General features: G+C 43.5%; 55 protein-coding genes, 1 tRNA gene and 3 pseudogenes (2 of these 59 cut by a window edge). 29 read left to right on the top strand and 30 right to left on the bottom strand.

Features of this window, described 5'->3' with window-relative positions:
* Both nadA and JKP82_RS17125 read left to right on the top strand, forming a co-directional pair.
* Positions 1–786, top strand: partial view of a quinolinate synthase NadA gene (gene nadA, locus JKP82_RS17130; RefSeq protein WP_159529753.1) — the 3' portion only. 270 nt of this gene lie to the left of the window's left edge; the window shows 786 of its 1,056 coding nt (coding positions 271–1,056); its start codon lies beyond the left edge, outside the window; the stop codon is at positions 784–786.
* A gap of 178 nt (positions 787–964) precedes the next feature.
* Positions 965–1,054 (top strand) — tRNA-Ser (locus JKP82_RS17125).
* 145 nt (positions 1,055–1,199) lie between these two features.
* On the opposite strand, the gene JKP82_RS17120 is transcribed toward JKP82_RS17125, so the two are convergent.
* Entirely contained in the window at positions 1,200–1,634 is a 435-nt protein-coding gene (locus JKP82_RS17120) for a DUF1499 domain-containing protein (protein WP_159529755.1), read from the bottom strand.
* Positions 1,635–1,955: 321 nt separating this feature from the next.
* Between JKP82_RS17120 and JKP82_RS17115 the strand changes: the two genes are divergently transcribed.
* A complete protein-coding gene (locus JKP82_RS17115) occupies positions 1,956–2,336 on the top strand; it encodes a glutaredoxin domain-containing protein (RefSeq protein WP_159529757.1) in 381 nt (126 codons plus the stop codon).
* Between the two features lie 59 nt (positions 2,337–2,395).
* Here the strand turns inward: JKP82_RS17115 and JKP82_RS17110 are convergent, their stop codons facing one another.
* Positions 2,396–4,099, bottom strand: coding sequence for a protein adenylyltransferase SelO family protein (locus tag JKP82_RS17110; protein WP_218397959.1), 1,704 nt, complete (start codon positions 4,097–4,099; stop codon positions 2,396–2,398).
* A 392-nt stretch (positions 4,100–4,491) separates the two neighbouring features.
* On the opposite strand from JKP82_RS17110, the pseudogene JKP82_RS17105 reads away from it, so the two are divergent.
* Positions 4,492–4,734: pseudogene (locus JKP82_RS17105) on the top strand (transposase zinc-binding domain-containing protein); the annotation flags it as partial.
* A gap of 755 nt (positions 4,735–5,489) precedes the next feature.
* Here the strand turns inward: JKP82_RS17105 and JKP82_RS17100 are convergent.
* The 10 genes from JKP82_RS17100 to JKP82_RS17055 form a co-directional block, all read right to left on the bottom strand.
* Positions 5,490–7,166 (bottom strand): DUF5597 domain-containing protein, encoded by a 1,677-nt coding sequence (locus tag JKP82_RS17100; protein ID WP_218397957.1) that lies wholly within the window; start codon positions 7,164–7,166, stop codon positions 5,490–5,492.
* A gap of 598 nt (positions 7,167–7,764) precedes the next feature.
* Positions 7,765–8,208 (bottom strand): DUF4158 domain-containing protein, encoded by a 444-nt coding sequence (locus JKP82_RS17095; protein WP_159529762.1) that lies wholly within the window; start codon positions 8,206–8,208, stop codon positions 7,765–7,767.
* A 216-nt stretch (positions 8,209–8,424) separates the two neighbouring features.
* A complete protein-coding gene (locus tag JKP82_RS17090) occupies positions 8,425–9,123 on the bottom strand; it encodes a fumarylacetoacetate hydrolase family protein (RefSeq protein WP_159529764.1) in 699 nt (232 codons plus the stop codon).
* A gap of 35 nt (positions 9,124–9,158) precedes the next feature.
* A complete protein-coding gene (locus tag JKP82_RS17085) occupies positions 9,159–10,190 on the bottom strand; it encodes a cupin domain-containing protein (RefSeq protein ID WP_258544422.1) in 1,032 nt (343 codons plus the stop codon).
* Positions 10,191–10,228: 38 nt separating this feature from the next.
* Complete coding sequence (gene maiA / locus JKP82_RS17080; RefSeq protein WP_159529768.1) at positions 10,229–10,870, bottom strand: maleylacetoacetate isomerase; 642 nt, start codon at positions 10,868–10,870, stop codon at positions 10,229–10,231.
* A 25-nt stretch (positions 10,871–10,895) separates the two neighbouring features.
* On the bottom strand, positions 10,896–11,867 hold the full coding sequence (locus tag JKP82_RS17075) for a TAXI family TRAP transporter solute-binding subunit (protein WP_218397955.1): 972 nt from the start codon (positions 11,865–11,867) through the stop codon (positions 10,896–10,898).
* A gap of 77 nt (positions 11,868–11,944) precedes the next feature.
* Complete coding sequence (locus JKP82_RS17070) at positions 11,945–12,259, bottom strand: non-heme iron oxygenase ferredoxin subunit (protein WP_159529772.1); 315 nt, start codon at positions 12,257–12,259, stop codon at positions 11,945–11,947.
* A 22-nt stretch (positions 12,260–12,281) separates the two neighbouring features.
* Complete coding sequence (locus tag JKP82_RS17065) at positions 12,282–12,755, bottom strand: aromatic-ring-hydroxylating dioxygenase subunit beta (RefSeq protein WP_159534443.1); 474 nt, start codon at positions 12,753–12,755, stop codon at positions 12,282–12,284.
* Positions 12,756–12,757: 2 nt separating this feature from the next.
* On the bottom strand, positions 12,758–14,014 hold the full coding sequence (locus JKP82_RS17060) for an aromatic ring-hydroxylating dioxygenase subunit alpha (RefSeq protein ID WP_159529774.1): 1,257 nt from the start codon (positions 14,012–14,014) through the stop codon (positions 12,758–12,760).
* A 109-nt stretch (positions 14,015–14,123) separates the two neighbouring features.
* On the bottom strand, positions 14,124–15,110 hold the full coding sequence (locus JKP82_RS17055) for a 2Fe-2S iron-sulfur cluster-binding protein (RefSeq protein WP_218397953.1): 987 nt from the start codon (positions 15,108–15,110) through the stop codon (positions 14,124–14,126).
* Positions 15,111–15,286: 176 nt separating this feature from the next.
* On the opposite strand from JKP82_RS17055, the gene JKP82_RS17050 reads away from it, so the two are divergent.
* Entirely contained in the window at positions 15,287–16,192 is a 906-nt protein-coding gene (locus tag JKP82_RS17050) for a LysR family transcriptional regulator (RefSeq protein WP_159529777.1), read from the top strand.
* A 303-nt stretch (positions 16,193–16,495) separates the two neighbouring features.
* On the opposite strand, the gene JKP82_RS17045 is transcribed toward JKP82_RS17050, so the two are convergent.
* From JKP82_RS17045 to JKP82_RS17025, 5 genes are all read right to left on the bottom strand, one after another.
* Positions 16,496–16,807 carry a hypothetical protein gene (locus JKP82_RS17045; RefSeq protein ID WP_159529779.1) on the bottom strand — a complete coding sequence of 104 codons (312 nt, stop codon included), beginning with the start codon at positions 16,805–16,807 and terminating at the stop codon, positions 16,496–16,498.
* 116 nt (positions 16,808–16,923) lie between these two features.
* Positions 16,924–17,310 carry a VOC family protein gene (locus JKP82_RS17040; RefSeq protein ID WP_159529781.1) on the bottom strand — a complete coding sequence of 129 codons (387 nt, stop codon included), beginning with the start codon at positions 17,308–17,310 and terminating at the stop codon, positions 16,924–16,926.
* 91 nt (positions 17,311–17,401) lie between these two features.
* Positions 17,402–17,815, bottom strand: coding sequence for a hypothetical protein (locus JKP82_RS17035; RefSeq protein WP_159529783.1), 414 nt, complete (start codon positions 17,813–17,815; stop codon positions 17,402–17,404).
* A gap of 119 nt (positions 17,816–17,934) precedes the next feature.
* Positions 17,935–18,231 carry a hypothetical protein gene (locus JKP82_RS17030; protein WP_218397951.1) on the bottom strand — a complete coding sequence of 99 codons (297 nt, stop codon included), beginning with the start codon at positions 18,229–18,231 and terminating at the stop codon, positions 17,935–17,937.
* Positions 18,232–18,351: 120 nt separating this feature from the next.
* Positions 18,352–18,663, bottom strand: a complete 312-nt coding sequence (locus tag JKP82_RS17025) for a hypothetical protein (RefSeq protein ID WP_218397950.1) — start codon at positions 18,661–18,663, stop codon at positions 18,352–18,354.
* Positions 18,664–18,904: 241 nt separating this feature from the next.
* On the opposite strand from JKP82_RS17025, the pseudogene JKP82_RS17020 reads away from it, so the two are divergent.
* Positions 18,905–19,875: pseudogene (locus JKP82_RS17020) on the top strand (integron integrase).
* Positions 19,876–20,792: 917 nt separating this feature from the next.
* Positions 20,793–21,149 carry a HopJ type III effector protein gene (locus JKP82_RS17010; RefSeq protein ID WP_218397943.1) on the top strand — a complete coding sequence of 119 codons (357 nt, stop codon included), beginning with the start codon at positions 20,793–20,795 and terminating at the stop codon, positions 21,147–21,149.
* A gap of 4 nt (positions 21,150–21,153) precedes the next feature.
* Here JKP82_RS17010 and map read toward each other — a convergent pair whose 3' ends face one another.
* The 3 genes from map to JKP82_RS16995 all read right to left on the bottom strand — a co-directional run bounded on the left by map (position 21,154) and on the right by JKP82_RS16995 (position 22,657).
* Complete coding sequence (map, locus tag JKP82_RS17005) at positions 21,154–21,924, bottom strand: type I methionyl aminopeptidase (protein ID WP_159531448.1); 771 nt, start codon at positions 21,922–21,924, stop codon at positions 21,154–21,156.
* Positions 21,917–22,123 carry a ParD-like family protein gene (locus JKP82_RS17000; RefSeq protein ID WP_057792933.1) on the bottom strand — a complete coding sequence of 69 codons (207 nt, stop codon included), beginning with the start codon at positions 22,121–22,123 and terminating at the stop codon, positions 21,917–21,919. Before JKP82_RS17000 ends, map begins: the two co-directional genes overlap by 8 nt.
* A 312-nt stretch (positions 22,124–22,435) precedes the next feature.
* On the bottom strand, positions 22,436–22,657 hold the full coding sequence (locus JKP82_RS16995) for a hypothetical protein (RefSeq protein WP_159531446.1): 222 nt from the start codon (positions 22,655–22,657) through the stop codon (positions 22,436–22,438).
* A 175-nt stretch (positions 22,658–22,832) separates the two neighbouring features.
* On the opposite strand from JKP82_RS16995, the gene JKP82_RS16990 reads away from it, so the two are divergent.
* Positions 22,833–23,609, top strand: coding sequence for a CmcJ/NvfI family oxidoreductase (locus tag JKP82_RS16990; protein WP_218397941.1), 777 nt, complete (start codon positions 22,833–22,835; stop codon positions 23,607–23,609).
* A 70-nt stretch (positions 23,610–23,679) separates the two neighbouring features.
* Here the strand turns inward: JKP82_RS16990 and JKP82_RS16985 are convergent, their stop codons facing one another.
* Positions 23,680–26,199: a hybrid sensor histidine kinase/response regulator gene (locus JKP82_RS16985; protein ID WP_232370637.1), complete on the bottom strand. Its 2,520-nt coding sequence runs from the start codon at positions 26,197–26,199 to the stop codon at positions 23,680–23,682.
* A gap of 430 nt (positions 26,200–26,629) precedes the next feature.
* On the opposite strand from JKP82_RS16985, the gene glpT reads away from it, so the two are divergent.
* Positions 26,630–27,988 (top strand): glycerol-3-phosphate transporter, encoded by a 1,359-nt coding sequence (gene glpT, locus JKP82_RS16980; RefSeq protein WP_218397939.1) that lies wholly within the window; start codon positions 26,630–26,632, stop codon positions 27,986–27,988.
* Positions 27,989–28,086: 98 nt separating this feature from the next.
* On the opposite strand, the gene JKP82_RS16975 is transcribed toward glpT, so the two are convergent.
* Positions 28,087–28,758, bottom strand: coding sequence for a TetR/AcrR family transcriptional regulator (locus tag JKP82_RS16975; protein WP_159531442.1), 672 nt, complete (start codon positions 28,756–28,758; stop codon positions 28,087–28,089).
* 147 nt (positions 28,759–28,905) lie between these two features.
* On the opposite strand from JKP82_RS16975, the gene JKP82_RS16970 reads away from it, so the two are divergent.
* Both JKP82_RS16970 and JKP82_RS16965 read left to right on the top strand, forming a co-directional pair.
* Positions 28,906–30,093, top strand: coding sequence for a phytanoyl-CoA dioxygenase family protein (locus tag JKP82_RS16970; protein WP_218397937.1), 1,188 nt, complete (start codon positions 28,906–28,908; stop codon positions 30,091–30,093).
* Between the two features lie 18 nt (positions 30,094–30,111).
* Entirely contained in the window at positions 30,112–31,167 is a 1,056-nt protein-coding gene (locus tag JKP82_RS16965; protein WP_159531438.1) for a 2-dehydropantoate 2-reductase, read from the top strand.
* A 10-nt stretch (positions 31,168–31,177) separates the two neighbouring features.
* Here the strand turns inward: JKP82_RS16965 and JKP82_RS16960 are convergent, their stop codons facing one another.
* Positions 31,178–32,023: a DUF6279 family lipoprotein gene (locus tag JKP82_RS16960; RefSeq protein ID WP_218397936.1), complete on the bottom strand. Its 846-nt coding sequence runs from the start codon at positions 32,021–32,023 to the stop codon at positions 31,178–31,180.
* A 49-nt stretch (positions 32,024–32,072) separates the two neighbouring features.
* A complete protein-coding gene (locus tag JKP82_RS16955; protein ID WP_218397934.1) occupies positions 32,073–33,845 on the bottom strand; it encodes a hypothetical protein in 1,773 nt (590 codons plus the stop codon).
* Positions 33,846–33,969: 124 nt separating this feature from the next.
* Here JKP82_RS16955 and JKP82_RS16950 point away from each other — a divergent pair, with 124 nt between their 5' ends.
* The gene (locus tag JKP82_RS16950; protein WP_218397933.1) at positions 33,970–34,326 is read left to right on the top strand and encodes a VOC family protein; all 357 of its coding nucleotides are present in this window, start codon (positions 33,970–33,972) and stop codon (positions 34,324–34,326) included.
* A 203-nt stretch (positions 34,327–34,529) separates the two neighbouring features.
* Here the strand turns inward: JKP82_RS16950 and asd are convergent, their stop codons facing one another.
* Positions 34,530–35,654: an aspartate-semialdehyde dehydrogenase gene (gene asd / locus JKP82_RS16945; RefSeq protein ID WP_159531430.1), complete on the bottom strand. Its 1,125-nt coding sequence runs from the start codon at positions 35,652–35,654 to the stop codon at positions 34,530–34,532.
* Positions 35,655–35,946: 292 nt separating this feature from the next.
* Here asd and JKP82_RS16940 point away from each other — a divergent pair, with 292 nt between their 5' ends.
* The 4 genes and pseudogenes from JKP82_RS16940 (at position 35,947) to JKP82_RS16925 (ending at position 39,084) form a co-directional block, all read left to right on the top strand.
* Positions 35,947–36,963, top strand: coding sequence for an LLM class oxidoreductase (locus tag JKP82_RS16940; RefSeq protein ID WP_218397931.1), 1,017 nt, complete (start codon positions 35,947–35,949; stop codon positions 36,961–36,963).
* A complete protein-coding gene (locus tag JKP82_RS16935; RefSeq protein ID WP_159531426.1) occupies positions 36,960–37,766 on the top strand; it encodes an SDR family NAD(P)-dependent oxidoreductase in 807 nt (268 codons plus the stop codon). Before JKP82_RS16940 ends, JKP82_RS16935 begins: the two co-directional genes overlap by 4 nt.
* Before the next feature lie 136 nt (positions 37,767–37,902).
* Positions 37,903–38,241: pseudogene (locus tag JKP82_RS16930) on the top strand (catalase); the annotation flags it as partial.
* 279 nt (positions 38,242–38,520) lie between these two features.
* Positions 38,521–39,084, top strand: coding sequence for a cytochrome b (locus JKP82_RS16925; protein WP_159531424.1), 564 nt, complete (start codon positions 38,521–38,523; stop codon positions 39,082–39,084).
* A 108-nt stretch (positions 39,085–39,192) separates the two neighbouring features.
* Here the strand turns inward: JKP82_RS16925 and JKP82_RS16920 are convergent, their stop codons facing one another.
* Positions 39,193–40,107, bottom strand: a complete 915-nt coding sequence (locus JKP82_RS16920; RefSeq protein ID WP_159534581.1) for a LysR family transcriptional regulator — start codon at positions 40,105–40,107, stop codon at positions 39,193–39,195.
* Between the two features lie 110 nt (positions 40,108–40,217).
* Here JKP82_RS16920 and JKP82_RS16915 point away from each other — a divergent pair, with 110 nt between their 5' ends.
* From JKP82_RS16915 to JKP82_RS16905, 3 genes are all read left to right on the top strand, one after another.
* Positions 40,218–41,213: a zinc-dependent alcohol dehydrogenase family protein gene (locus JKP82_RS16915; RefSeq protein ID WP_218397930.1), complete on the top strand. Its 996-nt coding sequence runs from the start codon at positions 40,218–40,220 to the stop codon at positions 41,211–41,213.
* Between the two features lie 328 nt (positions 41,214–41,541).
* The gene (locus tag JKP82_RS16910; protein WP_218397927.1) at positions 41,542–42,552 is read left to right on the top strand and encodes a zinc-dependent alcohol dehydrogenase family protein; all 1,011 of its coding nucleotides are present in this window, start codon (positions 41,542–41,544) and stop codon (positions 42,550–42,552) included.
* A gap of 85 nt (positions 42,553–42,637) precedes the next feature.
* Entirely contained in the window at positions 42,638–43,060 is a 423-nt protein-coding gene (locus JKP82_RS16905) for a CBS domain-containing protein (RefSeq protein ID WP_159531418.1), read from the top strand.
* Between the two features lie 107 nt (positions 43,061–43,167).
* Here the strand turns inward: JKP82_RS16905 and JKP82_RS16900 are convergent, their stop codons facing one another.
* Both JKP82_RS16900 and JKP82_RS16895 read right to left on the bottom strand, forming a co-directional pair.
* Positions 43,168–46,212, bottom strand: a complete 3,045-nt coding sequence (locus tag JKP82_RS16900; protein ID WP_159531416.1) for an efflux RND transporter permease subunit — start codon at positions 46,210–46,212, stop codon at positions 43,168–43,170.
* Positions 46,213–46,215: 3 nt separating this feature from the next.
* On the bottom strand, positions 46,216–47,289 hold the full coding sequence (locus tag JKP82_RS16895) for an efflux RND transporter periplasmic adaptor subunit (protein WP_201299261.1): 1,074 nt from the start codon (positions 47,287–47,289) through the stop codon (positions 46,216–46,218).
* Positions 47,290–47,445: 156 nt separating this feature from the next.
* Here JKP82_RS16895 and JKP82_RS16890 point away from each other — a divergent pair, with 156 nt between their 5' ends.
* Entirely contained in the window at positions 47,446–48,078 is a 633-nt protein-coding gene (locus JKP82_RS16890) for a TetR/AcrR family transcriptional regulator (RefSeq protein ID WP_159531414.1), read from the top strand.
* A 60-nt stretch (positions 48,079–48,138) separates the two neighbouring features.
* Here the strand turns inward: JKP82_RS16890 and pobA are convergent, their stop codons facing one another.
* Entirely contained in the window at positions 48,139–49,374 is a 1,236-nt protein-coding gene (gene pobA / locus JKP82_RS16885) for a 4-hydroxybenzoate 3-monooxygenase (RefSeq protein WP_246604448.1), read from the bottom strand.
* Positions 49,375–49,493: 119 nt separating this feature from the next.
* Between pobA and JKP82_RS16880 the strand changes: the two genes are divergently transcribed.
* On the top strand, positions 49,494–50,375 hold the full coding sequence (locus tag JKP82_RS16880; protein WP_159531412.1) for a helix-turn-helix domain-containing protein: 882 nt from the start codon (positions 49,494–49,496) through the stop codon (positions 50,373–50,375).
* Between the two features lie 12 nt (positions 50,376–50,387).
* On the opposite strand, the gene JKP82_RS16875 is transcribed toward JKP82_RS16880, so the two are convergent.
* Positions 50,388–51,284: a LysR family transcriptional regulator gene (locus JKP82_RS16875; RefSeq protein WP_218397925.1), complete on the bottom strand. Its 897-nt coding sequence runs from the start codon at positions 51,282–51,284 to the stop codon at positions 50,388–50,390.
* Between the two features lie 227 nt (positions 51,285–51,511).
* Between JKP82_RS16875 and JKP82_RS16870 the strand changes: the two genes are divergently transcribed.
* The 8 genes from JKP82_RS16870 to JKP82_RS16835 all read left to right on the top strand — a co-directional run.
* A complete protein-coding gene (locus JKP82_RS16870; RefSeq protein ID WP_218397924.1) occupies positions 51,512–52,198 on the top strand; it encodes a 4-carboxy-4-hydroxy-2-oxoadipate aldolase/oxaloacetate decarboxylase in 687 nt (228 codons plus the stop codon).
* A complete protein-coding gene (locus JKP82_RS16865; protein ID WP_258544421.1) occupies positions 52,195–53,313 on the top strand; it encodes a 4-oxalomesaconate tautomerase in 1,119 nt (372 codons plus the stop codon). Before JKP82_RS16870 ends, JKP82_RS16865 begins: the two co-directional genes overlap by 4 nt.
* A gap of 94 nt (positions 53,314–53,407) precedes the next feature.
* The gene (locus JKP82_RS16860) at positions 53,408–54,427 is read left to right on the top strand and encodes an amidohydrolase family protein (protein ID WP_218397922.1); all 1,020 of its coding nucleotides are present in this window, start codon (positions 53,408–53,410) and stop codon (positions 54,425–54,427) included.
* Positions 54,424–55,326 (top strand): amidohydrolase family protein, encoded by a 903-nt coding sequence (locus JKP82_RS16855; protein WP_218397920.1) that lies wholly within the window; start codon positions 54,424–54,426, stop codon positions 55,324–55,326. The genes JKP82_RS16860 and JKP82_RS16855 overlap by 4 nt, the downstream gene beginning before the upstream one ends.
* A gap of 16 nt (positions 55,327–55,342) precedes the next feature.
* Complete coding sequence (gene ligA / locus JKP82_RS16850) at positions 55,343–55,735, top strand: protocatechuate 4,5-dioxygenase subunit alpha (RefSeq protein WP_159531402.1); 393 nt, start codon at positions 55,343–55,345, stop codon at positions 55,733–55,735.
* The gene (locus JKP82_RS16845) at positions 55,728–56,567 is read left to right on the top strand and encodes a class III extradiol dioxygenase subunit beta (protein ID WP_159531400.1); all 840 of its coding nucleotides are present in this window, start codon (positions 55,728–55,730) and stop codon (positions 56,565–56,567) included. Before ligA ends, JKP82_RS16845 begins: the two co-directional genes overlap by 8 nt.
* Before the next feature lie 9 nt (positions 56,568–56,576).
* The gene (locus tag JKP82_RS16840; RefSeq protein ID WP_159531398.1) at positions 56,577–57,515 is read left to right on the top strand and encodes a Gfo/Idh/MocA family oxidoreductase; all 939 of its coding nucleotides are present in this window, start codon (positions 56,577–56,579) and stop codon (positions 57,513–57,515) included.
* Between the two features lie 28 nt (positions 57,516–57,543).
* Positions 57,544–57,671, top strand: the beginning of a protein-coding gene (locus JKP82_RS16835) for an aldo/keto reductase (RefSeq protein WP_218397918.1). The gene runs 859 nt beyond the window's last position; 128 of the gene's 987 nt are visible here — the first part of the coding sequence; it begins with the start codon at positions 57,544–57,546; its stop codon lies beyond the right edge, outside the window.

The following is a 57,671-nucleotide window of genomic DNA, read 5'->3' as shown; positions in this document are numbered from 1 at the left end:
ATGGGTGAAACAGCAAAAATACTCAGCCCAGAAAAAACAGTACTTATGCCTACACTGGAAGCAACCTGCTCCTTAGACATAGGTTGCCCCATTGAAGAGTTCAGTGCGTTTTGTGATGCTCACCCCGATCACACGGTCGTGGTTTATGCGAATACTTCGGCTGCCGTGAAAGCCAGAGCTGATTGGGTGGTTACATCAAGTATTGCGCTAGAGATTGTTGAGCACCTAGATAGCCAAGGTAAAAAAATCATCTGGGGGCCTGACCGCCACCTAGGTTCGTACATTGCCAAACAAACTGGCGCAGAAATGTTGATGTGGCAGGGCGAATGTATTGTTCATGATGAGTTCTCAGCGCAGAAGCTGGCTGATATGAAAGCGCTGTATCCTAACGCGGCAGTATTGGTTCACCCTGAATCACCCGCTAGTGTGGTAGACATGGCTGACGCAGTAGGCTCAACTAGCCAACTGATTAAAGCGTCGCAAACTATGGCTAACGACACCTTCATCGTGGCAACCGATAAAGGCATTTTTTATAAAATGCAGCAACTCACGCCAAACAAAACGTTTATTGAAGCTCCTACTGGTGGAAACGGCGCAACGTGTAAGAGCTGTGCTCATTGCCCATGGATGGCCATGAACGGCCTTGAGGCGATAAAAGCCTCATTAGGTGCTACGTATGAAGGGCATGAGATTTTCGTTGACGACAGCCTGCGTGAGGGCGCTTTAATCCCACTCGACCGTATGCTCAACTTCTCGGAAGAATTGAAAGCGAAAGGCGGCCTGTAACGCTTAATAAGGCAAAGGCGAGTAATAATTCAGCAGTTAGCGTGTTTTTTCGCGCAACGTCTTGATTAAGACACTCGCTTTACCTACTATACGCGCGCTTAAGGTGAATTGTCCGCGCGTAAGGTAATTACCAAGCAGTATTTCGTTGTTTGCGTTCACCGCAAATAGCACAAAGTTTGGAGAGGTGGCTGAGTGGCTGAAGGCGCACGCCTGGAAAGTGTGTTTAGGGTTAAACCTAACGAGGGTTCGAATCCCTCTCTCTCCGCCAAATAAAAAAAGCCCCGTTTTCTTTGCGAAGAGCGGGGCTTTTTTGTGTTTGTAATTCTATGATTGGTAAACACTTTAAGAAATAAAAACCTCACTCGTTTTAAACATAAAAAACCTCAGTTATTTGGGGTTTAAAGTTTTCAGTATCACTGTGCGAACAAAACTTTAATCTTTTTCATTCGCGCTTTGTTTACGCCAAGATCAGAAATGCCCAGCCGCGATGCCGATCTAAAGTCAATCTGCGTTCTATCACCAGCTTTTTGTGAAAGCAAAAATTCAACATCATCAACAAAACCAATTAAGTGCGACCTGAATTCTACTCTTAGGTAGTTATCTTGCTCCTCAACTATTGTGGTTCGAGGTAGCGAATTAATAATGCCCACTAATTTCTCTTTCGCTTGCGCCCTTGAGCCTTTAAATAAAATAGGTGCTATATCTTGAGCGTTTTTATCCATACTGCTATGGCAGTTAGGAGTAATAGGGCAATCTTTTAGGGTTTCGCCGCTGACACCTAATTCGGGTGGGATAGTAGAGCAACCTACTAGAGGTAACGAACAAAGTAGCCAATACCGCTTTTTCATAATTTCTCTTTGTGTTTGAACATCGCTTTGTACTTCAGTTACAGATTAACACAGGTTTTCTACCTTTTTACTATTCACCTGTCTGCGTGTTGTTTGGTGTTTAGCTTGTTAGTCGTGAAGGCGTAAGATCTAAAGACGTAAGTTGTGCAGGTATAATATGTTTCAAACTCAGCTTATCGATACACCAAAATTAAAAGTCTTTTGAATAAGCAGATTTACACAATCGATACATGAATAAATTTCATGATCTTAATTATCAAAGGGCGGCATCAAGTAGTACAATCACGTTTTTATTTCATCATTCGTTAGTAGAGCCGTAAAATGAAATTCTTTATAACCCTTATTCGCAACCTACTCGGGGCCATCATTGCTTTTATAGATGTCATTACCCGTGGCACTAAACTAAAACGTTCGCCAGAAAAACAAGTGCAGGTGGCTGAAGAAAGCCAAAATTTGGCTTTATACCAGTTCTTTGGTTGCCCTTTCTGCATTAAAACTCGCCGAGCAATGTACAAATACAATGTGCCTATTCAAAAGCGAAACGTATCAGAGGGGTCGCCGTATAGAGAGGAGTTGTTACAAGGTGGCGGAAAAATTCAAACGCCATGTCTTCGAATTGAAAATAAAGATAGCGTTGAGTGGTTATATGACTCTAAAGCGATTATTGGCTATTTAGAAACGCGCTTTGTTGAAGCAAAGTAACTGCTCGTTATAGTTTCTAGCTTTACTGTAACGGCTAGCCCTAATAAAGGGCTAACCTTCTACGAAGAACAACTGTAGTGGGAAATACCGCCAGCGTTAAAATATTCTGGAGGGCGCAAACGGTAATAATGGCTTTGTGTTTGCGCTGATTGTTCTTCGTAGGGTTTAGTAAGCACGTCTTGTAGCGCGTGAATGCGATCAAAATTGCCAACTTCCGCGTCTTTATACGCCGGCACCACTAACCATTCACGCCATGTAAACTTAGGGTTGGTAAGCTTCATTTTCTTAACGCTTTCGTTAATATCACCCGACTTTTCAAGTTGAGCTCGCCAACTTTTTAGCCACTCATTCCATTCAAAAACCAAGCTTTCTTTAAGCTCAGTATAAAAACTTGTTTTTAGTGCTTCAACATCCTTAGGATGGTTAGATAGCTCTCTGAAAAAGTGGTTATAGTCCACACCAGTGCGCATCATTAAGTGTAATAGTTGAAGCAGCAGCTCATTATCGTAAGCGTTAAGCCCGAGTTTTGCGGCCCACATGTTGTCCATCTTTTCTTGCATGGCCGAGGCAAAATTGCTGTTCACATCACGTAATGCTTCTAGTTCAGCTGGTGCATTGGTGAGCAAGGGCTCGATGGCACGACAGAACATATCAAAGTTTTTTTCTGCCGCTACAGGCTGGTTTAAAAACGAGAAATGACGTCCTCCACCAGTCCATGGTTGGTAAGCCGGGTCGAACAACTCACAAAATCCAAAGGGGCCGTAATCTAGTGTATAGCCTCCTGCCGCGCAGTTGTCGCTATTGAAGTTTCCTTGGCAGTAACCTACTCGAATCCAATGCGCCACAAGTGATGTGAGTCGGTCTTGAAAGGCAGTAGCAAGGGCAACAAGCTGAGCTTCAAATGGTTGGGCTGTATCGATATCACCTTTATACTCACGTTCAATCAAATGTGCTGCCAGAAGCTGAAGCTCATTTAAAGCAGTAGGGTGTTCGTTGCTTCTTGCCCGTCTTCCAAAAAGTTCTAGCTGACCCACGCGAATAAAAGAAGGAGCAACGCGAGTTGAGATGGCCACAAGGTTTGGCACCATGACTTCTGGGTCTTGAGAGTTAGAGCCCTCTAAATACCAAGGTCTGTCGACAGTTTCAGACTGAGACATAAATAAACTGAGAGAGCGAGAAGTAGGGATACCCAATGCGTGCATATGCTCTTGTACTAAAAACTCTCGCACACTGGAGCGCAATACCGCTCTGCCGTCTGCACCTCGGCAGTAGGGTGTTCTTCCTGCGCCCTTTAACTGCATTTCAAAGCGCTTTCCATTAGTAACAATTTCTAGTACTGAAAGAGCTCGTCCATCTCCGTACCCATTGCCCGTTGAAAATGGGCATTGCTGAATATATTCGGTGCCATAAATTGACAAAGCGTAGCCGGTAGCCCACCCATAAGGCCTTATTTCGGCGGGAAGGGAAGACATGTCGCCAGAAAATAAGCGCATAAATTCAGGCGTGTGGGCAAGGCTATTATTAAACCCTAATTCTTCGAAGAACGTTTGGCTATGAACAACGTACATGGGGTTTTCAATAGGGGTGGGCGTTACCGGTACATAATGGCCAGAGAATACCTGCCTTGGGTTATGCTCATTGCCGTCTTCTTGCGCGTGCGGATCCACAACCAGGCTGCCTAGAAACGAATAATCAACGTATTTTGCAAGGTCGCTAATAGTTTGAATTGGCTGTTCAGTTTTATTTTCTTGATCGTCTAACATTGGCGCCCCTTTAAAACGTTTGATTTAGACGGCATTGTACTACATATGAATCTGGTTACTTGAATCGATCAGACTTTACACTGCAATGAATAATTGAAGTTACAGTGCATCAATATATTCGGCAATGGACAAGCGTCATTAAACGATACTGAGAAACGTCGCCACTTAACTACATCAATAAAAGGCATTATTTAGCGGTTTCAATTTAGGGTTAAGGTATAGGCTATTTTTACCTAACCCGAAATTCAGAAATTTGCCAGTTGCGTCCGATCACACGTTTGTATTAGAACGGCAGTAATATGTGCGTTGAGCGGACCTTGGCGCAATGCATTTCCCACCCTATTGATCAGTAGATTTACATGAAATTCATTGACACACTTTGATGCCAATTCATGGCAAGGATGCCATTGCTAGCAACTCACTCTCATACCTTTAAACGACATCGTCCAGAGCAGACAATACTGTATCAATTGGTCGAACATCACTATCCAGAATTTCTGAAGCAGCTTGGACATCAAGGAAAGTCGTTACCACACCATGTGGAAAAAGAGTTTGAAGAGTTTCTTAGGTGTGGTCGGCTTGAGCATGGCTTTTTGCGTGTAGTTTGTGACGACTGCAAGCATGAGAAACTGGTTCAGCGCGACTTCAACTTTGGGGCGTAGACAAAAGCAAAATAAGATACTAAGAAATAAATCCTGTCATGCTAGGGCAGCTTGCGCTCGAATTCCAAAATTGCTGTACCAAAGGCTTGAAAAGATCAAACAATGACAACTGTCCTATTAACCAAAATGCTTAAACCATCTTAGCAATGAACATCTAACCAACCTAAAAGCCAGCTGTAACGAAGGGTAGCGTTAGTTTTACTTCTACTCACCTTTTGAATATGATATACCAACAATTATAGCCTTTTTCATAGCGCCAGAGTTCATTGGAAACCGTGTAGCCCAAGACGCCAACTGAAAAGCGTATGGGGCATCAGTCAAATAAATAACAGGGTATGTTTTGTCAGTATTTGGCGAGTAAGAACGTGGCGTTTTGATAAACAGCGGATAAACTCTAGATGTTGATTTTTCAATTAAACTGACAGTTTCGCTACGAGGAATTTCGACTGATTTACAATAAACGGAAGTGCTAAGAAAAATAAAATAAACCAATAGCGTACCAAAAGTTATATATGGCACTAAACCAAGTCGATGATACTTCTTTTCGATTCTTTGAATTTGCTCTATCTTTATATATCAATTAAGAGCTTTGATATCTTCTATTGACTTTAACTCCATCTGTCGACTCTCCTTTTTCTATAACTCCGCAAGCGGATATATGTCTTTACAAATATTCGTTCGAGTGGATGTTTACTTCATTTGGTCACAGGGTCAATCAATATTCGCATTTAATAAGACTTAGGTTTTGAACGTTGAGCACTTTTCGAATTATAGCTCCCCAGCGTAATTCGAAAGGTCTTGTTCAGATCGGTAAAGTTGATTCCGTAGTCCGTTTGATCGCCGTTCCACATTCGCTGAAAAAGCCACTCTGCGTCTGTAAATTCAACTTCTTCAACGGACACAAAGATCGCTTGTTGGTTTGGTAGTGTTTCGTTGTTTTTCTTAAATTCAATTCGGGCATTTTTCCCGGTCACTAAAAATACGTTCTCATCCATTTTTGCGATAAGGACACCGGCATTTTTGAATTCATTCGGCTGCTTGAGTCCTGTTGCATTTGACGCGGACCAGGCCCGATAACCGAATGGCCACTCATCGAAGCTAACCTCGGCAAGCCAACTCCCAAGATTAAAATGACGAGAACCGTTGTTATCTCCGCGTGCTGCACCCCAGATACCGTTCTCAAAACCCAGACGTGACCACTCACTGGCAGCATTTTTGATCAGGGCGTAGTTTGCCGCAAACCCTTCGATATCGTCAGGTTTAAACCCCGTTATATCATTAGGGTGAACTTTGTAGTCAGCATCATCGATACCAAAAGGTGAGAAGCCTATGGCACCGCGACCCAAAACTTCGAAAAAGTAACGAGGATAGGCATCGTGAGTTCCCGTTTCAGAAACAAAAAGCGGGTTATCAATCCTTGCATACTGGTCTAATACTGCATTGTAGTCATGAGATTTGGGTAAATAGATATCCGGGGTTAGCATGTCTATTGCAGGCGCGCCTACCTTCCACACGTCGAGAACGTTAAACGTTGGCCCACCAGTGGCGTATTGCCCCGGTGATTGCTTGGCCGTGGGATGACGAAGCGCCGCATTGGTATACATCGGTAAATTCAGAACTTCCCGCCCAGCCTCAGCGAGTCGGCCTACGTAACGAGCAAACGCATAAGCCGTGAACATTTCTTCGGCGTCTTTACCAAAAGCATCGCGCCAAATACCGTTTTTAAGGCCTAAATTTTTCGCAAGTTCAGGCGGAACCGGCGCTTCAAACACTGAATTTGCCAACGCTGAATGATCGCGAACGAGGCCATATACACCGACCTCGTTTTCTACTTGCACCATGATTACCGTGTGTTGACGATCATACTTTTTCAAATGCCGCATAAACGCCGTAAATGCTTTGCGTTCAGCCATAAATAATTCCTGACTGTGCGGCGAGAGCGCATAGTGATTATCCCCGTCAGGTCGTATCATTCGAGGAAAACGCTGATTGTCTAGCTTAACCCAAGGAGGAGTATAACTTGGAGAAGTATTTTTAAAAGCACCGAACCACAAAGGAACAACACGTACATTTCGTGTTCGTGCCTGTTCTAATAACGTATCGAGAAACGAGAAATCAAATTCACCTTCAATCGGCTCAATCTGCTCCCATGAAACGGGGATTTGCAGTGTATTGGCACCCAACGCCTCGACACTCTCCCACACTGATGGCAGTGCGGCCACATAATTACTGGAATTATTTGTCTGAGCGCAAAGCATCAAAAAAGGCTTATTATCCACGAAGAAAACGCTGCGCCCGTTGCGAATATGCAACTTAGGTAAAATATTTGTGGCGACACTCAGCGCTTTTTCATGCGATTGCCCAAACGATACGACACTTGGCTGTGGATCTTTTGACGTCATCATGCAGCCTACTAAAGACATCAAACACGTCAACATCACGAGCGCTTGAGAGAAACGGAAATTGATATTAAGCATACTACGGCGCTCTATCTCAGCAGATTATTGGTGCGATAAATAGGCCAGAACCTGCTATTTATTCACCCCTGTTAATAGTTTTTAAATAATAGCCATTTGCGGCAATCAACGTACAGCAATTTATCGAGGCTGAAAAAAGCCGACTTGTTTTCCATCATTCTACGGCTTCTAAATTGATTTTATTGTGAATATAACTTTGCCTTGGGTTATTCTACTTTGCAACCACATTACGATGACAGATAGGCATTACTTACCCAGAACTCAGGTTTGTCAGTATCTGCGAGCTACTATCGAGACATATATGGACGCTCCCGTGATGTCAACGTAATACCAGCCTCTTCGTGCTGATTTTCAGCAAGAATTACGCTCTAATCTTCTTTTACCGCTAGTCTGTCAGGTGAATACATCAACAACATGGCTAACGTTTTTTGGGTTGGTGATGGCGGTCTTCATACCACTATTCAAGACATTGAAAAGTGGGATAGGCAGTTTTACAAACCAGTTTTAGGGAAGGAACCGCGCAAATTTATGCATCAAATAAATATCTTGGCTCTATACACGTAACCGCAATTTCATTGGCATGCGCGGATAATCGGGATTGCCATGATTTATTCCATTCATGATGGTTAAGCAGTTCAAATATACGCTTATAGAACCGCGAGATTTGCGCAGGACTCACCGTGAAACGTTTTAAAGTTGTCTTATCATAATGTTCACTTGCGATAAAACGAAGATCGGATTCAGTATCACCAAATGACGCATTTAAACAGATGGGTTTGATTTTGAAGTAGCCCAGTAAGGCAACAAAGAAACATCGATGTGAAATATTGCGGATGCGAGTAGCTGCATCTCCTTCAATACTATTCAGCGAGAAATATTGACGTCTTTGTTCGTCATCAAGCGCGGGAATACCGTAAAGATCGTCTATTTCGGATTGGTAAAGGATGCTCAGTCGTTTTTCAAAAGACATTTTTGCCCAAATACTGAGAGTATAGGCCATCACATCAAATTATTGAAAATTGACAGTCCTCTGCATGTCAAGTCTGATAGGGGCTACAGAGATAATTGAAAAATTAAGAGGGAATGTCCAAACTACCCCGTCATGGTCGTTTTTCAGCACTTAAGAAAAAGCTCCCTATGTTTCATTAATTTAGGAGCTTTTATTGATGATGTTTTGACGGGGGGATTAACGGATGGTTAGCTGAATATCGCCGATACCTTCGATACTTCCGCTTATTTTGTCTCCAGAAACGACAGGCCCAACGCCATCTGGCGTACCAGTGTAAATCAAATCGCCGGGTTGTAGATGGTAAAATTTGGACAAGTCGGCGATAATTTCACGCACGTTCCAGATTAACAAATTTATATCCGAAGATTGTTTGGTGTCACCATTCACGGCCAATTCGATTTTGCCGTCATTTAACACACCTGTTTTACCTATTGGCACAATGGGGGCCAGAATCGCAGACTCTTCAAAGTCTTTACCCAGATCCCAAGGACGGCCTGTTTCTCTCGCGTTTAACTGGAGATCTCGACGGGTCATGTCCAAACCGCATGCGTAGCCGAAAATGATGTTTTCGGCTTTCTCTTCACTGACATTGAAGCCTTCTTCACCAATCGCAACGACAAATTCCATTTCATAATGGTAGTTGTCTGTTTGGGGTGGGTAATCAATGCTTGCCCCTGTTGCCACGTAAGTACTGGCATCCTTAATAAAGTAAAAAGGACTTTGTACACTTTTATCAACGGTGGCACCCATTTCCGCCGCATGAGCATGGTAATTTCGTCCCACACAAAAAATACGATGGATAGGAAACAGGCTATCAGAGCCTTCAATGGGCGCCAAAATGGTTTCTTTAGCGGGGAATACGAGTTTATTTGTCATGTTTTTTCCTTTTATAAATGCTGTATTGATAAGGGTTAAAAAATACCGAGGTAACGATGTAGTGGCGCTTCGTCGGCAGTGATAATGAACGCAGGCTCAGTTGCAGAGGTGTTGCTGAGCGTTACCTCGCTGTAACCGGGCGCGCTGAGCGTGTCCTTTTCTGTCCATAGCAAAGCGTCGTTTGAATCCACTTGTAGAGTGCCTTGACCCTCGACAATATGGAAAACACAGGCGCTTGTGCGTTTAGGCAAAGATAGGGTTTCGTTAGGGCGTAGCATCATGGCGCCAAAGCCAATGCTGGGGAATAAGCTGGCTCCGTTTTCTGGATTGACATAAGCGATGCGGATTGGACTGTCACTGTAGTGCTGAGCCATTTCCATCAAACAAGCCCGTGTTCTTGTCCATGGGTAGCGCAGCATCGGCGAATCCGTATTCTCTCTTTTAAAATCCAATTCAGGCACCACGCCTGCGGCGCTGTATTCGGCAAAGGATTTATCCCGTTCAAGCACCTTGGTCTGAGTTTTTCCCTCAATTGCCCAAGAGCCTTCTAGTTGATACATCAAAGGCAGATCGAGTATGTCTAACCAAATAATCGGTCCGTCGCCGTCGTGCTGGTGCTCGTGCCATTTTCCAGATGGCGTCAGAATCAAGTCACCTCGTTCCATGATGCAAGGCTCGCCGTCGACAATGGTGGTTGCCCCTTCGCCTTCAATGATAATGCGTACGGCGTTGGGTGTATGGCGGTGATTGGGGGCGGTTTCGCCCGGTAATATTAACTGCAACCCCATATAAATACTGGGAGTGGCTTGCATGTTGGTTAGCCCGTGTCCTGGATTAGCCAGCACCAATACGCGACGTTCGGCTTTTTCCATCGGCGTTAAATCCCCTGCTTCGATTAACAGAGGACGAAGTGTGTCAAATTGCCAATTTAACGTTTGGGTTTTACGGCTCGGGACCTTATGAGGCAAAACGGCACGCATATTGGGCCAGAGTGGCACCAAGTTTAAATCGATTAATTTATCGCGGTAGGATTGAGGTAAATCCTCAAGAGTACCTAATGATTGCATGGGAAACTCCTTATTATCTATTTTTCAATTTCACAAAATTAAACGATGAAATCGGGCTGTTGGTTGGGCGCGGCTTGTTGAAAAGCCGTGTTTTGTTGGCAGTGCTCATAAATGCTTAAGACTTTCGTAAAGGCCGACAAATCACAGCCGAAACGCAGAGCATTGGCCACTTGTGGGACTAAGCAACAATCTGCCAATGTGGCCTGATCGCCAAAACAATAATCACCATAGCCGTATTCGTTTAAACGGCTTTCCAGTGCTTCGAACCCTTCTTGAATCCAGTGTTGATACCACACCGTTTTTTGTTCATCCGTAACCTCTAGTTGCTGCTTGAGATAGCCTAGGATGCGAAGGTTATTAACCGGATGCATGTCGCTTGCAATCATGTGACAGATTTCTAAAACCCTTGCCCGTTCTAATGAGTCTTTAGGCAGTAACGGCGAGTCAGGGTAGGTGAGTTCTAAATAGTCCAAAATAGCCATGGATTGTGTGAGTGTTTGGCCGTCATCCGTAATCAGCACAGGGACGCCCTTTGCTGGATTGAGTTTTATATGGCTCTCGGTTGCTTGCTCACCAATACGAATGTTGACGCCATGATGCTCGTAGCTTAGTCCTTTCAAGGCGAGTGCAATTCGCACTCGGTAGGACGTTGAACTGTTAAAAAAGTTATATAACTGCATGGTTTTTTCCTATGATTGGGTCGAATTAGGTGACGGTTTTGATGCTGTTTTTTTGATCAGATAAGTAACGAATGGCACCAGGATGATATTGAATCCCCGGATAGTTTTTATTCACGGTATTAACTGCGAGTGCTTTAAAACCTGGGAATATTTTGATTAAAGCGTCTTTGTTCTCGAGAATGGCTTTTACCATGTGATAAACATCTTCGTCAGATACTTTATCGTTAACGATTAGAACGTTATCCCAAGTCAGCATTTGGATTGGTTGGTCTATGCCAACTAGATGTGGCGCTGGTTTTACTTCGGAAAAATAAAAGGCTGGACGTACTTTAAGAATGGCATCGCGTGCTGCTGGATCTGTGTTAACCGGTAAGAATTTCACACCGCCTACGGAAGCATCTACTTCCGCTACTTTTGGTCCACCAATGGCAAAATAAGTGGCGTCCAGTCGGCCTGATGAAAGATTGTCTGCGGCACGGATTAGGTCAGGGACAGGAACTTTTTTTACATCTTCCCAAGTTAAACCGCCAGTCGCCAGCATGGCTTCCATATGCGGGCGGCCAATCGGAAACGCATTCCACCCCGAAGCGACTCGTTTCCCTTTTAGGTCTTCGATGCGGTCAATTTTGGATTGCTTTTTGACAAAAATGCCAATCGGCTGAGGGCTAATGCGCAGTGCTACTTTTAAATGACGACGTTGTTTACCTTTATAATCTGCCTTTCCCTGTACCGCGACAATGGCGTCATTGATATCATTAATAGCAAACTCGGCTAAGCCTTGGTTAACGGCATCCATCATAGCGCGATTACCACTATAGGGTTGAACAACCAAATTGATATTGGCTTTAGAGCGCGCAACATTGGCTATGCCGTTACTCATGGTGTTCCAAATAGAACCTTGTGGTGGTGACGCGATCGACAAAATTTGTGCCGATATATTGCTAGAGACTAGTGTAATAACGCTCGCAGTGATCAGCGATAATATTGTTTTTTTCATTGTTCTCTCCAGGTTATTTATAGTTATTGTTTGCTGGCTAAGTGATTCGCGATGGTTCTACGAACGAGGTATTAACCTTATCTAAACTTTAGGAAAACCTGCCCGTCTTCCATTCGAGTTGCGTACGCTTTGATATCCTCAGTCAAGGGTTCGCTCATGGCTTTTCCCGTTTTTATACAGAATCTCCCTTGATGAAGCGGGCATTCGATTTGTCCGTCTTCTAAAAATCCATCGCTTAATAGGGCATGCCCGTGTGTGCAGACATTGTCTGTCGCAAAGATTTCATCCTCGACTTTATACAGCGCGATTTGATGACCATTGACCGTAACGCCAATGACATCGTCTTCAGGAACATCGTCAATGCTGATGGTCTCTATCCAGTTGTCACTCATGGGAAACCTCTTTTTTCGAGTATTAAATTGGGTAAATCAAAGAATTAAGAATCATCTCGTTGTCAAAAATGCAGAGTCGAGATTTGATCTGAATACCTTGTTCCGTTAGGCGTAAATGATCCAGATAACGACCGACGTTATAGACTTCAGCAATGCCATTATTCTTGGTTCGAAAAACCGTGTAATTAGCTTGTGATTCAATGATGCCGTCATCTGATTCACTTAATATCAGAGGCGATGAAACCAGATGCAGCTGGTGGTAAGGGTCGTGAAATATGGTTTCTGTGATACCGTAAATACGGTCTTTCAGCATGCCTTTACTGGTGAGTGATAACGCGGCCATGGGCAAGTTGCGTTCATAGTTTTCTCTGGCTTGAACCTTGTAAAGGCAATCTTCGCTAAACATGTCGAGCCATGCGTCCCAATTTTCTTGATCAACCATAGCGGCGTAATTTTGGTAAAATTGAGTCAGTTTTAGGTAGTTGTCGGCTTTCATTGTCATACTCCCATCACTTTGCGCCAGTAGGCGTACATGCCTCGGATTAAGGTTTCAGAGACCATATGATCGGTTTCTTCTATTTCTTTCCCGCCCAGTTCTGCCAGTGAACGATGGAAAGGTTTCTGCTCAAAACCCTGTTGAGAAAACTCAATAACTTCACCGTCATCCGCCGAAACAAAGCCCGCAGGGCCAAACAGGTTCGCTTGGCGCAAACGACGCTCGGTCATGTCGGGGGTATCGTCTTCGTAGCCAAAATGCGTCCAAACAAAGTCGAATGAACCATGGCCGTTTGGTTGAATATGACGGGTACTGACACTGTTAACCTGCTGTTGCAGAATGACGCTTGGGAAGAGGGTCATCATGACGGCGGTCGGGCCATCCCACCATGGCTCGACTTCGACATCTAAGAAGCTAGGGTCATTGAGCTGCATGGACTCTTTAAAACTGGAAACATTCGTGGTTTGTGTGTCTTTACCGCCTGAGCCTCGTGTTGAGATCATCGCGGCATGCCGAAAATGTTCATCCATTTTTAACTCAGAGCGGTTATCTGCACGCCATAAGCCAAAAGTGACAAACCAGGTATGCAGTAAACCTGGGTGGTAAGGGTCTTTGATGTTTTCCTGCATCAGTTTCCAATTGCCTGGAATACGTTGTTTGTTGTAACCCAACAAGGTGAGCTTGCGACCATTAAACATCCGATCAAAGTAGGACAACATAGTGGGGCCAAGAAAATCTTCAAATGACTCAACATTTTGGTCAAAACTGGCGAAAACAACACCGCCGCGCGTTGCGACTAATAGTTTGGTTAAGCCATGATCAGATGTTTTGAAATCTTTAGGCATGCCGCCTTTTGCTTTGCCATCTTGTTTGACACCTCGGCGGAAAGGAACCCCTTGCAGCTTGCCTTCTAGGTCGTAATTCCATTGGTGATAAGGGCAGGTAAAGCTTTTGACATGGCCATGTTTTTCTCGACAAAAACGCATGCCCCGATGGGCGCAAACGTTTTCAACCACATAAATACTGTTATCTTCATGACGGACCATAATGACGGAACGTTCGCCAATAACCGTGCGTTTGAAGTCGCCAGGTTGTGGAATTTCGGCTTCTAATCCGACATAACACCAATGTTTTTTATAAAAGAGTTTCTCAAGCTCCTGCTTGTGTATGTCTTCGTCTGTATAAGCCCAAAAGGGAATTCGACTGGTGTCTTCATGCTCCCAAACAGGTGCCATTGGAATAGGATTTTCATGACTCATTTTATTCGCCCTTTTGGTCTTTATTATGGGTTGAATATTGGCCTTAAAAAGAAATGACTGGTTTCCTGTAAAGGCCTTACTTTTATGTCAAAAAATTAGATAAATGCTGTTAAACCCCGCTAGGGTAAAAGGCATCGGCATATATACGATCGATATCGGCTCCGCGTTTGCTGCAAACCAAAGAGGCGGCTTCCACCATGGCTGGTGCTCCCGCTAAATAAATGCGCCAATTTTTAAGTTCTGGAAAACGTTCTGTGATGGCCTCGATTACCAGACCTCGAAAATGTGGACTATTGGGTTTTGTATGATCTAAGGCAATTAGGTACTGGAAGTTGGCGTATTCAGAGGCCAATTTTTCCAAATAATCCAAGCCGTATAAGTCTTCTTCAGTGCGCGCGCCAAACACCAGTTGAATGTTATTTTGCATTCCAGATTCTAGTGCGCCTCGGACAATTGAAAGGATAGGTGCAAGCCCTGTCCCGGTAGCAATACACAACATAGGGTCGGTATTTTTACGTCTAAGATAAGAGGCTCCAAGTGGGCCATTGAGTTTGATGGATTCGCCAATCTTGATTTGTTCATCGAGCTTGGATGTCACTCGACCATTTGGCACAAGACGAATGTGGAACTCTAACGAATCATCGTCCGTTGTGCCTGCCATAGAGTAAGATCGAGTACCGTCTTCACGCCAAAAGGTTAGGTTGGCGAATTGACCGGGAGAAAACTCGAAGGTTTTGTTGGTTTTGAGTCTTAATCTACGTACATCATTCGATAATATATCGAAAGAAACTATTTCCGCTTTTATCGTCTTTGTTGGGTGTGTAACGATTTCATCAGGTTCTGGGATTTCAATAATCGAATCCGTTTCAACACGGCTTTGACAGGCTAAAACGAATTGGCCATGTTGTGCTAAACGTCCTTCTGCAGCCGCTGGTCCGTTCACTGAACCTTCAATAACTTTACAGCGGCAGGTTCCACATCGACCTGAGAGGCAGCTATAGGAAATGGCAATGTCATTTTCCAAAAACGCTTCTAGCAAGGTGCTGCCTTGTGAGGCACTGATCGTTTTATTGACAGGTTTAATGAGTATTTCCATGGTCGCTCTTATTTATTGAGATCTTTATACGGCTACTGTGATGACGTGAAAAGGTCTCTTATTATTGTTTGATTTATGTGCGATGCTTTTGCATGGAATTGACTATAGAAGTTATTGAAATATTCAGATATAAAATAATCCTAATAATAATTATTCACATCAGTGAGATCTCTACCATGATTCGACTACAAGATATTGATTTAAATTTGCTGGTTGTTTTTCAACTAATGTACCGAGAACGGAAAACTGGTTTGGTAGCAGAGCACCTAGGATTGACACAACCTGCGGTTAGTAATGCGCTTGCGAGGCTAAGGCTGGCCTTGCATGACGAGTTATTTGAAAGGACGGCGCGAGGTATGAGACCTACGCCATTTGCAGATAGTATTGCGGAATCTATTGGCTATTCGTTGAGTACATTGCAAGACGGATTAAATTATCAGGAGCGTTTTGATCCTTTGTCGAGTGACCGATCTTTCTGCATCAATATGACGGATTTAGGGGAGATTTATATGTTGCCGCGTCTGATGGCCTACCTTGCTGAGCACGCCCCTAATATTTCGGTCAGCACGGTAAGAGACCAAGGACACTCCCTAAAAGAAGAGCTAGAAACAGGCAGTGTGGATCTGGCTATTGGACTGTTACCACAACTGGAAGCGGGTTTTTATCAGCGTCGTTTATTCGATCAAGATTATGTTTGTTTGATGCGAGAAGGACACCCTTGTGCGATGGGTAAGTTAAGCTTAGAAGACTTCTCTAAATCAGAGCACATTATAATAGAGGCTCAAGATACAGGACATGGTAGGGTGGAGAAATTATTAGCAAAAAGTGGAGTATTACGAGTCAGTAAATTGAAACTCCCGCACTTTATTTCGGCACCTTACATTGTGGCAAAAACCGATCTTATTGCCACCGTGACCGAAAAGCTGGGTCTACAAACGGCCGAAAATCTGAATTTAATCGTGAAAGCCCATCCTGTCGATATTCCTCCAGCGCAAATCAATATGTTTTGGCATCGCCGTTATCATCAGGACACGGGCAATGTCTGGTTTCGGAATTTGATCTTTGAATTGTTTTCAGAATAGTAAACTGTGTTCAATTCTAGTCATCCTGATAAGAGTCTCATTGTCAGTAAGGCAGGCCTTTCTAGCAGGATGGCGATGGCTCATATTATGAGTAATATCGTCATTCACTTGCTTTTAAAGCGTCTAGCCAAACGTCCTAACTCACTAGTATCTCTGCCACCATCTTGTTGGCTCATAGCCTGTTGAACCGGCTAACGTCATCCTTATTGACGGAATGGTTTACGGGTCTGACGCCGCTTGCTGGAAAACTCACTGTCGGCAAAAGTTAACTGTTGGCTCATGGGTGTTGGTCGTTGCGATTTACTATACTGCTATGATCTCACATCTGGGACTTATTCGCATCTTCCCTAGATATACAGCATGAATGATAGCTCCCAAGAGTATAAACAATATCATGGTGGCTATAAGTAAAAATATAAGTCCAGTCATTATTAACCCACCACTTTCAACCTGATGTAAATTCATCTCAGGTGAAAGTCCGAACTCTTTTGTCACAAACGCAATAAAGCTAAACGATGGAAAGATGCCCAGTATGATACCAATAAAAACAAAGTTTGAAATTTCACTTTGTACTTTAGGTTTGAGTTTAAAATAATCAAACATACGTTTGAGCATACTTGTAGCACCTAACTTTAAGCTAAGGGGCGCAGATACGTGGGGCATAATGGCGAAGCAGCCCCGCGTATAGGGGGAACTCTCCAGCGAGCAGCGCGAGTACCTTGAGTGGTTTGTTATGCACTTACACTGTTATCTCTATGAAAAATAGCGATTTTATTATTATCCAAATCCCTAATGTAACAAGCATAATAAGCATTATCATTTCGAGGGCCAGGCTTGCCTTCGCAAGTCGAGCCTAAGCTGATTGCTAGCTGATAGACCTTTTTAACAAGTTCATTACTGTTAACTTTGAGAGCCAACATAGTTCCGTTACCGAATGTTGCATTTTCTTTATTGTGTGGTTTAGTAATGGATAACTTTGTATCAGAGCCTGGAAATGCATAAAACACAACGTCTTCTGTTTTTGCTACTTGCTTTGCACCGATTAGACCAAGAATTTGGTCATAAAACTCAATAGCTTTATTAAGATCGTTAGTTCCTAACGTAATGTGTGAAATCACTTCCGATGTCTCCTAGGTGCATAACACCAAATTAAGCGGCGTTGCCCGCTCTTGGCAATGTCCGCTTCAATTTTCTTGTTAGGCATCGCTATCATTCAGGCGCACAGTAACTAGCATTAAAAACACCTCTAAGCTCTAACCCACTTTCTAACTTTAGATTATAATTGCCTTTTAGTTCTGTATCAGTTGCACTCAGAATATTTAACTCTCCGTTTTTACAAATACTCATCTCGTCGGCAAGATCTCCAAAAACGAAAAAGCAATATAGCAATTCCTCTCGTTGTAGTGTTGCTGCACCAGATTCGTATCCTAGCGCAAACCACTCAGAACTCTCTTTTCTCCCATCTTGCCAACTTCCAGCCTGGTACATCCACACACCAACCTTTTTCGGATTCGGTTCATTATTGAAACATGCTGATTGAAATTCTACTGATTGATCACGACACCCAACTAAAAAACTCAAGCTAGTAAAAATAAAAAAAGATACGAGAACTCTAAGTTTCATATGTGTATGCCTAACTTTTAAATAAGGGGCGCAGGCACGTAGGGCATAATGGCGCAGCCGCCCTGCGTGTATGCGTCCCAGCGAACGAAGTGAGTGACTTAATTTTTTTGTTAGGTAACTTAGCGTCCATATCCATCGATGCTCTTTATTACCAACTTGCCTACATTAGCTTTTTTACACTGATCTACTACAGATACAATTACTGTTGGAACGGTATCGTTGTCGTACAGAACTAATACGTTCTTAGGGGATTGTTGCTCAATGTGTGCTATTAACTCTTTAGCGGTTTTAAACTCACTGTTTTTAAAACCAAACTTACCAGCAGCGATGATGATTGAAGTGCCGCCGTTTTTAGCCCATTCTTCGTCTTCTAACGAGTGGTACTTTATTGCTAAATCTATTGAACTCAAATCCATCTGTTACCTAACTTTTAAATAAGGGGCGCAGACGCGTAGGGCATAATGGCGAAGCCGCCCTGCGTGTTTGCGTCCCAGCCCGCGCAGCGGGCGAGCTTAATTTTTTTGTTATAAGACATGTTACTTAAAACCCTGAATAGTGCCATTGGTGCCAACAATTAGGCATACGCTACCATAATATAAGCAATCATCTTTTATGAATGGTCGAGAGCCATAAATATCCAGTGGAACAATATTATCAACTTCGTTGACGCTTTTACCTATGAGCTGCGCATTTGTTAGAACGAACAGTTGCTCCGATATTTTAGTTTGGGTTTCTAGGCTTGCTTCCATGTAAGTTAAAGAGACACCGTTATCCAAACTCTGATACAACCAAAACACGTTGGTTAGCAGGAGTAATATTGAAAGGATACTGATAACAACCTTGTTCACTGAGTTTCCTTTGTCTTATAACAATTTAATAAGGCGCAAATTGCGCGTTTTTCTACCGAGCTACCGCTCGTTTTTGTCCATATTGTCATGATTACCAAATTTGTGAAAGCCGATGCAGACAATGGCTGCAAGAAAATAAAGCTATTTAATTTTAGGATGCAAACGCGCAATTGGGTCGTTTGCTTGAATATAGGGGAAAGTTAGCTATAGCTGTATATAAATACAGTTATATTAAAAGTTCATGAAAACAAAGTCTCCTTTCTTAAATCACATAAATGACTACATGCTGCTAAAACAGTATTCCCCAAGGACTGTCTCTACATATTTAAAATGGATTTCAGCATTTATTCACTTTCATGGGAAACGTCACCCTTCATCAATGGGTGATAATGAAGTTGAACAATACCTTGAACATTTGGCGTTAAATGCAAATGTGTCACGGCGCACGCATGCCACTGCATTAAACTCGATATCGTTTCTTTACAAGCACATTATAAAGAATGAACTGTCTCTCAATTTGAATTTTGCCAGAAGTAAACGCCAACCCAAACTACCCATTGTTATGACGCTAGATGAAGTGAAGCTGCTTATGTCAAGATTGGATAAACGTTACTATCTTATTGCTGGCTTGATGTATGGCAGTGGCCTAAGGAGCATGGAAGCTGTGCAACTGCGCGTGCAAGATATTGATTTCGATTGCAAGTGTTTAAGAGTCTGGAATGGTAAAGGCCAAAAACACCGAGTCGTTACTTTGGCAACGGAGCTTATTCCATTACTTAGAAATCAAATAGCGCAGGTTGATGAATACCTGAGACTCGATATACAGAATGAGCAATACGCCGGTGTTTGGATGCCTCATGCACTTGCTAAAAATACTCTTCAGCGAATAAATCGCTTGCTTGGCAGTTCCTGTTTCCCTCTCATAAACTGAGCGCAGACCCAGAAACTGGTGAAATAAGAAGACATCATTTTCATCCTACTTGCGTTCGCAAAGCGGTAAAAAAAGCTGTATTGGTGTAGGGTTTGAAGAAGCCAATCACGCCTCATACTTTAAGGCACTCATTTGCTACCCACTTACTACAGTCTGGCGCAGATATCCGGACGGTTCAGGCCCAACTGGGACATTCTGATGTAAAAACTACTCAAATATATACTCATGTTCTTCAGCTAGGCGCTAATGGCGTAGTAAGTCTTTTGAGTCGTTTATTTTGATGATGTATTAACACTATTGACCGCTTTGGCACCAAAAGCACCTACTCAATTTATAGCGGACCTACCTCTGCTCATTTCAGATCTATAAAACGAAAAAACCATTGTCTGCTTATTGCATACAGCAAGCATTTAAACCCTGAGTGCATGCGGCCGCCTTATGGCACAACTGGGAAGTTAAAAACCTAAACTCTGGAGGTCTGCTGTTTGTCTTCAGCAGCCCCTCAATCAGACTGCGATCAGTGACTGGTTATCGCACGAAGCCGAATATCGGCCATGTACCAAAAGCCGATCTAGAGACACTTAGAGATTAACACTGCAAAGATACGATACCAGATGACCTATTATTGAAAACACTGTTCGACTAATCATTGCGATAACAAAAGACGCTAAGTAGGTGCATTTTTTGCTCCTACTGCAAATCCATCTTGCTAAATCTACTCAGCCAACTTTGTGAAATCATGTTCTTAATAAATTGTCCAACAAGCTGTTGGATATTTGACGCTTGTTTAGCTGCTGCATTTTGTGCAACAGCTTATTGCACTTTTAATTGATCAACGGGCTGTTGACCATATGTTCTATTTTGGACCCCATGAGTCATTTGTGCAGACATGTTTGTACAAATAGGAAAGTGCATATTTTGCACATTGCTCAGGTCTCTTGATCGTTCATTACAGTCTGTCGAGTTGACCCAAGTCAACGTGTCAGGCCAAGCTTAAGCAATACACTTCCTGACTATTATTTTTCAGGGTAACTCAGCGCTAGATTTATCATTTCTTTCAATATCGGCATTCATTCTTTTCGACTTTTTTAGTACAGCCTATTCCTTAAATAGATCCCAGAAGCATGTAAACCTGCTTGCAACCCTATACATACGATTTTAAACTTCCGTTTTTTCAAATTCGTTACGGAAATTTCTTATGAGCTACAACAATGTCGATGCCTTAACAAAGCACCTTAATGATTCTCCTGAAAGCGTTGAGTTTGTTGACGTTATTGCCCTTATCGATAATGCATTTACTTTCACGCCAACGGCCTTTACTAATGGCGAAGTAACTAATGAAGCTAACCAAAACAATGGTTCTTGCAAGTTACTCGCGTTAGGCCAGCACCTTCAACTTAACCAAGCGCAGACATTGGCACTGTTTGGTGGTTTTTATCGTGATGACGTTTTGAAAAATCCTGATGGTGATGACCACGCGAACATTCGCAATTTTATGCAGACAGGGCAGGAAGGGGTGAGTTTTGAGACATTCCCGCTATCCGTTAGCAGCTAGGTTTTTATCTAGGCTCAGAATCTCTCAACGTTAGTACTTCTGCGCCTGTCGCCGTTACCAATACCGTGTGTTCCCATTGAGCAGATAACTTCTTATCTCTTGTAACCACGGTCCAGCCGTCTTTTTTAAGCTTTGTTTTGTACGTTCCTTGATTAACCATGGGCTCTATTGTGAATGTCATACCTGCTTCCAATTTAAGCCCAGTTCCCGCGCTACCCACGTGGACTATTTCTGGCTCTTCGTGCATTTCTTTGCCAATACCATGGCCACAATAATCGCGAACAACACTGTAACCATGTTTATGCGCATGCTGCTGAATAGCAAAGCCAATGTCACCAATTGTCGTGCCGTGCTTAACGGTGTCTATACCTTTCCACATCGCTTCATACGTCACATCAACTAATCTTTTCGCTATAGGTGAAACAGTACCAATAGCGTACATCTTGCTGCTATCTGTAATATAACCATTTTTTTCTAGGGTGATGTCTATGTTGACGATATCGCCATTCTTGAGCTTTTTGGTAGCAGATGGAACGCCATGGCAAACCACATCATTTACAGAGCTATTAAGCACAAATTGATACCCGTATTGCCCTTTACTTGCGGGTCTCGCATTAAGGCAATCAACAATATACCGTTCTACAAAGCGATCAATTTCAAGGGTGGTAATACCTGGGGCAATAAAACTATCTAACTCGCTAAAAACCTTTGCCAGTAATTTGCCAGATTCACGCATGAGTGAAATTTCACTTGTCGATTTTATAAGGCTATTCACTAACCAACCTTACTGAAAATACGTTTTGAGAGCGCATCTCTAAATCAATGATCTGTTCGTAAGATAATTTGGGATTTTGCTCTGCTAGCCGGCCGACTTTCATCCAAAATTCTGCTTGCGAATTAATAGAACGTTCCATCACTGCGCTGGTTTTGCGCACCTCTTCATGCAATGCATCAGATATTTTAACAATTCCCATAACCAACCCAGTAGATATATATTATGCTACATAATGTACTATTCTATATATATTGTCCATTTCTGGGTTTTTAGACTTAATAACAGCAGACGTTAGCAAAACTAGTACAACACTTGTTGTCGCAAGTGGTATTGATGCTAGAGAGCGATTCCAATAACAGGTCGATGTTTGTGAGCGCATTCCAGCGAAAGTTAGACAATCTGAAATTTATACCCCTTGCACCTCGTAAAGTGTCGAGTCGGCAGATTTTAGATAACTTGCTACACTGTCCTTGCGTGCCTCTAAATGGTTGGTTTGCACTAAAGGTTTTTGTTAAGCATGGCTCAGGGCATCGCACAGTGTTTCATCACTGTGTGCCACACCAATGACGTGAATATTTATTTTTGTTGCGTCTTTTCCAACATAACCACCACTCAAAGTTAAGCAAAGTAGATTATTTAGGATGATGTAGTGCTGATGAAAAACTGACGCACCCAATTTTTCATCAGCACTGGCGAAGTGGTATACCGAAGGAAAAGAAGTGGGATGCCGCATTGTTCTTCTTGTTGCAAGAGGTGAAGAGCGTCAAACCTGGTTCAATATTAAGCGCTATTATCTTCAATTTCAGAATTCTGTTTATATCTGTATCCCATTTATCTCTCGCCTCTAAAAAACTATATTCCTTTGCATCGGGGAGGAACCCTATACCGTTTTTTAAGGAGTGCGTTATATGGCTATAGCCACAGTAAACTATCATGTGAAAAGTAACGAAGTTCAGGCATTTCATTTTGATGTTAATGGTGTTGTTGGAAATTTGATTTCGCCGGAATTAGTTTCAGTCAAGGTGCCGGTTACTGACATTCGAAATAAAACGCGTTCAGTGGACTTCGATGAAGATGGGATCATTTTTATAAATGCACCGACAAAGGTGCATGCATTTGATGAATCTGAAGCGTGGGCGAGCGACTATGAAAGTGAGCTTACTGCCATTCTACAGCAGCAGATAAAAGCAAAAGAAGTGATTGTTTTCGACCACACAGTACGAATTGACGACCTTAATGCTACGCGCAGACCTGCCCGTAATGTTCACAATGACTACAGTGAAGGTGGGGTAGAAAAGCGTTTGGTAGATGTTGTAGGAGCTCAAAGAGCGCATGAGTTTCAGCAAGGGCATTTTGGATTTGTGAATGTATGGCGCCCAGTGGAATACAAGATACCGTCATCGCCATTAGGGTTTATTTGCCCACGCTCGATGCAAGAAGATGATTGGATGAACATCGAATTAGAATACCCTGATCGCAAAGGCCAAATATTAGGGGTAGCTGAAAACAAAACACACGAGTGGTTCTATCAGTCTGATATGACGCCCGAAGAAGCGATAATATTTAATATTTATGATAACCGTGGAAGACCGCATTTGGCGCATAGTGCACTAGATATGGAAGGTGATACTGCTACGACAAGACCTCGCCAAAGCATAGAAACGCGCACGCTTGTTCGGTATTAGTTTATTTTTGACATACTCGGGAGCGCATAACAGAAAATAAGGGGGTGTATAAGTCGAGATGACTCCGTTTTTAAGGGTTAAGGTATTTATCTAACACTTCAAGCAGCTTTTCTTTTCTTATTGGCTTGCTAACATGGTCGTCCATGCCTGCATGTAGACAGGCATCGATATCTTGCTGCATGGCATTTGCTGTTAATGCAATAATGGGTAAGGTACCGTTCATTTGATGGCGTATAACCCGAGTGGCCTCGTACCCATCCATCTCTGGCATTTGAATATCCATCAAAATAACATCAAACGATTGTTGAGATAATTTGTGAATAGCGTCGTTTCCGTTGGCAACACGGAGTATTTGTAGATTTGTGGCGTTTAGCATTGCCGTTATAACTTCAACGTTTATGTCGTTATCTTCGGCCAATAGTACGCGTGTCTTTTTGAACTGGGTAATTAATTGCGCGGCTTCTTGGTTATGAATGTATTCGTCACCTATTGAATGACAAAATTCCAACGTAAAATAAAAGCGTGAACCTTGTCCAATGGCGCTAACAACGTGAAGTTTAGAGTTCATTTGCTCTAATAATTTATTGCAAATATTTAAGCCTAGGCCTGAGCCTCCATACTTTCGTGCCGTTGAGCTTTCAGCTTGAATGAAGGGCTGAAACAAGTTTTCTTGTTGGGACTTGCTGATACCGATGCCGTTATCCTGAATCCATACGTCGAACAAGCAGTGGGTGTTGTCTTTGTGTTTAACCTCAATGCCTATTTCTATAACCCCAGCACTTGAAAATTTAATGGCGTTGCTAATCAAGTTGGCGAGTACTTGTTTAAGCCTAAGCTCATCAAAAATCATCTCTTTTGGAAGGTTTTTGTCGATATTTAGTTTAATCGTTAAACCCTTGTTACTTGCTTGAGCGTGGAATATATCAAGTAGCTTTCGTATGCTTTGACGTAAATTATAAGGGCCGTAATCTAGAGTTAACTTGCCCGCTTCAATTTTAGAGAAGTCCAGTAAGTCATTAATAAGTTGCAGAAGCATTTCAGATGAATTAACTATTTGGCTGGTCAGCTTTTTAGTTTGTTTATCTTCTAGTTTGTCAGTCAGTACTTGCCCAAAACCAATGATGGCGTTCAGAGGGGTTCTAATTTCGTGGCTTATGTTAGAAATAAACTCTGTTTTAAGCCTGCTATGAAGTTCTGCTTTTTCCTTCGCTGAAATGTAGAGAGCATTGGTCTTACGTGCCTTTTTAAGCAAAATTAAAATAATAACCAGGGTGACAAGTGTTAATGCAATAAAAATCACCAGCCACCGGGTGAAGAGCTTTTGCGTTTGCTGAGCAGCTTCCCTAGCGTTAAGCAGTTCAGAAATAGCACGGTTTTCTTTTTCTAGTAATGTGGTTTTTTCTTTTTGCTGCTCTATTTCGTAAACTAAGTTTGCGCTCTCTAATAGCTCTAAATCTTCGTACTTTTTAGCCTCAAGATATTCGTTATGGTAAACCTCGTACTCTTTGTACGCCGTTTCAAAATCACCTTCTTTGGCAGTAATTTGGGAGGCGAGTTTTTCAAGTTCTGCTCGCCACGTGGTCTTCTCACCTACTCGGTAGTCATCATAGGTGCTGCGAGACTGGTCAAGGGCCACTCTCGCTTCTCTCAAACGTCCGCGTTCCATCAGCGCTTTCGCTTTTAATCTATAAATTTCGCTATCGTAAAAAGAGGTAGTAAGCGGGTGAGAGGTGACAGTTTCAGCCAGTTTCAAGGCCTCTTCAATGTTGTCAGTGCGAAAATAGGTAGACGCCATTCCATACAGGGCAATATATTCTGCGTAATTAATGTCTATATTTCTGTCTGATTCTATGGTCAGTTCAAAGTAGGTAATCGCTTTATCGAAGTTGCCCATATTTCTAAACAAAATGCCAATGGCGTACAGGTTGTCACTGACAAGCGGCCATTCATTGAGCGCTTTTGCCTCTGCTAACGACTTCTCATAATACTCAAAGGCAATATCAAAGGACTTTACCGAATGATAATAATCTGCGGCCATGTAATGGTACAGGGCGGTGGCATAAGCGAAGTTATTTTCATAAACCAGTTCGTTGAGGGTGTTTAATAAGTTGACGCTTGATGCGAAAACTTGCCCTTCATTGTATGAAAGGATGAGATACGCAATCGCCATAGCCTTAACAGACGGGCTGGCTGCAGGAGATTGTATGACTTCACCGAATAGCTGATAAGACCGGTCGTAATTGGCATTGATACCACTCATTCTGGCCAGCCCGGTTTTAATGATTAACCCATCTTCCGTTTCAGCGACTAAAGATTCAAGGATAGTCAAAACATCATCAGGGGCGGTGTGATGTAACTTGAGTTTAAGTTGAACGTATCTAACGGCTATTTTGGTTTTTTCAAGCGAGGTGAAGTCGGGGGTGAGTAAACGCGTTTCTAGCGTCGATATTACCTCGCCAATAGGCATTGGGGTTTCAGTTTTAACCCGTGAATCTAACGACTCAAGTTCAGTCAATACATTGGCATTCACCACGTGGCTAAATATACTAAGGCCAACTATTGCTAGAACTTTAAGATAAAATCGGATCATGGATAGCACAGTATTTTCTTACGTCTTGTTGAGTGATTGCTAGGCTTAAACTAACACCAACGAACTAAATTCACTTCTCGCAAATTAGCAGAGATAAAACCTCATGTCTTGAATTTAGGATAATTATCCAGCGCGCCATATAAAATTTAGTCTTTAGTCTAATGTTTTTGACTTGATTGCTCTTTGCTGAAGCATTTCCTCGTGTTCTTTTTAGAAGTCGTTTTTGGTAACGTCTTAGTGTAACGGGGGGCGTGTGCAATATTCGTAAAAATGCCATGATAGCCCACAAGTCGCTATGTAGCATGACTACTGAGCCTGCAATATTGCAGACCTTCGAGTGATAACTAAGATATATGCTTGTTTTCTTAACTTTCTAAAAGCAGAATGCAACCATAAAAATAGTTTATCGCCAGATAGTTGGAAACTTTATATGATTGGTTTTTTCAAGCCTGCAGTACATAAAACTCGGTTAAACGAACAAGAAATAGACCCAGTTTATAAAAAGCTTAGATGGCAGGTATTCCTCAGTATCTTTGTCGGCTATGCGGGCTACTACCTTGTAAGAAAGAATTTTTCACTGGCCATGCCTTATTTAATTGAAGAGCAAGGCTTCACAAAAGGTGAGTTAGGTTTTGCGCTGTCTGCAGTCTCTATAGCCTACGGGTTAAGTAAATTTTTAATGGGCAATGTTTCTGATAGAAGCAACCCCAGATATTTTTTAATGACAGGGTTATTACTGTCTTCCCTCGTCATGTTTATTTTTGGTTTTGTTCCATGGGCAACCCAGAGCATAGCAATTATTTTTCTGCTGCTTTTTATTAACGGCTGGGTGCAAGGTATGGGGTGGCCCGCCTGTGGCCGTACTATCGTACATTGGTACTCGGGGAATGAACGAGGACAAGTTGTTTCGGTTTGGAATATTGCTCATAACGTTGGCGGCGGACTCATTGGCCCTTTATTTATCTTGGGAATGGCGTGGTTTAATGATTGGCGTAGCGCTTTTTATGTACCCGCAGCCTTCGCTGCATTAATCGCCGGTTTTGTATTTTTAACCTTACGAGATACACCGCAAAGTTGTGGTTTGCCGCCTATTGAGGAACATCGTAATGACTATCCCATCGATTATGAAGAAAAGCATGAGCAAGAACTCAGTGCTAAAGAAATATTTGTTACCTACGTATTGAACAACAAACTCCTGTGGTTTATTGCTATTGCCAATGCGTTTGTGTATCTCATTCGATATGGCGTTTTAGATTGGGCGCCGACGTACTTGTCAGAAGTAAAAGACTTCTCATTCGAGCATAGTTCTTGGGCGTACTTGTTGTATGAGTGGGCGGGCATTCCAGGTACGCTGTTATGCGGTTACATTAGCGACAAATGGTTTAAAGGCCGTCGTTCACCAGCTGCTATTTTGTACATGGTGCTCGTATTAGTCGCCGTTCTTGTATATTGGTTTAACCCTGCTGGAAACCCATCCATAGATATGGCTGCGCTAATGGCTATCGGCTTTTTAATCTATGGACCTGTTATGTTGATAGGTTTATACGCGCTAGAATTAGTGCCGAAGAAAGCCGCTGGCACGGCAGCCGGGTTAACAGGACTGTTTGGGTATCTTGGTGGTGCTGTTATCGCTAATATTGCCTTGGGTTTTACCGTCGATTACTTCGGTTGGAATGGCGGGTTCATACTTCTCACAGGTGGGTGTATTTGTGCCATTGTGCTAATCGGGTTTACGGTTAAACATGAAATTGCGCATTTAAAAAGTAAAGAGACGTCTGCAGCTAGTTAAATGATGACGTTTCTTTAACGCTAGAACTATCAAGATAGACTGGGTAATGGACAGCCCGGTCCTTTCTTACATTTTGTTGAGTGACTGCTAGGCTCAAGCTAATAAGTTTGACTTAAATGCTCTACGCGTCGCTGAAGCATTTCTTTGTAATCTTGCCTGGCATCGGCCATAAAGGTGATGTACATACCGCAAAGCACTTGTGCTCTGTATCTGTCTAAATCAATATAGCTATTTACCCAATCTTGTCGGGCCAAGCGTTGGCAGCCAAACACCTGTCTAGCCAGAATTTCGGTGTTGATATTACCTAACAAATAGCCATCTTCACGGCCTTTTTGGCACACCTGTGAGCAGATATCTAAGGATGTCTGAAAAATACCTCCGGGTAGTTTTTGATCAAATATTTTCGTGTTTTCCCCAGCTACAAAGGCGGCTTTATACAACCCCTCATTGGCCCTAAAAAGCGAGATAAGTTTATCGATAAAAGCTTCGCTTGCAGTGATAGGATCAGATAATACAAGGTCTGCAAGCGCCTTTTCTACTCGCTCAATCATTTCAATAACGAGCCTTTCAAAAATATCCGCTTTTTTACCAAACAAATTATGAATGGTGGGCACGGTCACGTCGGCAGCAAGGGCTAACTTACTCATGGTAAGCGCATCTACGCCTTGGGTGGCAATAATATCTCCAGCGCGCTCTAAAATAATATGTTTGCGTTTATTGACGTTGGCTGCTCTAGTGCTGCTGCCTCGTGCTAACCCTTTTTGTGTCATCGTTATTTTTCTGCCTAGGTGACTTGCTTTATATACGTTGTTACTGATAGCTCAGCATTAAGACACAGTTTATCATTTTTATTTTTGTTGACCACAGATTTTATTGATCGTAAAGTTTTATCACTAATAAAAACTGTGAAATCAAAAATGACAACCATAAAACACCCTGTAGATATTAGTGAGTCAATTGAAGCCTGCGCGGCGCATTACGGTAAAGATGCTAACGCGATGAAAAGCTACTTGTTGGAAGGTCAGCGTAAAGCGCTTGCCATGGATAACCGCGGCTCGCTTAAGTTTGAAGCAGATGGTTCCCTTGCCACCCACATTAAAGATGCTTACTCAAAATATGGCTTTTATATATTTGAGGGATTAATCTCTGATAAAGAACTTGCCGATTTAGAGCAAGATATCGAACGGCTAAAAACTCAATTTCCATTAAAAAATGGCGAAAAATTAAATGCCCAAGGAGAAAAAGCACTTGCCAGTGATGCTTTAGGGCCTAGATTAATTTGGTCAAAACCACTTGGCGATCCTTTAGGCGGAACCCCTATCGCAAATGGGCGTCATCAGGTGAAATTATTTGAGCCCAGCGCCGCCAAAGATGCCCCAGAGGAAGCGGTATTTGTGCTACTCGGTTCACTTGAATATTCTGACGCTTGCTTACGTGCTTATGCACACCCGGAATTGTTAAAAGTAGCCGAATCTATTAATGGTAAAGACTTTGCGCCTTTTCATGAATGCTTGTTTATCAAAGAGCCCGGGTTAGGCGCTGCGGTATCTTGGCATCAAGACGGTGATACTCACTGGAATAGCCCAGACTTCGATGAAGGCATTCATGGTTTTAATTTTATGGCACAGGTTTACGGAAGTACCGCAGTAAACGGGGTGTGGGTAGTACCTGGTACGCATAAACAGGGCAAGCTTGATATTAAAGAAATGGTGGCGCAGGCGGGTAGCGAACGGTTAACTGAAGCGGTCCCTATTATTTGTAATGCTGGCGATGTAGTTATCTGTAACCGTCAAATTGTACATGGCTCTTTTGCCAATACAGGCTTTGAGCCTAGAGTTACAGTGAACTTTGGATTCCATCGCCGGAGTTCGGTGTTGAATGTCAGTGGAGCGGGTATTCATTGTGCTTCGCAAGAATTCGACGACGAACATATTGCAAAGCGAACGGCGGTATTAGGTTATGCCATTGATGCTCGTATGAAAAAGTATCCAGAAGAGACACCTTATGTTTATGCATTATTTGCAAATTCCGATACCCAGTTTGAATACAACAATGATACAAAGAAAGCTCTAAAAGATTACAACCTTTTAGATCTTAGTATTTAATTCGGCAGCAGGTTAAAAATGAGCAAAATAAAGACAGCAAACAAAGCGAATATCGTCATATTGGGCGCTGGGAGTATCGGATGTTATTTAGGAGGTTGTTTGCTGTCTATTGGCGCGAATGTCACCTTAATTGGCCGTGCAAGACTTAAAGATCAAATTGCGAATAGCGGCTTAACGTTAACCGATTGGCGCGGCAGAAATACAAAACTTAAACCGGCAGACATTAATTTTACTGAAAATGCCGAGGTCATGGCGAGCGCTGATTATATTTTAGTGTGCGTAAAAAGCGGTGATACCCAAGAGGCCGCGTCGCTTATTGCGGAATATGAAAATAGTGACTCGTTGAAGGATAATCCTGTTGTCATCAGCTTTCAAAACGGGGTAAGAAACGGTCAAGTGCTATCAGAATGCTTACCGAATCATACGGTCATGAAAGGCATGGTTCCCTTTAACGTGCTGGGGCAGGGCGACGGGCATTTTCATTGTGGCACAGAAGGGAATTTGTGTGTTGAAGACAAAACTGGGAAATCGGGAGATCTCGTCGCCCTGTTTGACATGGCCGACTTACCTGTTCATGTGTACAAGGATTTATCTAGTGTGCAGTGGGGTAAGCTGCTCATGAATTTAAATAACGCCGTTAATGCACTTTCTGGCAGGCCATTGCTTGAGCAATTGCACGACAACGAATACCGAAAAGTAATGGCGGTTGTGCTAAAAGAAGCTTTAGTCGCAATGAAAGCGGCTGGTATTGAACCAGCTAAAACAGGTAAGGTCGTCCCTAAGCTTATGCCTTACATTATGTCTTTACCTAATTTTCTATTTAAAAAGGTGGCTGCAGCTACGTTAAAAATTGACCCTCAGGCACGCTCATCTATGTATGAGGATTTAGCGCTGAATAGAAAAACAGAGGTCGATTACCTAAATGGCGAAATTGTTGCTTTAGGTGAAGCGCATCAAGTGAGTACCCCCGCCAATACCGCAATAGTAAAACTCATTAAAGCGGCTGAAAATGCAAGAGACGGGTCGCCGAGGTTGAGCGCCGCCACTTTACAACAAGCGATAGTAGCTAATTAGCCTATCGCTTTTAATCGTCTTGAAGGTCTTTAATATCGTCAATAATATTGTTGAGCTTTTTCAGCAGGTGTGACTTCTGTTTTGCGGTCATTGTCTTTACCAGTGCATCGGCTAGCGATAAATATGCTTCTCGATTAGCTTGTCTGCGTGCTAGGTACTCTTCGGTGCGGTAGTCATCAGGGTGAGTAAGTAGGTGGGTTAGCTTTTGTTGAAACGCTTCTGTGTTTTGTCTGCTTGCAAACAATCGGCGCGCTTCATTCTGCATGGCTAATCGGTATTCAAGCCAGTTTCCACGGGTACGGGCAAAGTGAGGGGCAGCGTTCGCCACCATGGTTTTTTGCTCGTCAGTTAAATCCCCCAAATTTTCTTCAAAACCTTCCTCAAAATTCTCAATTAACTTTTCAAGCCTTTCACTTTCAGACATTGAGTCGTACTCATCAAGCTCTTCTTGCTCTTCGTCATTTTCTTTTTGGATGGCAGCAAACAAATAAATAACTTGGTCGTCACTTAAGCGGGAAGCGAGTTCTGCTAACTCAGGCGCTAGTTTTGAACGTAAGGTCATTACGTGTTCATTAGCCTGATTTAGATGATTGGCAATAACAGCTTTGTTTAACTTATCTTGTTTTATCTCTTCGGTAATCTGCTCTAGTTGGGCCAAATATAAAGCCAATTGCTCTTCTCTGTGCCAATCAATCCACCCTTCAAGCTTAATATCGAAAATAGCTTCTTGTGAATCGTTAAGCTCTACATAATCGTCCATGTACCAATAAATAAGCCAATCGAGGTTATTGTATGCAAGCTTAGACGAGCACCCTGTCAGTACTAAGAAGCCAAGAACAAGCCATAACTTTTTCATCGTTAAATCCGTTGTAGATGTAGCTATTAGCTACTGATATATAAATTAATTACTGAGCACTAATAGTTCTTAGTAATTTAGCCGCCTTTTGGATTTCAAAATCGATAAATCGCTGCTGAATTTCTATGGCAGCGCCACACATAATATCTGGTGACTCGAGAAAATCTTTAGGTGCTGCTACCACCTCAAAATGTGCCTTACTGCTATCCTTCATGTCTTTAACTAAATTCGTGATGATGTCATCACTTTCCTCATCAGAATACAAAGAGGGGCTTACCTGCTGATGAGCAATAAGCTTTGCTAAAACCTCAAGCTCAAGTGCCTTTACTTCGCTCGATAGCTGAGCTTCATTCCCAGCATGGTGTTCTAGTGGCACCTCTTCGGGATACACAAATGCGGCGCAGGCAAGGGGATATTGCCCTTGAAGTTCTTGCATTTGTTTTATCATTACATGCCAATAATCAACGATGTCGGCATCACTACCATGGGCGATATAATGCGTAATTCTCGCTTCAAACACCGCTCGAGCTCGGGTTGCAATAGCATTAATAGAAGCGCCTTCCCGTAAACCCTCTTCATTTATAGCGACAATTCGATAGTAGGTATCTGGATCTTTGTCTTTCATGGCAACCAAGTAGGGATGAGTCAATAAACCAGATTCTACTGCTTGCGTGTTTATTTCGCTTTCGTCTTCATAGCCACTGAACCCGTAGGCGCTACTGTCCACTACTTTACTGACAATACCTGCTCGTAAAAGTTCTTTGTGAGAAGGAGCCCAAAGTTCAGTATTCGGCGTATTTCGTATTTTTTTCGCAAACCAATTTGGAACATCGGCATCTTTATACGCTTGGTCAAACGCGGAACTTAACTCTGTGTTGTCATGCATAGACTTGCCGCCTAATGCGGGAGCGTGAAACTGCAAGACGCCGTCTTCACCCAATAGCCTTTCTTTTCCCGCTAAATACACAATACTGCATGCCGAAGAGCACGAGGTTTTCACAAATGTATTAAGTCCATATTCTTTGACTACAGCAGCTAGACGAGTCGCGCCGATAAGTCTTCCGCCAATACTGTGTAAGTGTATTGTTGTTATGTTTTCATTCTGTTTCAGTACATCTAGCAGTAGTAGTTCGGAGCCAATTTCTATACCGCCATAAAGTTCTAGCTCGGTGCCATTATTTAAAACTCTAAACTTGGTAGGGGGATAGGTGGATTCAGCGCCTCTTAAAGAGATACTTTCAGTAATGATGGGTACCCCTGACCGATAGAAATCTACAGTGAAATTTATCATTCCTACTACTGTCATTATTATCGCCATTGTTGCCCAACCAGCAGAGCCACCGCCATGAGGGTGACGGATGGCAGAGCGAATTACGCCAACCGATTGCCAGATAACCACGGGTGTTAACACCACGTACAAAAGCATCATGTATATACCAAGCTCAGCTCGCGATGATGCACTTTCTATTTTAAGTTCAACAAATGAGCTTAGCGCAAGTGCACCAAGTGTTATTAAAATGCCAACCACCCAATAACTGATAGGTAACGATACTTGGCCTTTCCAAAAACGAATTAGCCAGTTTGCATGCAATGCTTCGTCATCGTATCTATCTTCCGCGAATACTGGGTCGTGATTGGCAGTATTTTGAGGATGAGAACTATCTTGATGCTGAGACGTTTCGGTTTTACTTGTTAAGGGTTGTCTTAAGGCTATTTCCTTTAGCACGGCAGACACTCTATCGGGATATTGCTCTTTGTCGATGTTGGCTAACACATCTTCAAGTTCGGCAAGGCTGTAGTTTGAATAATCCGGAGCTTGCATTAAATACTTCCATGTGGCTTTTATATTATTGAAGATGACATTCATTGACGTGTTAATAATACGGAATATTAGCCGCTAACACTACAGTATTCACCATATCTACCTGAATAGATGAGGAAAAACCATGGCAACACATGAAAAGCTAAACTACGTTGAGTTCGGTACATTGGATATCAACAGTACTAAACGCTTTTTCGAAACCGTATTTGGTTGGGCATTTACCGATTACGGGCCTGAATACACGGCATTTGCTAACCAAGGATTAGACGGGGGCTTTTTTAAAGCTAAGCATGCTGGCATTACAGAAAATGGCGGTGCGTTATTAGTTTTTTACAGTGCTGATATTAAGCAAACGTTAAGCAAGGTAGAAGGCGCTGGTGGCGATGTGAACAAGTCTATTTTTGAATTTCCAGGGGGCTGCCGGTTTCACTTTATTGAGCCTGGGGGTAATGAATTCGCGGTTTGGTCTGAAAAGGAATAGGGCATAAATAATAGGAAGTTAGAGAAAGTACTTTAACAAGAGTACATTAACAATAGAACGTCAGCACGACTGCCTTGCTAGAGAGGTATTACCAATCGAGCCTTAGCAAAAAGGGGGGCGGTAGTAGTTTAATACAAAAAAGCCCGGCTTAAAAAGCCGAGCTCCAAATGTTATAGCCGAGTTTATGTTTAAATTCGGCTTATCTAAGCCTTACCAAGAACAATACGCAGCATTCTTCTAAGCGGCTCGGCAGCACCCCATAGCAGTTGATCGCCTACGGTGAAGGCTGAAATATATTCTGGCCCCATGGTCAGTTTACGAATTCGACCTACAGGAATAGACAATGTGCCTGTCACTTTTGCAGGCGTTAATTCTTGCATGGTGGCATCACGATCGTTTGGTACCACTTTCACCCATTCATTGTGCTGTGCAAGAATTTGCTCAATGTCTTCAACTGGCAGGTCTTGTTTAAGCTTGATGGTAATAGCTTGACTGTGACAACGCATAGCGCCTACACGCACACAAATGCCGTCAATAGGAATAGGCTGATCAGTTAAACCCATAATCTTATTGGCTTCAGCTTGTGCTTTCCATTCTTCACGGCTTTGCCCAGAAGGCAGCTGTGAATCAATGTAAGGAATTAAGCTTCCTGCTAGCGGCACGCCAAATTGCTCAGAAGGATAATCTTCGCTTCTGATAAACTCAGCTACTTGCTTGTCGATGTCTAAAATCGCCGACGCTGGATTGTCTAAATTTGCTTGTACATTAGTGTGAATGGCACCCATTTGGCTAATAAGTTCGCGCATATGCTTAGCACCCGAACCAGAAGCAGCTTGGTATGTCATGGGTGAAGCCCACTCAACCAAGTCTTTTTCGAATAAGCCACCTAGTGCTAACAACATTAACGATACCGTGCAGTTTCCGCCTACGAAAGTGCGAATGCCGCTTTCTACGCCAGCGTCAATTTCTTTACGGTTTACAGGGTCTAAAATAATGACCGCATCGTCTTTCATGCGAAGCGCTGACGCTGCGTCTATCCAGTATCCATTCCAGCCAGTATCGCGCAATGAAGAGTACACTTCTTTGGTGTAGTCACCGCCTTGGCAGGTAATAATAATATCTTGCTTAGCTAACGCTTGAATATCAAAGGCGTCTTCTAGTACACCTGCGTTAGCACCGGCAAAGTCTGGCGCTGGAAGGCCTTTTTGAGAAGTGGTAAAAAATGTGGGTTCAATGTGCGCGAAATCTTGCTCTTCTTGCATGCGCTGCATTAACACTGAGCCAACCATACCGCGCCAGCCCACTAAACCTACTTTTTGTTGAGACATTAACTTGAGAACCCTATAAAACTAAACTGTGTATTCATGTTGAACTAGCGGTGATATCGCCCTGCCAACCCTATACCTGTCGCATTTTCATTATTATGCCTGCAGTCTATAAACAATTTAAAACGCTGGCTAGCGGGTTTTTAGAAATATTACGTTATAGATATAAGTGAATCACATTTGGTTAGTACATTATCAATTTTTTATTGAAACTAATTCTTAAAATGCTTAATTATCATTCATGTTCGAGGAAGGTAATCTTGGTTCAACAGTTTTTCAGACCCTAGCAGCATAAATGAGTACCGAGTCAAACGCGCCTAATTTTGCGAAAATTAACAACGGCTTTCGCAATGTCTTTAACAATGGTCGTATGTCGATAGGCTTAGTTGTGCCAATCGAGTCTTATCCATATGGGCCTGTCCCTACTATGCAAGACCATATAGAAAGAGTGAAGCTTGCAGAAGGCTTGGGCTTTAAAGCTGTGTGGATAAGAGACGTTTTATTCAATGTGCCAACATTTGGCGATGCAGGGCAAGTATACGACCCTTTTGTTTATCTAGGCATGCTTGCAGGACTGACGAAAGCCATTACGCTTGGCGTAGCATCTTTGGTACTTCCTCAGCGCCATGCCGCACAAGTTGCTAAGGCTGCTGCGAGTATCGACGTACTCAGCGGCGGACGTCTAGTGTTAGGGGTGGCCTCTGGAGACAGACCTGAAGAATACCCGGCTATTAACCTAGGGTTTGATGACCGAGGCGAACGCTTTCGTGAAAGCGTGGAATATATAAAACGTATGATGCAAGGGTATGGCCAAATTAACAATAGCTTTGGGCATGTGAATGGAACCTTGGACTTACTGCCCAAGCCCCATGGTGAACGCTTTCCAATGATGATCACAGGGGGCTCTCAACAATCACCGAACTGGGGGGCAGAGCACCTAGACGGGTTAATTACGTACCCCAGAAGCCCTAAAATTCAAGCTCACGTGGTTGATAGTTATCGCTCACGTGTGAATACCTTTACCAAACGAAGTAAGCCGGTGATGCAACCGCTCTATATTGATATAGACGCAAACGATAATTCTCCGGTATCACCAATTCATTTGGGTGTGCGCTGCGGAATAAACCGTTTATTAGATTACCTTTTAGTATTGCGTGACAGTGGCGTTAACCACGTTGCACTCAACCTTAGGTTTAATCGCACTCCGGTTGAAGAAACTTTACAAAAACTGTCGGAAATGGTGTTACCGCATTTCCATTCTGACGAATTTAGTCATCAAGCTATTTTGCAAAAAGAGGGAATGAACGGATGAAAACAATATTAGTGACAGGCGCGACCGACGGCATTGGTCTTGAAACCGTCAAATTGTTAGCTCACGAAGGGCATAATTTGATCATTCACGGAAGAAGTGCTGATAAATTAAAGCGTGTAGAGCAAATGTTAGGTGCCGATTACCCTGCAATAAAGGTGACAGGGTTCGTGGCAGATTTAAGCGACTTTAAAGCAGTAGATAATTTTGCAACTCATGTGGCAGACGCTTTTTCAGCGATTGACGTTATCATTAATAATGCTGGTGTGTTTCACTCTCCCTCAATTGAAACAAGCGCTGGCTTAGACGTACGCTTCATGGTGAATACGATTGCGCCGTTCATCATTACTAAACGTTTGTTGCCACTTTTGCCAAGTGATGGCCGAGTAGTTAACGTGTCATCTGCGGCACAAGCCCCCGTAAACTTTGACCTGCTAAGCCAAGGCCCTTCTATGAGTGACGGCATGGCATACGCACAAAGCAAGCTTGCTATTACCATGTGGACGCGCTTTTTTGCCGAAAAATACGAGGCAACAGGGCCATTGTTTGTGTCTGTTAACCCTAAATCTTTGCTTGGAAGTAAAATGGTGAAAGAAGCTTATGGTGTAGCCGGTGGTGATTTAGCAATAGGTGCGACGATATTTGTGGAAGCTGCCGTTAGTGATAGGTTTGCTAACGTAAAAGGTGAATATTTCGATAATGATAACAATCAGTTTGCGCCTGCGCATCCATTTGGTGAAAACCCAGCAAATAGAGAGCAATTGGTTAATGTGATTGAAGCTATTGTCGCCAGCCACTTAAGTTAATATTTTTCAAAATTATCATGTTTATGTAGAACACATCAGGTCACCTGGTGTGTTTTGCCTATTCGGCACTATTTCTCTTTTTCAATCACGCCCTTATTCTCATCCTTATTAACGCTTGCCTTGCGAGTCTGTAAAATATTCCTACTTGGATACGTAATTAAAACGCCTAGGTAGCACGAACTTTACGCAGCTTCCTATTAATGCACTCAAATGCCCAATGCGCCATTTTCAACAAGGCGGCCATATGGCAATACAAAAGCCTAAAGGGCGCGCCAACTACGAACCAAATTCGTGGGATGCCGATGAAAATAACCTTCGTGCGTGTCCAGAAACGGGTTTCCAATCACATGCAGAGCCTATGGAAGGCAGTAAAACACGCTACCGTTCAGAAACCTTTGCAGACCATTACAGCCAAGCGCGACAGTTTTATATCAGTCAGACTGGGAAAGAACAAAAACATATGCGCGACGCATTTAACGCTTTTACTCTAATCGAGACGGGTCCTAGTTATCAACCTGAGGGGGGCGCTTTATAGGCGTTTCCCCCTATACCCAAGCAAAATTTCCCGTGCTAAGTTGGGTTTTTAATTTAGAATAGCAAAAAGGCTCGTGAGCTTTACTTTGCGAGTTGCGCATTATGTAAATAGCATTTGCGGTAAAAAAGTAGCAGGGCTCTATGAAATTTATAAGAGCGTAATTTCAGACGTCTTCTATAGTGAAGCACATTATTAACCATCGCGATGCCAGAGGAAAATATGCAGTACGATTCACATCAAAAGTTTTCACCTACCACTTTATTTCTACATTGGCTTGTTGGCTTAATCATTATTGGCATGCTGGCTTCTGGCGTCTATATGGTAGAGGAAAATGCCTATTGGGTATTTTCATGGCATAAATCTTTTGGCTTTATTGTGCTATTCCTTGCATTAGCCAGGGTGGCGTGGCGAATGAAGAATGGTTGGCCTACAGCGGCAGGGGATTACTCTGCGTTAGTGCATGGCGTAGCTAAAGTGATTCATTGGGTACTTATTCTTAGCACGCTGCTAATGCCGATATCTGGGCTTATGACCTCGGTTCTGGGGGGGCACGGTTTATCTGTGTTTGGATTAGAGGTGTTCGCTCAAAATTTCAGTGTAGAAGATCCTGAAAAAACATTGCCAATAAACTATGAGCTTTCGAAAGTTGGCGGCACTGTGCATCATTATTTAGGCTATGTACTCATTGGTGCTGTACTGCTTCACATTGCAGGCGCGTTAAAGCATCATGTTATGGACAAAGATGGCACGTTACGACGTATGCTGGGCAAGAGCATTTCGTGATTAAAGCCCAAGATTAATGCCTTCGAATAGGCAATAAAACCTAATAGAGATTATTTAGTTATTTAAAAACCACAGTTTACTTACTGTGGTTTTTTTATGACTTTTCTATTAAAGACCCGCTTCTCGCAACGCCTTATCCCAGTAGGGTTCACCACTGTATCGCTCCTTTAAAAAGTCGATAAAGGCGCGCACTTTGGGCGCCAATAAACGGTTGCTTGGATATACTGCCCACAGTGCACATTCAGCAGTTAATGGATAATCTTTTAAGACTTGAATCAATTGACCACTTTTAAGATACGGGTAGCTACACCACGTGGCGGTGAGGGTTAAGCCATTGCCACCAATGGCTGCGTCGCGCACCGCTTCACCATTATCCATACGAATTCGCGTTTTAGGTTTTATCGATACTACGCCCTGCGGTGTGTTGAATTCCCATGTTTCTAAACCCATAAGATTTACCGCAGCATGTTGAGGTATGTCTTGTGGGGTTTTCGGCGCACCATATTTCTTAATATAGTCTGGTGACGCTACAATAATTCGCTTGTCATCAGCCAGTTTCCTAGCGTGTAGATTAGAGTCTTTTAGCACCGCGTCACGAATTGCTACATCAAACCCGCCTTCTATCAAATCCAAAATACTGTCGCTGAATCGAAAGTCGATATTTAACTGAGGGTAAGATGCTAAGAATTCTTCCATAGCAGGTACTAAGTGTAGGCGACCAAAAGAGGCTGGAGCGGTTACTCGCAATGTGCCCTGTGGCGTTTGTGAGCCAACGCCAACGGCAGCTTGAGCGACCTCAATACTCGATAACACTTCTTCCGCATGAGGTAAAAATAGTTTTCCTTCATCGGTTAACGACACTTTTCGCGTGGTTCGGTGAATAAGTCGCACGCCCAAATTTTCTTCCAATTTATTAATGTGAGCGCTGGCCACAGCCGGTGAAACATTCAGTTCACGCCCAGCAACACTGATGTTATTGGTATTGGCGATACGTACAAAAAGCTTAAGGTGGTCGATGTTCATCATTGATTATCAATAAAATCTAAAAACTGTATGTGGTTATAACCCAATTATCATATGTATGGCTAGTGTCTATTATAACCCTCGAACTTAACGCAACGAGGTGAACTCTCATGAAAGCAATGGTTATTAACGAATTTGGTGGTCCTGAAGTATTTACTGCGGCTGAAGTAGACGCGCCGCAGCTTAAAGTTGGTCACGTGATTGTGCGTATTGCCGCAACCAGCGTGAACACAGTAGACACCATGATACGAGAAATGGGTCAAGACCTACCATTTGCTCCCGAACTGCCTGGAGGTGTATTAGGGATGGACTTTGCCGGTACGATTGAAGCCGTTGGTGAAGGCGTAGATAATTTTAGCGTTGGTGATGAAGTTTATGGGTGTGCGGGTGGCCTAGCCGACTTGCAAGGCTCTCTGGCTGAATTAATGTTAGCCGACGTTCGTCTTATTGCACCTAAGCCCAAATCGTTGTCGATGCGTGAAGCAGCAGCTTTACCTTTGGTGGGGATCACCGCTTATGAGGGACTAACCCGCGCACAAACTGCAAAAGATCAAACCGTGTTGGTACATGGCGGCGCTGGCGGTGTGGGTCACCTTGCTATCCAAATGGCCCGTTACTTTGGTGGATCAGTTTTTGCTACAGGTGGTTCCGACGAGCAAGCCGCCCTTATTGAGAAACTCGGTGCTACTTATATTGATTTTCGCTCAGAAAAAGTGGCTGATTATGTTGCTAAGCATACTGGTGGCGCTGGTTTCGATGTGATTTATGACTCTGTGGGTGGCGGTAATCTCCCTAACTCGTTTGAAGCTGCAAAGTTATGTGGTCAAGTAGCGACGACCGTGTCGTTTATTGAAACAGATTTAACCCCAGTGCACTTCAAAGGTTTGAGTTTGCATGTTGTATTCATGCTGATCCCTATGATCCACAACTACAAGCGCGAAAGTCATGGCGCTATATTACGCGCTATTACCGACATTGTTGATGTAGGCGCATTAACCCCCGTCTTGGATAGCGAAGTGTTTACCCTTGAGCAAGCAGGTGATGCTCATGCGCGCTTAGCAAGCGGCAAAGCCATGGGCAAAATTGTTATCGATGTCGCCTCTTAAATTTTCGTGCACAGGTTCTTGTATAAGTTTTTGAACAAGCTCTTGAATATGTTTTTGAAATAACGACTTGTGCTAACTTTTAAATTTGTACTATTTACTTTCCCTAAGCGCTTTCCCTTTGCGCACTTTTCCCCTTGGCGTTTGCAGTTTGCTCGCCAAGGGGCTTTTATTTTTCCTCTCGTCTTTAATTAATCGTCACTATCCTTATCTTTATACTCATCAATAGATCATATTTACTTATGTTCATATGTTGCGTTGCGAGTTTTTTAGCGCTATTGGTATTTTATACTCGCAACTATTGTCACTTGCTAATCAGGAAGGAAATCTTATGAAAGTAATGCGTTTGAAAGACAACAGTGAAGGCTTAGCATCACTTTACTGCGCAGACGAAGCAGAGCCAACCGTCGTCGGCAATGATGAAATTAAAGTAAGGATCCACGCTAGCTCTCTAAATTATCATGATTATAGCGTAGCGACGGGCGCTCTTCCCACTGAGGGCGACCGCATCCCTATGTCTGACGGCGCTGGCGTAGTGGTAGAAGTTGGGGAAGGCGTTACACAATTTTTCCCAGGAGATCATGTGGTTTCTACCTTTTTTCCTGACTGGTTAAGTGGCGCACCTACAGTAGGTGATTTTAGTCGCACACCCGGCGACGGTATTGACGGCTACGCCAGAGAAGTCGTGGTAAAACCGCAGCAGTGGTTTACTAAAGCACCTACAGGGTGGTCTCATGAAGAAGCCGCTACTATCACTACGGCAGGGCTGACCGCATGGCGGGCTTTAGTTGTGGAAGGTAACTTGAAGGCGGGCGACACGGTTCTATTGTTAGGTACTGGTGGTGTTTCTATATATGCGCTTCAAATAGCCAAAGCAATGGGAGCGAAAGTGGCTATAACCTCAAGCTCTGATGAAAAGTTAGAGAAAGCTAAAGCCCTAGGTGCAGATTTTACGGTTAATTATAAAACAGACGAAAAGTGGGGGAAAACCGTTGCCAAGTGGACCGGCGGGAAAGGAGTCGATCACGTAGTAGAAGTGGGCGGCCCTGCCACATTAGGGCAATCTATTCATGCATGTAGAGTAGGGGGAAGTATTGTACTTATTGGGGTATTAACCGGTATTAAAGGTGATATTCCAACGGCTACTCTTATGCGAAAACAAATTAGGTTAACTGGGGTTATTGTGGGTAGCAATAAAGAGCAATGTGACTTTGTTAGTGCCTTGGAGTGTTTGGATTTTAAACCTGTGGTTGATACTACATTTGCCCTTGAAAGGCTATCGGATGCGTTTGCTTTCGAGGAATCGGGTAAACACTTTGGCAAAATTTGCGTTAGCCTTTGATCCAAAATTTGAGGGCAGCAATATTGAACGCAGCGCCCTTATAAAGGAATATAAGAATCGCTAAGGTTAACATAAAAGGAATACCATGAGCTTGTCCCATATCATGTCAACGCGTGTGGTCAGTGTACACATGGATGATAGCCTAGAATTGATACAAACTTTGTTCGCCGAAACGGGGTTTCATCATTTGGTGGTAGTGCATCAGAATCAACTGCAAGGCATCATTTCAGACCGCGACGTATTAAAGGCCACCAGCCCTTTTGCCAATACGGTTAATGAGCGTTTTCGTGACCGAGCGACACTGGAAAAAAAAGCGCATCAGATTATGACGCGAAACGTGTTAACCCTTTCTGCTAGCGATTCTATTGTTAGCGCAATTTCCTTGTTCAATGAAAATAAGATTTCCTGCATCCCCATCATTGATGAGAAACGATGCCCAATTGGGATAGTATCTTGGCGAGATGTGATGCGCTTTATGGAAGCGAGGGTGAATGCTAAGAAAGGTTAATCTGCTAATTAAGGGGGGAGCCGAAAAGACAAATTAGCGACGTTTACATGAATAAAGAAGGTGCGTTTATACGCACCTTCTTTGTTGGTTAGCTTGCCATATGTAAACTAACTGGTTTTTCGATAACTCACTCTAAATAAGATGCTATACAGTACAGGTACGGCGATAAGCGTGAGAATGGTGGCAAAGGTTAATCCGCCCATAATCGTAACTGCCATGTCGGCAAAGAAAGCATCGAATAACAGGGGTGCCATACCTAAAATGGTGGTTAATGCGGCCAGCGTTACAGGACGTAAACGGCTTAATGTCGCTTCCACTATCGCTTTTTTGATTTCTAGCCCTTCTTCAATTTGTAGGTCTATTTCTTCGATAAGTACAATGGCATTTTTAATTAACATGCCGAATAAACTTAAAAACCCAAGAAGTGACATAAAGCCAAATGGCATATTGGTAGACAGAAGGCCTGTTACTACCCCGACAATAGCCATAGGTACCACTAACCAAATGATTAGCGGCTGACGAGCGTGGCCAAATAACAGTACAGAGATAATGAACATCACTAAGAAACCCACAGGTAAGCCTGCACCAAGTGCAGCTTGAGCATCGCTAGAGCTTTCAAATTCGCCGCCCCATTCAAGAGCATAACCGGCAGGAATGTCCATCGCTTCAATTTGAGGGCGAATACGCGCAAATGCTTTCGCGGCAGTTTCATTGTCGCCAGGCTCAGCTTCTACCGTGATGGTACGCAATCTATCTTTTCTATGAATGCGAAGCTCTTCGGTCACAATATCTAAACCGCTTGATACTTGCGTAAAAGGTACGTACTGACGTTGCTGAGACGACCATACTTGGCTCTCTCGAACTGATTGAATGGCAGTGTCATCGGGATGCCCCATTTTTGCCACAATACTGTAGGCATAGTCTCCGTCTTGCACACTGCCTAAGCGCAAGCCACTACTAGCATATTGCACGGTTTGACTGAAATCTGAATGAGACACGCCTGCAATTCCCGCATTGTAATTATCGTACTGGGTATTGATGGCGACACCTTTTTCACGCCAGTTATGTCGAACATCTTTGATATTGCTGTCAGCTAACATCATGCCTTTCGCTTCTTCGGCGAGGGTTCGTAAAACTTCTGCATCAGGGCCTGAGAATCGTGCTTCAAGTTTAGCGCCAGAACCTGGGCCAAACTGCATACGTTCTTGGTAGAAGTTAGCATCAAGGTCGATATTGTTGAGTAAGCCGGAAAGCTTTTCTTGAACGGCAGGAATATTCTCTAACTCATTAACCCGTACCATGAAAAAGCCGTAGTTTTCATTGGCACTTTTGGGTGCGTAAGTTAGCGTAAAGCGGTCTGCACCTTGACCAATAATGGTGGTGACTGCCGTTACATTTTCTTGCGCTAAAATACGTTGCTCAGCTTCTTTAATGATTTTTTCGGTAGCCCGAATATCACGGTCTTGAGGGCCCCAATAATGTACAAAGAAAAGCGGGGCGTTTGAGGGTGGGAAAAAGCCTTGTTTTACCATACCGAAACTGCCATAAGCTACTACGGTAATGACCATTAGCATAGCAATGGTCACCCATCGTAATTTCAATGCCCCGGTGAGTGTTTTGGTGAACCAGCGCTGCAGCAGGGTAGGTTCATCGCCATCGGTTTGCTTCACGCCTTTGCGAAAAACTAACTCGCCAAGCACTGGCACTAAAGTAACGGCTAGCACCCAGCTCATCATTAAAGAAACTAATACAACGGCAAATAAGGAATACAAGAATTCACCGGTGGCATCATCAGATAAACCAATTCCAGAGAAGGCCGCGATACCTATTACTGTTGCGCCTAATAAAGGCCACTGCGTTCGTTTCACAATAAAGCTTGCTGCATCTTTGGCCGACGCGCCGGTAGCCATTCGAAGCATCATGCCTTCGGCAACGACAATGGCGTTATCTACCAACATTCCCATGGCGATAACCATAGCGCCAAGAGAGATACGCTGAAGCTGAATATCCATTAGCCACATGATAAGAATAGTGCCAAGCACGGTAACTAATAGCACCGCGCCCACTACTACGCCAGAGCGCCAACCCATGAATAGGCACAGCGTCAGGGTCACAACGACTACCGACATCACTAGGTTTGCAATAAAGCCATCGACCGATTCGTCAACTACCGCAGCTTGGTCGTAAATGGGGGTAAGGGTAATACCCACAGGAAGGGTATTAAGTAGATGATCAACTTTAGCATTTACCCGAGTGCCTACATCAACAATGTTCACGTTAGACAGCGCTGAAACCGACACAGTTAATGCTTCTTCACCGTTATAACGAATAAGCTGAGACTGAATATCAGCAGGCTCTAACTTGAGGGTGGCTACATCGGAAACGCGAATAGAGCGATTGGTACCAGGAATAACTAACGAAAGGTTAGATATTTCTTTAATTTTATCTGGTGCCCGTTCTACGATTAACCGCACATTCTTTTCGTCTACCAATACTCTGCCGCCGTTAAAAGGGCGCAAGTTGTCTTCAAACAGCGAGGTTAGATCAGGAAAGGATATACCTAATCCGGCAAGCTGATAAGGATTCACGTAGGCAACTATCTGTTCGGTTTGCACACCACTTACAGTGACCTTCGCAACGCCTTCTGTCGTTAACAGGTCTCTTCGAATTAAGCGCGCAAATTCCCGTAACTCACTGGTGGTAAAGTCGGGGGCGCTTAGGGCGTAATATAGCCCGTAAACATCACCAAAATCATCGAAAACCACAGGGTCTTTTGCACCGGTCGGTAAGGATGTAGCGGCATCTCGTAAGCGCTTCCTAAGTTCATCCCAAATTTGAGGAAGCTCGTTACTGTCATAGTTGCTTTTAACTTCAACGGTAATTTCAGACAAGGCTGGCGAAGAAATTGATGTCAGCTTTTTAAGCTGCGGCATTTGCTGGATAGCAATTTCAAGAGGTTCGGTAATTTCCCGTTCCACTTTCTCTGCGCCGGCGCCAGAGTAGCTGGTGTAAACCTTCACCTGTTTAATCGTGAATTCGGGGTCTTCCAAACGACCAATATTGGTCATTGCGATAATACCGCCTAACAGTAGTATCACTACCATTAGCCATACATTTACGGGTTTATCAATTGAATAACGAGCGATATCCATAACTTACTTCTCTCCCTCGTAAGGAAGCACTTTCATGTCAGCTCGCATTTTGGTTGCGCCTGCTGCAACTACCTTTTCACCCAGCGCCAACGAACCACTTAATACCGCGAAATCTTCGTGAATGTGTTCAACAGTAACGCTAACTTTGTTCACTAATTTACTGCTTTCGTTATAAACCCAAACTCCAAAACCAGAGGCTTTGTCACCTACTAACGATTGTACTGGAACAACAACACCGTCGGGAAATGGTGAACCTTGCAAGCTCACTTTCACTACGGCACGCGCACCTGGCGTAAGAGGTAAATCTGCGCGGGGCTCCATGGCAAAAACGACTTCGTAAGTTTGCGATACAGGGTCGGGCTGAGTGTTGTGCTCTACATAGTTAACTGGGTACCACTGGGTTTCTTCAGTCGTTAAGGATGCACTAGCTTGCTCTATTCCACGATTTAGGTTCGCGGTGAGTAGCCTTTCAGGCACGTTAATATTGAAGTAAATTTTAGAGACATCTTGTAAGCGAGCAATAGGTGTTCCCGCGGCAACAAAGCTATTATTTTCAACAAGACGCTGAGACACCTTGGCATCGAAAGGTGCATATAATTGGGTGTAACTTAAATCCTGCTTCGCCGTTTTTAGCTCTATTTCAGCTAATTCGTAGGTGGTTTTTGCAGTATCAAGGGTACTTTGCGCGACCAGTTTCTGCGCATACATTTTTTCAATACGATCTAATTCGCGTTTGGATTGTTCCAAGCGAGTGCGCTGTTCGTCAACACGGCGCTCAAAAGGTTGTCTGTCAATTGTGGCTAACAGCTTGCCTTCTTCAATATCGCTACCTGTAGTTAAATCGGTTTGAACTAACCTTCCTGATACTTCAAAACTAAGATCTACCGTTTTTACTGCAGAAACGACTGCCGGAAAAGTAAATTCGTCAAATGCAGGAACAGTGCTCACCTCAGCGAGTTTCACATAGCGAGGGGCGACAGTTTGCTCTTGTGTATCATCTTCTGATGTACAACCAGCAAGGGTGAGAACAGACAGGGCAGTAAACGCAACAAGGTGACGAATTCGCGAAATAGACATAGGAAATTTTCGATCCGTATTTGTGGTGAATACAGTATAGACGACTATACTCACCTATAATTAAAGTACACTGTGCGGTGCATTTTAGAGATCATCCATTGAAAAGTAAACTGTGCAGTGTAAAATGACCGCATATTATTTTTAGACAGTAAAATTATGACTAGCACTACACGTACCCGAAGTGATGTTAAGCGAGATGCCATTATACAAGCAGCAAAGCAAGCATTTCAGGAATTTGGCGTTAACGGAACCAGCATGGATAAGCTGGCTGAGCTAGCGAACGTGTCTAAAAGAACAGTGTACAATCATTTCTCAGCAAAGGAAGAGCTGGTCATGCACCTAATTAAAGAGCAGTGGCAATCAGCCCTTGTTGATATAGGTGCGCCTTATGATCCCCAGGCCTTGTTGGCTGACCAACTCACCGACCTGATAATGGCTGACATCAATTTTATGAGCGGGGATGAACACTTAGAGTTGGCCCGCGTTGCTATTGGCCACTTTTTTTATGAACCCACTCGATTGAAAGATGAAGTTGCCCAACTTCAAGCCCAAGAAAAAGCGATGCATAGGTGGTTAAAAGCCGCCAAAAAAGACAACCGTATGGTTTTTGATGACATTGAGCAGGTGGTTGAAGAGATGGATAGCCTTATAAAAGGGCAATGCTTTTGGCCACAACTGTTTAAGTTAGAAGATCCGCTTACTGAAGCGCGGAAGTTGCAAATTGCAAAAGGCGTGACTGCACTAATACTGTGTCGTTATGGCGTGAATGCACCTCACCGCACGACATAAATTTACGGCAACATGTGTTGATACCGCCGTTTGCAACATGGCGGTATCTGCATACTGATTTTACACTTGCGGGTAGGGAAGCCCAACATATTGGGTCGCAATGACCTCTTGCCCTGCTTTGTTGGTCAAAAAGAAGTCGAGCTCAGATTTCATAAAGCGCTCAAAGGTTTTTTGATCTAAATTATTGGCGGTGCCCGCATCGTCTTTAAAGTCGTGCAGCATGTTACTCATCCACCATGAAAAGCGTTCAGCTTGCCAAACCCGGTTAAGCGCCAATTCTGAGTAGCCTTGTACTGCGCTTGGCTCGCCATCATTATAAACTTTACATAACAATCGATACAAAATTGATACGTCAGAAGCAGCCAAATTTAGGCCTTTAGCACCGGTTGGAGGCACAATGTGCGCCGCATCACCCACTAAAAACAAGTTACCTAACTGCATTGGCTCACACACGAAGCTGCGAAGCGGTGCGATACTTTTTTCTATGCTCGGGCCGGTAACAAGTTTCCTCGCGGTATCAGCAGGCAGGCGCTTTTTAAACTCATCCCAAAACTTATCGTCACTCCAATCTTCAACTTTGTCAGTTAGCGGCACTTGAATGTAATAGCGAGAACGGGTGCTAGAGCGTTGGCTGGCCAACGCAAAGCCTCTGTCTGTTTTACAATAAATAAGCTCATCGCTGACGGGAGGGGTGTCACTCAATAAACCTAACCAACCAAAAGGATATACTCGTTCGAACTCAGTTCGCTTTTCTTCTGGAATGGTTTTGCGTGACACCCCATGAAAACCATCGCAGCCTGCAATATAATCGCAGTCAAGTAGGTAGCTTTCTCCCTCGTGCTCAAAAGTCACGGAAGGAGAGGCGCTATCAACATCATTTAACACGACGTTCGTTGAGGAATAATATGTGGAAGCCCCGTTCTCTTTTCGTGCAACCATTAAGTCGCGCGTGACTTCAGTTTGCCCATAACACATGACCGTTTTGCCACCTGTGAGCTCATTAAGATCGATGCGATAAGAGGTGCCATAGTAGCTAATAGCGAACCCATCATGGACATGACCTTCTTCATCCATTCGGTCACTTACATCTGCTTCTCGTAACAAGTCAACTAAGCCTTGCTCAAGTATACCCGCTCGAATTCGGCCTAATACATAATCGGGGGATACGCGTTCGATGATAATATTATCAATCCCTTTTTTGGCTAAGAGTTGACCTAACAACAAGCCTGAAGGACCGGCTCCTATAATAGCGACTTTGGTTTTTATATTTTGCATCATCTTCTCGTGGTAACTCATTCAGTGTCGTTATCATTCACCAATTGATGGAAGTATGTAATTCAACTATGCAGCTGATTATTGTACTTTTGAATCATGTTAACTTAATGTGTTAATACGTAAATGATGAGCTTGTTGCCATGTTTAACCCTATTCCATTCTACGATTTATACGGCGAATCCTTTATCCGTAAAGAGGTTGGGCTTGCTCATGTCGAGGATATTGCATTTCGTAGTTGTGATCTTGAATGGCAAATTGCGCCGCATAGGCACGACAAGCTCTCGCAAGTCGTTTGTACTTTTGATAATACATGGGACGTACAGTTAGACGAAAAGTGTTATACATTAAGTGGTAATTGGCTGGTACTGATTCCGGCAGGGGCAGTGCATGGATTTAAGTTCGAACCCAACACCAAAGGCTTTGTTATTTCATTGAATCAAGACCTTCTAGAGAGCACGAGTATCGGCGAACAACAGTCAACATTGCCAGCGCTATTATGGACTCCCTCAGTTATCGAGTTTCGAGACAAGCTACAACTTAAGCGATTTACGACCTATGTAGAACTGTTAAGGGACGAGCTAAACAGTGGTGAAGCGGACCAAACGGCTGCGGTTAGTCATTTGGTTCAAATGCTGTTACTTATCATAAAACGACAACAGCACATTCACGCCGTTAGCGAAGGTGCTAGCGGCAGAGAGTCAAAAGTGCTACTTGGATTTAGACATCTAATTGAGCAACACTATAGGCAACACTTATCGGTGAAAACTTATGCCGAGCAATTACATGTTTCTGTTTCTACCCTCAATCGATTATGCCAAGGAAAGTTAAATGATTCGCCCAAGGCCATTATCCATCAGCGTTTAATTATTGAGGCCAAACGTCGTTTGGTTTACACCAGTCAAAGTGTTGACGAAATTTCCGCTTTTCTAGGGTTTAATGACCCAGCCTATTTCAGCCGTTTCTTCAAACAATTCGTTGGGCTCACCGCCAGTGCTTTTCGTCAACAAGGGAACAAATTTTAGTGTTGCGGTGAGCTACATCTCGTTACCAATTTCGATCAGGAAGTCTAAAAACACACGTGTTTTGCTTGGCAGCAGACGACGGCTTGGGTATACCAAAGACAGTACAGAGCGGTTCATGTAAAATTCGATGTCAGTACAAACATTCACTAATTCGCCGCTTTCTAGTTGTTTCTTACAGTACTGGATAGGAATAATAGCTACACCATTTCCGCCCGTAACGGCTTCTCGAACTGTAATTGGGTCGTTCACCTTAATGGTCTGGGTTTTCAAGTCCACAAGACGTTTTTGGCCATCAACACGAATAGGGAAGCGGGGATTAGCATAGCGAGTCTCACAAAACTGAACATGTTGTTGAAGTGTTTCCTCATGCTGGGATAAATCGTTCGCGGCGGCATATTCAGGGCTAGATATGCATATGAGGTGACTATCGTTCAGCTTACGGATAATAAGCTCAGAATTTTGTGGTGTACCAACGATAAGCGCGATATCAATGTTATCGCGGATGATATCAACCGGTAGGCTGGTGACAATGATCTCTAATTCTATTTCGGGGTATCGTCGTCGAAATTCGCCAAGGCGGGGTGCTAAAAACTCTCTGGTAAACGCCACTGGCATGGCTGCTACTAGTTTACCTTTTGGATACGTGGTTAACCCTGAAACCAGTGAATCGGCCTCTTTAACCTGCTCCATAATATTTAAACCCTGCTCATAAAATGCTTTACCATCTTCAGTAAGCCTCACATTTCGAGAGTTTCTTTCTAACAGTCGAATACCTAGCGCCAATTCTAACCGTGTAATAGCTTTACTCACATACGACTTGGACAAGCCTAAATGATCTGCGGCATGAGAAATGCCTTTCTGTTCCACTGCCGCTAAAAATAGCGGCAAATCATCTATTTTCCATTGCATGTCAATCTCCAGTGAGGGGGACACCCGTTTTACCTTATTTGTTTCCATATGGAAACAGTTTGTTCTTATTTGCTTAATTGTTTCCTTCTTTATTTGTTAATAAAGTGTGACTGCATACATTAATCAATTAAGTGAGTGAGGCATAAGACATAGCCAGTGGCTTTAAAAACCAATGTTGCTGACTTACTCATTTAGCGTTTTCGAAATCTCCTATACCGAGGTGAACTATGTCGGTTTGTTATACAGATATACCGCGTCCAGACGAGGCGGTAGTTGCTAATTATCAGGGCGCAGAAGTGGCCACTGTGCATGAAGCCCAAGGCCGCAAAGGCTTATTAGCGGATTACATGCGTCCAATCTATAAACCCGCAAAAATTGCTGGCCCTGCGGTGACGTGCGAAGTCGCGCCAGGAGATAACTGGATGATTCATGTAGCGGTCGAGCAATGTCAGCCTGGTGACGTTTTAGTGGTTAAACCGACGAGCGCGAGTAGCGATGGTTTTTTTGGCGACTTATTGGCTACGTCATTGAAAGCACGCGGTGTACGTGGGCTCATTATTGAAGGTGGCGTGCGTGACACGGCAACGCTTACCGAAATGAACTTTCCGGTTTGGTCGAAAACTATTTTTTCTCAGGGCTGCGTGAAAGAAACCATTGCTAACGTTAACGTGCCGATCACCTGCGCCAATGCTTACATTCGCCCTGGTGATATGGTCGTGGCTGATGAAGATGGTGTCGTTGTGGTTAAACGGGAAGAGGCCAGTGAGGTATGGGGGAATGTTGAAAAACGCATGTCTAACGAAGAAGCCAAAAGAATACGTTTTGAAAACGGTGAATTAGGGTTAGACATTTACAACATGCGAGAGCGCCTTGCCAATAAAGGCTTAGTTTACGCTAAGTATGAAGATAAATGAAAATGCAGGTAAACCCCAATAAGAACGGCAAGGTACAACACGCTGTTCCGTGCTGTCTATTTCGAGGCGGCACATCCAAGGGGCTATATTTTCTTGCTGAAGATTTACCTCAAAACGCTGATGAGCGCGATCAGGTTCTATTGCGTTTGATGGGGTCGCCTGACCCTCGCCAAATCGATGGTTTAGGTGGCGCACATCCCCTTACCAGTAAAGTCGCTATTGTGAGTAAATCAGAGCGCGACGATGTAGATGTAGATTACCTTTTTGTGCAAGTCGTCGTAGATAAGGCGCAAGTCAGTACGGCGCAAAATTGCGGCAATATTCTGGCTGGAGTTGGCCCTTTCGCAATTGAAAAAGGCTTGGTACCTAGCAGCGTTAGCCATACTGACGTGCGAATTCATATGCTTAATACCGGTGCAAATGCTACTGCGCGAGTAGAAACCCCGGGGGGCATGGTTAATTACCAAGGTAACGCACAAATAGATGGCGTGCCTGGCAGCGCAGCACCTATCTTTCTCGATTTTTTAAATATTGCGGGTTCAAGCTGCAAAAAAATGTTCCCCACCGGAAACGCCCAAGATGTGATTTTAGATGTACCTGTAACATGCATAGACAACGGCATGCCAGTAGTTCTGATTAACGCACAGTCATTCGGGTTAACCGGTGCAGAGTTACCTAGCGAGCTTGAAGCAAACGAAGCATTAAAAGCTAACGTTGAGGCTATTCGTTTAGAGGCCGGTAAGCTAATGAACTTAGGTGATGTGAGTAACAAAACGGTGCCTAAAATGAGCCTGATTTCACCTGCGTTACAAGGCGGGTTAATCAATACCCGTACCTTTATTCCTCATCGAGTTCACGATGCAATTGGCGTGTTGGGCTCAGTGAGCGTTGCGACGGCCTGTGTATTAAGCGGCACAGTAGCAAACGAGCTAATTGAGAAAAGCTTTGATGACAGCGCTATGGCTATTGAAGTTGAGCATCCGACAGGCCAGTTTACCGTCGAAATGGAAGTTTCTGGTAGCCACGATATTAGCCAGTTTTATGTAAAGCGTGCTGCCTTATTACGCACTGCGCGTTTGTTAATGCGCGGCGAGGCAATGCTGTCGTGTGAATAATAACGAGCACAAATTAACCCATTAACTTTTACTGTTGCCCGTTACGTCGTTGGTATGTTGATGAACAAGCAACAGGTGAACTTAGGATAACAACATGATCATAGATTGCCACGGTCACTACACTACCGCACCCGAACCCCTACAGCTATTTCGCGAAGCGCAAATAGCTGCTTTTAAGGCAGGTAAAGCCTTGCCAGAAGTTCCCTATATTAGTGACGATCAAATTCGCGACAGTATCGAGAAAAACCAAATTAAGTTGCTAGACGAGCGTGGTTTGGATATGACCATATTCTCACCTCGTGCTTCAGCAATGGCACATCATGTCGGTGATGAGACCGTATCAAAGCAATGGACCAGTGCGTGTAATGACCTAATAGCAAGGGTAGTTGAGTTATATCCAGAGCGCTTTATAGGTGTGTGTCAGCTACCCCAGTCTGTGGGTGTACCGATTAAAAATTCGATTCAAGAGCTGGAGCGTTGTGTAAAAGAAAAAGGGTTTGTTGGATGCAATCTAAATCCAGACCCATCAGGGGGGCATTGGAATTCTGCGCCTTTAACTGACCCAAGTTGGTATCCATTCTACGAAAAAATGGTAGAGCTTGATGTGCCGGCCATGATCCACGTATCAGGTTCATGTAACGCCAATTTTCATGCCACAGGTGCCCACTATATGAATGCTGATACCACCGCATTTATGCAGTTCTTAGAAGGTAACTTGTTCAAAGATTTTCCAACGTTACGATTCATTATACCTCATGGGGGCGGCGCAGTTCCTTATCACTGGGGACGCTATCGAGGCTTGGCCGATATGCTTAAGCAACCGCCGCTTCGCGAACATGTAATGAAAAATGTCTTTTTTGACACCTGCGTTTATCACCAGCCAGGTATCGATTTGTTGTTCGACGTGATTGATATCGACAACATTTTGTTTGGGTCTGAAATGATTGGTGCCGTTCGCGGTATTGATCCAGAAACCGGTAACTATTTTGATGATACGAAGCGCTATGTAGATTCGATAGCGTTGTCAGAGGTAGATAGACAAAAGGTGTATTCAGGAAATGCTCGCCGAGTTTATCCCGCGCTAGGTAAAAAATTAGAGGCGATGGGGTTATGAGTGCATTTACCAAAGATGCGGATTGGTTAGATTGGCATCCATCACCTTCAAAACCTACATATATGGTGCCAGCCGGCGCCGTGGATGCCCACTGCCATGTATTTGGTCCCGGCGATAAATTTCCGTTTGCACCGCAGCGAAAATACACCCCTTGTGATGCTTCTAAACATCAACTTTGGGCACTACGCGATTATCTCGGTTTTAGTCGAAATATATTGGTACAAGCTACCTGTCACGGGGCAGACAATCGCGCTTTGGTTGATGCGCTTAATACATCAGAAGGGCTAGCTAGAGGTGTGGCTACTGTCACTGAAACGGTTACCGATGCTGAACTTGATGCGCTCCACCAGGCCGGGGTTAGAGGTGTTCGTTTTAACTTCGTGAAGCGCCTTGTTGACGCATTGCCTTTTGATTCCCTAAAGCGCATTGCGGCAAGAATTAAAGAGCTAGATTGGCATATTGTCATTTATTTTGAAGGGCAAGAGCTTCCAGAGCTTTATGAGTTCTTCACTAATTTGCCAACCACGGTAGTGGTTGACCACATGGGCAGACCTGATGTCACTAAACCTTTAGATGGTCCTGAATTCGCCTTGTTCTTGAGGCTAATGCGTGAAAATGAAAACTTTTGGTCGAAAGTCAGTTGTCCAGAACGTTTATCTGTTGAAGGCCCATCAAAGCATTATTTAGATGTAGTGCCTTTTGCACGCACCGTGGTAGAGCAATTTTCAGACCGCGTGTTGTGGGGGACAGACTGGCCTCATCCAAATATGAAAACCCATACGCCTGATGACGGCATGCTGGTGGATATGCTGCCTTTAATTGCACCAACAGACTCGTTACAGCAAAAGCTACTTGTCGAAAACCCCATGCGCCTGTATTGGCCTGAACAGGTTAAATAGAGTTGAGGAAGCAATAATGTCTTTAGATAAGTCTTATCAAAAAATCCCAGGAACCACCATTTTTGATGCAGAAATGGGCAGACGAGGTTATCACCTCAACCAATTTTGTATGTCGTTAATGAAAGCAGAAAACCGCGCACGGTTTAAAGCTTGTGAGCGTCAGTATTTGGATACATGGGATATGAGCGAAGAACAAAAGGAAAGTGTGCTAGCAAGAGATTACAACCGAATGATGGCTACAGGGGGCAATATTTATTTCCTTGCAAAGATATTCTCATGTGACGGGCTCAGCTTTCAGTTTGCGGCAGCAAGTATGACTGGTATGAGCCAACCAGACTATGCACAAATGATGTTAAACGGTGGTAGGACACCTACTGGCAATATGTATAAGGAAAATAATAATGGCTAAGATTACCGCCGGCGTTGCTACGTCGCACGTTCCCGCTATTGGCGCAGCCATTGATAATGGTAAAACCAACGATCCTTATTGGAAGCCCTTGTTTGCAGGCTATGATTTTGGGAAAGAATGGATACAACAGAGCAAGCCAGATGTCGTCATTCTGGTTTACAACGACCATGCCTCTGCATTCGATATGAATGTTATCCCTACCTTTGCGTTAGGTTGCGCTCCCTCTTTTGCACCAGCTGATGAAGGGTGGGGGCCGCGGCCAGTGCCTACAGTAATGGGGCACCCTGAAATGGCCTCGCATATTGCACAATCGGTTATTCAGCAAGATTTCGACTTAACTATCGTTAACGACATGGACGTAGATCACGGGTTGACCGTACCTATGTCTCTTATGTTCGGTCAGCCCGAAATGTGGCCATGCAAGGTTATCCCCTTGGCGGTAAATGTGGTTCTGTATCCCGCGCCATCGGGTAAGCGATGCTATGCACTAGGTAAAGCCATTCGAAACGCTGTTGAAAGTTTTGATGAAGATCTCAATGTTCAAATTTGGGGAACTGGTGGAATGAGCCACCAACTACAAGGCCCTCGTGCTGGGCTAATCAATCAAGAGTTCGATAACAATTTCTTAGATCGCATTGTCGATGATGCGGAGAATTTAGCGCAAATGCCTCATTTTGACTATTTGAATCAAGCTGGTTCAGAAGGGGTTGAGTTAGTCATGTGGATGGTCATGCGTGGCGCCTTAAACGACAAGGTGGAAACGAAAAAGCGCTTTTATCATGTACCCGCATCGAATACGGCCGTTGGCCATCTTATATTAGAAAATAAATAGGAATTAATTATGAAAGTAATCGTAGTAGGACCTGGTGCATTCGGAATAAAACACCTCGAGGGCATAAAAAATATTGATGGTGTTGATGTGGTGGCGTTAGTAGGCCGTTCTGTTGAGAAAACGCAAAAAGTTGCAAATGAATATGGCATTGAGCACGTATTTACTGACTTAGCTGAAGCACTTAACATTGACGCCGATGCAGTTATTTTATGTACGCCTACCCAACAACATGCCGAGCAATCCATTCAATGCATGAAAGCAGGTAAGCATGTTCAGGTAGAGATCCCTCTCGCGGACAGCTGGTTTGATGCTGAAGCTGTTATGAAGGTGCAAGAGGAAACGGGGTTAACTTGTATGGTGGGACATACACGTCGTTTTAACCCTTCGCACCAATGGATAAATAAGCGCATTACCGCCAATGAACTGAACATCCAACAAATGGATGTACAAACTTACTTTTTCCGTCGTAAAAATATAAATGCGAAAGGGGAGCCTCGTTCTTGGACCGATCACCTGCTATGGCATCATGCTGCCCATACCGTTGATTTGTTTGCCTATCAAGCCGGCAGCAAAATTGTAAAGGCGAATGCCTTGCAAGGGCCGATTCACCCTGAGCTAGGTATTGCCCTTGATATGTCTATTCAGCTACAAGCGGAAAATGGCGCAATTTGTACGCTGTCGCTGTCGTTTAACAATGATGGACCTCTAGGGACATTCTTCCGCTATATTTGTGACAATGGCACTTATATCGCACGCTACGATGACTTGGTTAACGGCAAAGAGGAAACTATTGATGTGTCTACTGTAGACGTTTCAATGAACGGGATTGAATTGCAAGACAGGGAGTTTTTTGCCGCTATTCGAGAAGGTCGAGAGCCTAACTCAAGCGTGGGGCAGGTATTAAACTGCTATAAAGTACTGCACGATCTTGAGCAGCAATTGGTGTGACAGCATAACGATGTAACAGGGGGATGGCGTGAAACAACGAATACTTGCGGGACAACACGTATCGGAAATCGGTTTAGGCTGTATGAACTTAAGCCATGCTTATGGTCATCCTTTATCTGAAGCCGATGCGGCGAAAGTTATTACCGAAGCGGTAGA

This window comes from Alteromonas lipotrueae, from assembly GCF_019249215.1.
Taxonomy (GTDB): Bacteria; Pseudomonadota; Gammaproteobacteria; order Enterobacterales; family Alteromonadaceae; genus Alteromonas; species Alteromonas lipotrueae.
This window is presented reverse-complemented; position numbering and strand designations above follow the sequence as displayed.

Bases quoted from the DNA above. Each gene is read 5' to 3' on its own strand.
- JKP82_RS16900 (WP_159531416.1), bottom strand. From the start codon at position 46,212: ATGGATATCGCTCGTTATTCAATTGATAAACCCGTAAATGTATGGCTA.
- JKP82_RS17050 (WP_159529777.1), top strand. From the start codon at position 15,287: ATGATTCGACTACAAGATATTGATTTAAATTTGCTGGTTGTTTTTCAA.
- JKP82_RS17095 (WP_159529762.1), bottom strand. From the start codon at position 8,208: ATGTCTTTTGAAAAACGACTGAGCATCCTTTACCAATCCGAAATAGAC.
- JKP82_RS17000 (WP_057792933.1), bottom strand. From the start codon at position 22,123: ATGGGAATTGTTAAAATATCTGATGCATTGCATGAAGAGGTGCGCAAA.
- JKP82_RS17070 (WP_159529772.1), bottom strand. From the start codon at position 12,259: ATGAGTGACAACTGGATAGAGACCATCAGCATTGACGATGTTCCTGAA.
- JKP82_RS16975 (WP_159531442.1), bottom strand. From the start codon at position 28,758: ATGACACAAAAAGGGTTAGCACGAGGCAGCAGCACTAGAGCAGCCAAC.
- JKP82_RS17090 (WP_159529764.1), bottom strand. From the start codon at position 9,123: ATGACAAATAAACTCGTATTCCCCGCTAAAGAAACCATTTTGGCGCCC.
- JKP82_RS16855 (WP_218397920.1), top strand. From the start codon at position 54,424: ATGAGTGCATTTACCAAAGATGCGGATTGGTTAGATTGGCATCCATCA.
- JKP82_RS16955 (WP_218397934.1), bottom strand. From the start codon at position 33,845: ATGCAAGCTCCGGATTATTCAAACTACAGCCTTGCCGAACTTGAAGAT.
- JKP82_RS16905 (WP_159531418.1), top strand. From the start codon at position 42,638: ATGAGCTTGTCCCATATCATGTCAACGCGTGTGGTCAGTGTACACATG.
- JKP82_RS16990 (WP_218397941.1), top strand. From the start codon at position 22,833: ATGGCTATAGCCACAGTAAACTATCATGTGAAAAGTAACGAAGTTCAG.
- JKP82_RS16910 (WP_218397927.1), top strand. From the start codon at position 41,542: ATGAAAGTAATGCGTTTGAAAGACAACAGTGAAGGCTTAGCATCACTT.
- JKP82_RS16925 (WP_159531424.1), top strand. From the start codon at position 38,521: ATGCAGTACGATTCACATCAAAAGTTTTCACCTACCACTTTATTTCTA.
- JKP82_RS16890 (WP_159531414.1), top strand. From the start codon at position 47,446: ATGACTAGCACTACACGTACCCGAAGTGATGTTAAGCGAGATGCCATT.
- JKP82_RS16970 (WP_218397937.1), top strand. From the start codon at position 28,906: ATGACAACCATAAAACACCCTGTAGATATTAGTGAGTCAATTGAAGCC.
- glpT (WP_218397939.1), top strand. From the start codon at position 26,630: ATGATTGGTTTTTTCAAGCCTGCAGTACATAAAACTCGGTTAAACGAA.
- JKP82_RS17075 (WP_218397955.1), bottom strand. From the start codon at position 11,867: ATGAAAAAAACAATATTATCGCTGATCACTGCGAGCGTTATTACACTA.
- JKP82_RS16845 (WP_159531400.1), top strand. From the start codon at position 55,728: ATGGCTAAGATTACCGCCGGCGTTGCTACGTCGCACGTTCCCGCTATT.
- maiA (WP_159529768.1), bottom strand. From the start codon at position 10,870: ATGCAGTTATATAACTTTTTTAACAGTTCAACGTCCTACCGAGTGCGA.
- ligA (WP_159531402.1), top strand. From the start codon at position 55,343: ATGTCTTTAGATAAGTCTTATCAAAAAATCCCAGGAACCACCATTTTT.
- JKP82_RS16880 (WP_159531412.1), top strand. From the start codon at position 49,494: ATGTTTAACCCTATTCCATTCTACGATTTATACGGCGAATCCTTTATC.
- pobA (WP_246604448.1), bottom strand. From the start codon at position 49,374: ATGAGTTACCACGAGAAGATGATGCAAAATATAAAAACCAAAGTCGCT.
- JKP82_RS16875 (WP_218397925.1), bottom strand. From the start codon at position 51,284: ATGCAATGGAAAATAGATGATTTGCCGCTATTTTTAGCGGCAGTGGAA.
- JKP82_RS16950 (WP_218397933.1), top strand. From the start codon at position 33,970: ATGGCAACACATGAAAAGCTAAACTACGTTGAGTTCGGTACATTGGAT.
- JKP82_RS16895 (WP_201299261.1), bottom strand. From the start codon at position 47,289: ATGTCTATTTCGCGAATTCGTCACCTTGTTGCGTTTACTGCCCTGTCT.
- JKP82_RS17110 (WP_218397959.1), bottom strand. From the start codon at position 4,099: ATGTTAGACGATCAAGAAAATAAAACTGAACAGCCAATTCAAACTATT.
- JKP82_RS16995 (WP_159531446.1), bottom strand. From the start codon at position 22,657: ATGCGGCATCCCACTTCTTTTCCTTCGGTATACCACTTCGCCAGTGCT.
- JKP82_RS16870 (WP_218397924.1), top strand. From the start codon at position 51,512: ATGTCGGTTTGTTATACAGATATACCGCGTCCAGACGAGGCGGTAGTT.
- JKP82_RS16865 (WP_258544421.1), top strand. From the start codon at position 52,195: ATGAAAATGCAGGTAAACCCCAATAAGAACGGCAAGGTACAACACGCT.
- JKP82_RS17030 (WP_218397951.1), bottom strand. From the start codon at position 18,231: ATGGATTTGAGTTCAATAGATTTAGCAATAAAGTACCACTCGTTAGAA.
- JKP82_RS17045 (WP_159529779.1), bottom strand. From the start codon at position 16,807: ATGCTCAAACGTATGTTTGATTATTTTAAACTCAAACCTAAAGTACAA.
- JKP82_RS16840 (WP_159531398.1), top strand. From the start codon at position 56,577: ATGAAAGTAATCGTAGTAGGACCTGGTGCATTCGGAATAAAACACCTC.
- JKP82_RS16935 (WP_159531426.1), top strand. From the start codon at position 36,960: ATGAAAACAATATTAGTGACAGGCGCGACCGACGGCATTGGTCTTGAA.
- JKP82_RS17085 (WP_258544422.1), bottom strand. From the start codon at position 10,190: ATGCAATCATTAGGTACTCTTGAGGATTTACCTCAATCCTACCGCGAT.
- JKP82_RS17100 (WP_218397957.1), bottom strand. From the start codon at position 7,166: ATGATGACGTCAAAAGATCCACAGCCAAGTGTCGTATCGTTTGGGCAA.
- JKP82_RS16985 (WP_232370637.1), bottom strand. From the start codon at position 26,199: ATGATCCGATTTTATCTTAAAGTTCTAGCAATAGTTGGCCTTAGTATA.
- JKP82_RS17115 (WP_159529757.1), top strand. From the start codon at position 1,956: ATGAAATTCTTTATAACCCTTATTCGCAACCTACTCGGGGCCATCATT.
- JKP82_RS16920 (WP_159534581.1), bottom strand. From the start codon at position 40,107: ATGAACATCGACCACCTTAAGCTTTTTGTACGTATCGCCAATACCAAT.
- JKP82_RS16915 (WP_218397930.1), top strand. From the start codon at position 40,218: ATGAAAGCAATGGTTATTAACGAATTTGGTGGTCCTGAAGTATTTACT.
- JKP82_RS16965 (WP_159531438.1), top strand. From the start codon at position 30,112: ATGAGCAAAATAAAGACAGCAAACAAAGCGAATATCGTCATATTGGGC.
- asd (WP_159531430.1), bottom strand. From the start codon at position 35,654: ATGTCTCAACAAAAAGTAGGTTTAGTGGGCTGGCGCGGTATGGTTGGC.
- JKP82_RS17065 (WP_159534443.1), bottom strand. From the start codon at position 12,755: ATGAAAGCCGACAACTACCTAAAACTGACTCAATTTTACCAAAATTAC.
- JKP82_RS16860 (WP_218397922.1), top strand. From the start codon at position 53,408: ATGATCATAGATTGCCACGGTCACTACACTACCGCACCCGAACCCCTA.
- JKP82_RS17055 (WP_218397953.1), bottom strand. From the start codon at position 15,110: ATGGAAATACTCATTAAACCTGTCAATAAAACGATCAGTGCCTCACAA.
- JKP82_RS17035 (WP_159529783.1), bottom strand. From the start codon at position 17,815: ATGAAACTTAGAGTTCTCGTATCTTTTTTTATTTTTACTAGCTTGAGT.
- JKP82_RS17010 (WP_218397943.1), top strand. From the start codon at position 20,793: ATGAGCTACAACAATGTCGATGCCTTAACAAAGCACCTTAATGATTCT.
- JKP82_RS17060 (WP_159529774.1), bottom strand. From the start codon at position 14,014: ATGAGTCATGAAAATCCTATTCCAATGGCACCTGTTTGGGAGCATGAA.
- JKP82_RS17120 (WP_159529755.1), bottom strand. From the start codon at position 1,634: ATGAAAAAGCGGTATTGGCTACTTTGTTCGTTACCTCTAGTAGGTTGC.
- JKP82_RS16960 (WP_218397936.1), bottom strand. From the start codon at position 32,023: ATGAAAAAGTTATGGCTTGTTCTTGGCTTCTTAGTACTGACAGGGTGC.
- JKP82_RS16940 (WP_218397931.1), top strand. From the start codon at position 35,947: ATGAGTACCGAGTCAAACGCGCCTAATTTTGCGAAAATTAACAACGGC.